43 protein-coding genes, 2 riboswitches and 1 other annotated feature (2 of these 46 running past the window's edge) are annotated in these 57,671 nt (G+C 40.9%); of the genes, 6 read left to right on the plus strand and 37 right to left on the minus strand.

Features of this window, described 5'->3' with window-relative positions; genetic code table 11:
* The 20 genes from BUA02_RS09355 to hflX form a co-directional block, all read right to left on the minus strand.
* Positions 1-105, minus strand: the 5' portion of a protein-coding gene (locus tag BUA02_RS09355) for a GNAT family N-acetyltransferase (protein WP_072703281.1). The gene continues 444 nt to the left of window position 1, outside the view; the window shows 105 of its 549 coding nt (coding positions 1-105); the start codon lies at positions 103-105; its stop codon lies off the left edge, out of view.
* Positions 102-2,150 (minus strand): DUF2264 domain-containing protein, encoded by a 2,049-nt coding sequence (locus tag BUA02_RS09360; protein WP_072703284.1) that lies wholly within the window; start codon positions 2,148-2,150, stop codon positions 102-104. Before BUA02_RS09360 ends, BUA02_RS09355 begins: the two co-directional genes overlap by 4 nt.
* A 17-nt stretch (positions 2,151-2,167) precedes the next feature.
* On the minus strand, positions 2,168-3,325 hold the full coding sequence (locus BUA02_RS09365) for a glycoside hydrolase family protein (protein ID WP_071175474.1): 1,158 nt from the start codon (positions 3,323-3,325) through the stop codon (positions 2,168-2,170).
* A gap of 30 nt (positions 3,326-3,355) precedes the next feature.
* On the minus strand, positions 3,356-5,269 hold the full coding sequence (locus tag BUA02_RS09370) for a heparinase II/III domain-containing protein (protein WP_083572718.1): 1,914 nt from the start codon (positions 5,267-5,269) through the stop codon (positions 3,356-3,358).
* 6 nt (positions 5,270-5,275) lie between these two features.
* The gene (locus BUA02_RS09375) at positions 5,276-6,073 is read right to left on the minus strand and encodes a DUF7402 domain-containing protein (protein WP_072703287.1); all 798 of its coding nucleotides are present in this window, start codon (positions 6,071-6,073) and stop codon (positions 5,276-5,278) included.
* 20 nt (positions 6,074-6,093) lie between these two features.
* Entirely contained in the window at positions 6,094-7,143 is a 1,050-nt protein-coding gene (locus tag BUA02_RS09380; protein ID WP_071175472.1) for a tetratricopeptide repeat protein, read from the minus strand.
* Positions 7,144-7,155: 12 nt separating this feature from the next.
* A complete protein-coding gene (locus tag BUA02_RS09385) occupies positions 7,156-7,533 on the minus strand; it encodes a RidA family protein (RefSeq protein ID WP_072703290.1) in 378 nt (125 codons plus the stop codon).
* 24 nt (positions 7,534-7,557) lie between these two features.
* The gene (locus BUA02_RS09390; RefSeq protein ID WP_072703293.1) at positions 7,558-7,803 is read right to left on the minus strand and encodes a hypothetical protein; all 246 of its coding nucleotides are present in this window, start codon (positions 7,801-7,803) and stop codon (positions 7,558-7,560) included.
* Between the two features lie 17 nt (positions 7,804-7,820).
* Positions 7,821-8,762: a GDSL-type esterase/lipase family protein gene (locus BUA02_RS09395; RefSeq protein ID WP_072703295.1), complete on the minus strand. Its 942-nt coding sequence runs from the start codon at positions 8,760-8,762 to the stop codon at positions 7,821-7,823.
* 14 nt (positions 8,763-8,776) lie between these two features.
* Entirely contained in the window at positions 8,777-10,129 is a 1,353-nt protein-coding gene (locus BUA02_RS09400) for an MBOAT family O-acyltransferase (protein ID WP_083572719.1), read from the minus strand.
* 39 nt (positions 10,130-10,168) lie between these two features.
* Positions 10,169-11,587: a tetratricopeptide repeat protein gene (locus BUA02_RS09405; RefSeq protein ID WP_072703298.1), complete on the minus strand. Its 1,419-nt coding sequence runs from the start codon at positions 11,585-11,587 to the stop codon at positions 10,169-10,171.
* Positions 11,588-11,589: 2 nt separating this feature from the next.
* The gene (locus BUA02_RS15875; protein ID WP_176764346.1) at positions 11,590-11,754 is read right to left on the minus strand and encodes a hypothetical protein; all 165 of its coding nucleotides are present in this window, start codon (positions 11,752-11,754) and stop codon (positions 11,590-11,592) included.
* Between the two features lie 16 nt (positions 11,755-11,770).
* Positions 11,771-13,150, minus strand: coding sequence for a bifunctional folylpolyglutamate synthase/dihydrofolate synthase (locus BUA02_RS09410; RefSeq protein WP_161487291.1), 1,380 nt, complete (start codon positions 13,148-13,150; stop codon positions 11,771-11,773).
* Between the two features lie 271 nt (positions 13,151-13,421).
* Positions 13,422-16,094, minus strand: coding sequence for a valine--tRNA ligase (locus tag BUA02_RS09415; RefSeq protein WP_072703300.1), 2,673 nt, complete (start codon positions 16,092-16,094; stop codon positions 13,422-13,424).
* A 75-nt stretch (positions 16,095-16,169) separates the two neighbouring features.
* Positions 16,170-16,449: a binding site (T-box leader), on the minus strand.
* Positions 16,450-16,490: 41 nt separating this feature from the next.
* Positions 16,491-18,131: a tetratricopeptide repeat-containing diguanylate cyclase gene (locus BUA02_RS09420; protein ID WP_083572720.1), complete on the minus strand. Its 1,641-nt coding sequence runs from the start codon at positions 18,129-18,131 to the stop codon at positions 16,491-16,493.
* A 450-nt stretch (positions 18,132-18,581) separates the two neighbouring features.
* Positions 18,582-19,202 (minus strand): helicase C-terminal domain-containing protein, encoded by a 621-nt coding sequence (locus tag BUA02_RS16185; protein WP_330393337.1) that lies wholly within the window; start codon positions 19,200-19,202, stop codon positions 18,582-18,584.
* Positions 19,141-21,036, minus strand: coding sequence for an ATP-dependent DNA helicase (locus tag BUA02_RS09425; RefSeq protein WP_330393338.1), 1,896 nt, complete (start codon positions 21,034-21,036; stop codon positions 19,141-19,143). The genes BUA02_RS16185 and BUA02_RS09425 overlap by 62 nt, the downstream gene beginning before the upstream one ends.
* A 105-nt stretch (positions 21,037-21,141) precedes the next feature.
* Entirely contained in the window at positions 21,142-21,372 is a 231-nt protein-coding gene (locus BUA02_RS09430; RefSeq protein WP_071175464.1) for an HPr family phosphocarrier protein, read from the minus strand.
* Between the two features lie 84 nt (positions 21,373-21,456).
* Complete coding sequence (gene asnA, locus BUA02_RS09435) at positions 21,457-22,467, minus strand: aspartate--ammonia ligase (protein ID WP_072703306.1); 1,011 nt, start codon at positions 22,465-22,467, stop codon at positions 21,457-21,459.
* Between the two features lie 52 nt (positions 22,468-22,519).
* On the minus strand, positions 22,520-23,860 hold the full coding sequence (hflX, locus tag BUA02_RS09440; protein WP_083572721.1) for a GTPase HflX: 1,341 nt from the start codon (positions 23,858-23,860) through the stop codon (positions 22,520-22,522).
* A 69-nt stretch (positions 23,861-23,929) separates the two neighbouring features.
* Positions 23,930-24,034: riboswitch (TPP riboswitch) on the plus strand.
* Positions 24,035-24,095: 61 nt separating this feature from the next.
* Here hflX and thiT point away from each other — a divergent pair.
* Positions 24,096-24,797, plus strand: coding sequence for an energy-coupled thiamine transporter ThiT (gene thiT, locus BUA02_RS09445; RefSeq protein WP_072703309.1), 702 nt, complete (start codon positions 24,096-24,098; stop codon positions 24,795-24,797).
* On the opposite strand, the gene addA is transcribed toward thiT, so the two are convergent.
* From addA to BUA02_RS09460, 3 genes are read right to left on the minus strand one after another with little or no spacing between them, the layout of a single operon-like run.
* Positions 24,784-28,473, minus strand: coding sequence for a helicase-exonuclease AddAB subunit AddA (addA, locus tag BUA02_RS09450; RefSeq protein ID WP_072703312.1), 3,690 nt, complete (start codon positions 28,471-28,473; stop codon positions 24,784-24,786). The two genes, thiT and addA, sit on opposite strands and share 14 nt — an antisense overlap.
* A 29-nt stretch (positions 28,474-28,502) precedes the next feature.
* Positions 28,503-32,054, minus strand: a complete 3,552-nt coding sequence (locus BUA02_RS09455; protein ID WP_072703315.1) for a PD-(D/E)XK nuclease family protein — start codon at positions 32,052-32,054, stop codon at positions 28,503-28,505.
* 22 nt (positions 32,055-32,076) lie between these two features.
* A complete protein-coding gene (locus tag BUA02_RS09460) occupies positions 32,077-34,209 on the minus strand; it encodes a GGDEF domain-containing phosphodiesterase (protein ID WP_072703319.1) in 2,133 nt (710 codons plus the stop codon).
* Positions 34,210-34,360: 151 nt separating this feature from the next.
* On the opposite strand from BUA02_RS09460, the gene pdxR reads away from it, so the two are divergent.
* From pdxR to BUA02_RS09475, 3 genes are all read left to right on the plus strand, one after another.
* Positions 34,361-35,797 carry a MocR-like pyridoxine biosynthesis transcription factor PdxR gene (gene pdxR / locus BUA02_RS09465; RefSeq protein ID WP_072703323.1) on the plus strand — a complete coding sequence of 479 codons (1,437 nt, stop codon included), beginning with the start codon at positions 34,361-34,363 and terminating at the stop codon, positions 35,795-35,797.
* Positions 35,798-35,915: 118 nt separating this feature from the next.
* On the plus strand, positions 35,916-36,461 hold the full coding sequence (locus tag BUA02_RS09470; protein WP_071175458.1) for an ECF transporter S component: 546 nt from the start codon (positions 35,916-35,918) through the stop codon (positions 36,459-36,461).
* A gap of 30 nt (positions 36,462-36,491) precedes the next feature.
* Positions 36,492-37,055 (plus strand): TIGR01440 family protein, encoded by a 564-nt coding sequence (locus tag BUA02_RS09475; RefSeq protein WP_071175457.1) that lies wholly within the window; start codon positions 36,492-36,494, stop codon positions 37,053-37,055.
* A 589-nt stretch (positions 37,056-37,644) separates the two neighbouring features.
* Here BUA02_RS09475 and BUA02_RS09480 read toward each other — a convergent pair.
* The 4 genes from BUA02_RS09480 to BUA02_RS15880 all read right to left on the minus strand — a co-directional run bounded on the left by BUA02_RS09480 (position 37,645) and on the right by BUA02_RS15880 (position 41,457).
* A complete protein-coding gene (locus BUA02_RS09480; RefSeq protein WP_072703326.1) occupies positions 37,645-38,823 on the minus strand; it encodes a phosphoribosylaminoimidazolecarboxamide formyltransferase in 1,179 nt (392 codons plus the stop codon).
* Between the two features lie 32 nt (positions 38,824-38,855).
* The gene (locus tag BUA02_RS09485) at positions 38,856-39,563 is read right to left on the minus strand and encodes an IMP cyclohydrolase (RefSeq protein ID WP_072703330.1); all 708 of its coding nucleotides are present in this window, start codon (positions 39,561-39,563) and stop codon (positions 38,856-38,858) included.
* Positions 39,564-39,679: 116 nt separating this feature from the next.
* Positions 39,680-39,765, minus strand: a riboswitch (ZMP/ZTP riboswitch).
* 54 nt (positions 39,766-39,819) lie between these two features.
* The gene (locus BUA02_RS09490; protein WP_072703333.1) at positions 39,820-41,139 is read right to left on the minus strand and encodes a glycoside hydrolase family 53 protein; all 1,320 of its coding nucleotides are present in this window, start codon (positions 41,137-41,139) and stop codon (positions 39,820-39,822) included.
* 162 nt (positions 41,140-41,301) lie between these two features.
* Positions 41,302-41,457 carry a hypothetical protein gene (locus tag BUA02_RS15880; protein WP_178297636.1) on the minus strand — a complete coding sequence of 52 codons (156 nt, stop codon included), beginning with the start codon at positions 41,455-41,457 and terminating at the stop codon, positions 41,302-41,304.
* 134 nt (positions 41,458-41,591) lie between these two features.
* Between BUA02_RS15880 and BUA02_RS09495 the strand changes: the two genes are divergently transcribed.
* Positions 41,592-43,127 (plus strand): alpha-amylase family glycosyl hydrolase, encoded by a 1,536-nt coding sequence (locus BUA02_RS09495; RefSeq protein ID WP_072703336.1) that lies wholly within the window; start codon positions 41,592-41,594, stop codon positions 43,125-43,127.
* 80 nt (positions 43,128-43,207) lie between these two features.
* On the opposite strand, the gene BUA02_RS09500 is transcribed toward BUA02_RS09495, so the two are convergent.
* The 8 genes from BUA02_RS09500 to BUA02_RS09535 form a co-directional block, all read right to left on the minus strand.
* Positions 43,208-43,777: a hypothetical protein gene (locus BUA02_RS09500; protein WP_072703338.1), complete on the minus strand. Its 570-nt coding sequence runs from the start codon at positions 43,775-43,777 to the stop codon at positions 43,208-43,210.
* Between the two features lie 38 nt (positions 43,778-43,815).
* On the minus strand, positions 43,816-44,610 hold the full coding sequence (locus tag BUA02_RS09505; RefSeq protein ID WP_072703341.1) for a phosphorylase family protein: 795 nt from the start codon (positions 44,608-44,610) through the stop codon (positions 43,816-43,818).
* Positions 44,611-44,733: 123 nt separating this feature from the next.
* A complete protein-coding gene (locus tag BUA02_RS09510) occupies positions 44,734-45,021 on the minus strand; it encodes a hypothetical protein (protein ID WP_072703344.1) in 288 nt (95 codons plus the stop codon).
* Positions 44,999-45,859, minus strand: coding sequence for an AmmeMemoRadiSam system radical SAM enzyme (gene amrS, locus BUA02_RS09515; protein WP_072703347.1), 861 nt, complete (start codon positions 45,857-45,859; stop codon positions 44,999-45,001). Before amrS ends, BUA02_RS09510 begins: the two co-directional genes overlap by 23 nt.
* A 44-nt stretch (positions 45,860-45,903) precedes the next feature.
* A complete protein-coding gene (gene amrA / locus BUA02_RS09520) occupies positions 45,904-47,289 on the minus strand; it encodes an AmmeMemoRadiSam system protein A (protein ID WP_072703350.1) in 1,386 nt (461 codons plus the stop codon).
* Between the two features lie 88 nt (positions 47,290-47,377).
* Positions 47,378-48,493 carry an N-acetylglucosamine-6-phosphate deacetylase gene (gene nagA, locus BUA02_RS09525; protein ID WP_072703353.1) on the minus strand — a complete coding sequence of 372 codons (1,116 nt, stop codon included), beginning with the start codon at positions 48,491-48,493 and terminating at the stop codon, positions 47,378-47,380.
* Between the two features lie 33 nt (positions 48,494-48,526).
* Positions 48,527-50,002, minus strand: a complete 1,476-nt coding sequence (locus BUA02_RS09530; RefSeq protein ID WP_242946496.1) for an aldehyde dehydrogenase family protein — start codon at positions 50,000-50,002, stop codon at positions 48,527-48,529.
* Positions 49,962-50,987: a DUF2804 domain-containing protein gene (locus tag BUA02_RS09535; RefSeq protein WP_072703356.1), complete on the minus strand. Its 1,026-nt coding sequence runs from the start codon at positions 50,985-50,987 to the stop codon at positions 49,962-49,964. The genes BUA02_RS09530 and BUA02_RS09535 overlap by 41 nt, the downstream gene beginning before the upstream one ends.
* Positions 50,988-51,132: 145 nt before the next feature.
* On the opposite strand from BUA02_RS09535, the gene BUA02_RS09540 reads away from it, so the two are divergent.
* A complete protein-coding gene (locus BUA02_RS09540; protein ID WP_072703359.1) occupies positions 51,133-53,706 on the plus strand; it encodes a flagellin N-terminal helical domain-containing protein in 2,574 nt (857 codons plus the stop codon).
* 66 nt (positions 53,707-53,772) lie between these two features.
* Here BUA02_RS09540 and BUA02_RS09545 read toward each other — a convergent pair whose 3' ends face one another.
* Together BUA02_RS09545 and BUA02_RS09550 are read right to left on the minus strand one after the other, a co-directional pair.
* Entirely contained in the window at positions 53,773-56,499 is a 2,727-nt protein-coding gene (locus BUA02_RS09545) for a hypothetical protein (RefSeq protein WP_072703362.1), read from the minus strand.
* Between the two features lie 53 nt (positions 56,500-56,552).
* On the minus strand, positions 56,553-57,671 hold the 3' portion of the coding sequence (locus tag BUA02_RS09550; protein ID WP_083572722.1) for an efflux RND transporter permease subunit. The gene runs 996 nt beyond the window's last position; only the last 1,119 of its 2,115 coding nucleotides appear in the window; its start codon lies beyond the right edge, outside the window; it ends in the stop codon at positions 56,553-56,555.

Below are 57,671 nucleotides of genomic sequence, written 5' to 3' on the forward strand. Positions count from 1 at the left end.
AACATCATATTCAAAAGTTATAGCTGTGTTTTCAACATAATACCTGTAAATATCAAGAAGTTCTTTAGCATCCTCAGGTGTAGCAATTCTGATCTGGTATGTCATAGTTGCAAATTACCCTCCATCAAGTCAAAGTCAATAGTCCTTACAGTTCCATCTTTGAGTGTTATGGTTACTGGACCGTATCCTCCGCATTCCTGAGGGTCTGTATATTCAATAGCCTTAACTGGGAAAATATCATTCTCGTCAAAATCATCCAAGCTCTCCTTGGTAATAACCTGCGAGATCAGGAAATATGGCTCATAACCATACTGCTTGTTTCTTCTGGTATCTGCAAAAAGAACTATGGAATTTTTACTGTCAGGATTTGTATCAGTACTTTTTATTATTTGGATATTATCCCATCCGTCCATAATTGTAAAGGCAAGTTGTTTTTCTTTTCCTGTATGATCGTGTCCCTTTAGTATCACAGCCTTGTAGCCGTCTTTTTCCTTCTCTATGACCTCTGTTCCATTGTCAGGGAAGCCAAACGCTCCAAGAGTTATGCGGACAGGTCTTCTGAAAAGACGTATCTTGTCCGCGCGGATAATACCATAAGGAACAGTAAAGTCTGCAATATTAAGTGCTGTTCTCCAATGAGTTTCTGTCTCTGTCTCATATTCAAAGAACTGTCTTCTGTAAAGGACATTGTCCTTCTCCCCATGCCAGAATGTTGCATTTGCAGCAAGTCCCCTGGTCCCCTCTTCATCAAGATAAGTAATCACATACTGCTGAGATTCAACTCCCTCACAAGGTCTTGATTCCCAAGGGAATTTTGAATTAAACACAAGCTTACTGTAATTCCACATGCCGTGGGCATCTTCTTTATGCTTAACGATCTTACCTGTTCTAAGCTCTGTGATTCCGTTAGCTTCATGGTTTGCCATGCAAAGGGCAGGCCCATTAAGAGTTGTAACTAAAGTCTCTCTTTCTTTTAACTGATCCCAGATACCGTTCTCTTCCTTGGCAGTCCAGAATGGGTGGTCAGCTGGTAAATGTAGGCATAAAAGAGCCTTAGCAAGCCAAAGAGGTGATTCTGCGCAGGAATATCCCTGAACCAGAGGCACAAATGGGCCATAGAAGCCAAGAGTTGGCACTCCATTCCAAAGGAAATCATCTCTTGTAAGGAACTGGAGAAGTGAACCTGAGCAGATACGTCTTGCAAGTCCAGGATTGATGCTGGAATTCTTCATCATAAGGTTGCCGTCAAAGGCACTTGTAGCAGCATTTCTGTATATACCACTTCTGCCCCACATATTTGTAAAGCCGTCCCTGTCAAAGAACATAGGATAAGTCTTCATAAGTTCATTGGAGTTATCTTCGAACTTCTGGGCAATATAAGGCTCTTTTTCATATCCATACCATTCATTCCAGATAGCTGTGTACATGTTAAATGCCCAACATGAGTAATAGTCAAAAGACTGACCGTCTCTATACCAGCCATCGCCTGCATAATAGGCAAGAATATTCTGAGCATGATCACGCATGATATCTTCGTCTATGTCGTAGCCATTCATGTATAAAAATGCCATATCAAGCATATTGAAAAGACGCCAGTTCTGAGGAACTGTATTGGCATGAGCAAAGTCAGTTAAAAAGGCTGCTATCCTATCTTTTTCTTCCTGGGTATAGGTCTCCCAGATCTCATCCTTAGAAAGCCAAAGGCAGATCACAAGTGCCGCTGTCTCAACGGTCTGCTGATAAACAGCCACAGGATTACCGCTCTTATCAAGTTCTCTCATGTCCGAATAATTGAGAACATAGTTCTTTTCACCCTTAGTAACTGCGTAAAGAACCTGCTTCTTGTAATATTCACGGACATTAATGCCATTGAGCTCAAGATCCGGCTTAATATGAATAAGTGGCGCAGAAATAAAAAATGATCTGCAAAGTCCTTCGAAAACCTCTGCCTTGATTCTCCAAAGAGGTGCATCCTTGGAAGGATAAGTAACCTCTGTCTCATATCTTGGCATAACTACTGGTGCTTCGCTATCCTTGATGTTGTTAAAGATACCTGCTAAAAGATACTGGGCAGCTTCGATCCAGCTATCTCTATCAAGTCCTGTATATGGGCTAAGTTCAAAGTTAGTATGACTTGGTGTGAATTTCATGATCTCCTCCAATTGCATCAAAATACTGTAAGTGCAGTATCTGTAAGCTTCATAAGTGCTTCGATATAGTAGTAGTCACCGTAGATGATAGCAATGTGGTGACCATTTCCATGGTAATCAACTGATCCTCTTGTAAGGATGTTGTCTCTATCTAATGTATAGTCGCAGCTATGTCCATCAAGAGCCTTAAGAAGCTTAACTGCTGCCTCAAGGTACTCTTTTGCCTTGTTAGTCTCACCAAGCTTATCAAGACACTTTGAAAGCTCTATAAAGCCGCCTGCAGTAATGGCTGCAGCTGTTGAATCCTCAAGATCATCTTCCTTTGGCTGTCTGTAATCGATAGGCACAAGGAAGGTCTCTGGCATTGCAGAAAGAATGTAATCTGCGATCTTCTGTGCAGTTTCAAGATACTTCTCATCACCTGTGTAGATATAGCTAAGAGTAAAGCCGTAGATTCCCCAGCTCTGGCCTCTTGTCCAGGATGATCCTTCTGAATATCCCTGTCCTGCGTACTCTCTGTCAAACTTACCAGTAAATGGATCAAAGCCCACAATATGTCTAACGGAGCCGTCTTCCCTTACAAAGTTCTTCATGGCTGTATTGGCATGAGCTATGGCAATCTCTTTAAATCTAGGATCCTTAAGCTCCTCAGATGCCCAGTATAAAAGAGGCAGATTCATCATGCAGTCAATGATTGCCCAGCCTGTGGTATCTCTGCCATCACCCCAATCGTTCCAGGCTCTTATAAAGTTACCGTTTAAGTTAAATCGGCCTGCAAGAGAAGCTGCTGCCAAAAGGCCTCTATTCTTGGACTCTTCGCCGCCATAAAGCTTATAGTTTATAACAGCTGTAGGAAGCCACCTAAATCCAGCGTCATGATCCATTCCGTTGTAGTTAAGGAAAGCTGCATCCATCTTGTCTTCTACCTGGAGAGCCTCTTTTTTAAACATCTCATTTCCTGTAAGCTTATAGAGCTGCCACATCTCGCCGCCCCAGAATCCATTTGTCCACCAGCAGATGTCGTTTTTGCCGGCTCTGTCGTCAAATCTGCCATTCTCATCAGTTGTATATGGAATCTTGTTTCTGTTTCTCTCAGTTACAGGAACCATCTTATCTTCAATCTTTTTAAGGGTTTCTTTGACCCACTTTTCATCTTCTGCATTTAATAAACCCATTACTCATACCTCTTTTTGCATTAATTTGACTTATTCTATTGTAAGCTTAAGCTTTCTGTCATCAGGCTTTACTAAAACTCTGTAAACCTCATGCTTCCAGGCAAGCGCAAGTCTTTCATCCGTTATTGGATATTCCTGAATTTCTAATACTTTTCCACCATCAATCGAGATCTTACCTGTGTTTTCCACAGAAATAACTGATCTATCACCAGAAACAACCGGCTTTTCATAGGTCATAAGGCTCAAGATACAGCCAGCGTCAGCTTCAAACTCATCTTTAACCACAATATTTGCGCCCTTATTAAGGCTGATATCTCGCTTGTAGCTCTTTATCCTGCAGCTCTCGTATGCATCTGCAATGTCCATAGAAAGTGAAGATATCCCACTATTTGTATTTTTTGATAAAAGACATTTCACATCCCTTGCGGCATACTTTTCCCCGTCATGCTGCATATATACGTGCTCATCATGGCTGTCAGACTCCGAATCTCTTCCAAGTCCGGCCACCTTGTCATCAAAAACTTCGCTGTCGATAAATGTTGGAAGATTGTGAAACTGAGACTGCATGGTCCACAGCTCATACCTTCGGTCTGAGAAGGTCTTCTTGGTATAGGTTCCAACTCCCAGATCTATGAGGAAAGGCTTTCCTCCCTTATACACGGTAAAAGAACCTACGTCATTATGATTGTGACTGTCTGCATTATCTCCAGCTTTGGCTGCAAGTACATAGGTATCATCTCTTGCCACTAAAAGTCCCACGCTTTCAAAGAAAGTATCTTCAGCCAGGCCCTCAGTTTTCTTATAAATTGCCATTTCATCATAGGCAAAAGCCTGCCACACATGGTAAAAGAGATTTATCTCATCTGATATAAGCTTTTGATCTGCAGTCTCGGTCTTAAAGTCCTCCGCAGCAAAGCTTGAAAGTACTTCATCGCCTGTTGCCTTTCCAAAAAGGAATTCCCTTGCAGTCCTTTTTCCAGGAAGGGCGCTGCAATCAGCAAAATTGACATAGTAGCCGTTTCCTACATACATCTTAACGATGTAATTTGCCACATTTCTGATGAGCTTATCAGCAAACACTCCGGTAAAAGGACTCTCTTTTCCAAGTACACCGCTCATAACCTCAAGACATCCATAAAGGCAAAGTCCTGCGTGAGTGTAATACTGCGCTCCCTCATCGCATCCACCATCATCTCCGTATTCATCAAGGAAATAGTCACAGGAAAGAGCTGCTTTTTCAAGAAAAGTTCTCATAATCTCCTGTGAAAAGAAGCCTTCAGGTCTTGTAAATGCACACAAAAGTACGTTTTGAGTACACCACACAGTCCAGTTGCACATTGGCTCCTTGCCATTACCCATCCACCAGAAGTGCTGGTTAAGATATGGCTCGAAGATGCGCTCCTTCAGTCTCTCATTGACATAGAGACTGATATATGGGCTTATCTTCTGGAAAACCGGTCTTAAGAGATACTCACAAACAGCTATCTCAGCACCAGACTCGGCATCAAAAAGATCTATGATAGGTCTTGTTGGGTCCGGCATAGTCTCCTGAGAAGCGTCACGCTCATAACTTGTATGAGGTGGAAGACACCAGGTGGTCTCTTCAAGAATAAGATACAGACCATCCAGGATGGCATCAAGAAATCTTCCTTTATTCTCGACACATTCAGCCATTACAAGCTTATTTAGTTTTCTTCTTCGTGGAAAATACTTATCCTCGAACTGAACTCTGTTTCCAGTTTTGGTGAATTCTCTGAAGTCAGAAATAAGAAGCTGGGTCCAAGGCTCTTTTAAAGCCTCTTCTCCAGCATTTATAAGACTCGTCTTAAGAGTATCAGAAAGTGCATCCCACCTGTCTCTATCTGATATATCAGGATAGACGTCATAAAGACCTGCACCCTTTGTCTTTTTTAAATATTCCTCTACTATGGACCTGTGTTCCATAATCCATTACCTCCCGGCGGATTCGCTTCCATAAACTTCAATCTGTGTAAGAGCCGGGAACGGGCTTGGATCATCAGCCTTGATAAGCTTGCCAAGTTTGATCCAAGTGATACCCTTTCTCTCAATATGGAAAACATGTGGTTCTGCCACCTTTTTATCCATCTGAACAACTTCTGTTGTTCCGTCAGAGAATGTAAATGTAGCCTCTACCCACCAGTTATCGTGTGGAAAATCAGCTCTTGTATAAAGAACTATCTGGTCAAAGTCTACTTCTCTTCCAAAGTCAAGGGTAAACTCTGCATCATCCTGTCTGTTGATGCCCCAGGATTCATAAGGCCATTCTCCATGAGAAAGAGTTGCTATACAGCCATCAATAGCATTTCTGGCTGCAAATACTGCCTCCCCTCTTGTTTCTACATTGGCACTGGCATGAGGATAAACTCCTGATACCTCGTGCTGATCAAATGGATTAGCTGCTATATTGCGATATCCTTCTACTTCAAAAGAAAAAGCTGCTCTGATGCTGACATAATGTCTGTTACCAAAGAAAGCTAATGGATTGTAGCTGGTCTTTTTCTCATAAAAGGGAACTGTAAAAAGCACAGTCTCCTCTGTTATATACACAAGTGCCGGATCAATGGCAGCGTCAACCTTGACTACATAAAAATTGTCAGGTTCAATGCCGGAAAACTCGATGATATCACCCTTTCTGTATTCACCATCCCAGGCAAGTACCACATTGTCCTGACCTTCGCTCTCAGCCTTTGGCACATGATCCCAATCGTTATATACAGATATTTTCATAATATTCTCCCCTAAGTCTGCTACCTTGTAGATAAAAAGATATTTTCTCTTATGGCTGTCTCATCTTCAGGATATGTCTCAAGATAAGTGGTCATAAGTGAAGAAGCAAGATTAAACTCGCCCATATATTCATATGCAGTGATCTGATTAAGAGTAAGAGCCTGATTCATAGCCTTATCATCTATTGCAATGCCTGCCTCAAAGGAAGCCACCGCCGACTCATAATCTGCAAGCTTTATCTGGCACATGCCAAGTCTATTGTAGACTACTGCGCTGCTTGGATTATCCCTTAAATAATTAGAATATTTGCTGCAGGCAGTTGAATAGTCTCCCATAGTCTCAAGAGTATGTCCAAGCATCAGTATAACAGGTTCTTTATCCTGGTCTCTTTCATTGCTGGCAGTCTCAAGATACTGGACCGCACTCTGATAATCCCCAAGATAAAAATAGATCTGTCCTCTCTCATAGTTGGACATGAAGTCGCTTCCATTTTCCATGGCTTTACTCAAAATGGATCTGCCCTCTTCTCCATAGCCCTGCTCATCAAGAGATTTGCATATCATTATCATCATTGAATAATCTTTGGGATTCAAAGAGATTGCTTTGGTAAAATCAGCATACCCAAGGTCATGGTCACCGGCTGCAAGTTCCGCAGTTCCTCTAAGATAGTAAGCATTACTATCCTTGCTGCGAAGACCAATGATGGCATCATAAACCTCTTTTGCCTTGTTGTATTCACCAAGCTTGTAATAAGCTTCTGCCAGGTAATAATTGGTGTCAAAGTCCATATCATCAACTATTCCCTCGTCAGTAGCCAAAGAAGCCAGCAGCTCATTAACTGCCAGCTCGTATTCATTTTTATAAAGATAAGCTATACCTCTTCCTCTGTGGATAAGGCAGGCGTCTTCACCCTTCTCTTCGGCAACACTAAAACTCTCGAGAGCATTATCATACTGATGACTCTCGATGTATGCAAAACCTGAATCGATATTGTGTCCCCCTGACAAACTTCCACAACCAGAAAGAATCATTGTTAAAGCTAAAGCGCAGATCGCTGTTTTAAGCTTCATAAATGTCACCTATTATTTTCCTAAATATGCGATGATCTCCACTTCGCAAAGAACGTTTCTAGGAAGCTGCTTGACTGCAACACAGCTTCTAGCTGGCTTGCCAGTAAAATACTTCTCATATACAGTGTTGAATGCTGCAAAGTCACTCATCTCAGCAAGGAAACAAGTTGTCTTGACTACATGCTCATAATCAGTTCCTGCAGCCTTAAGGATCTCACCAATATTACGGCAAACTCTATCTGCCTGATCTGCAATAGTAGTAGTATCGATCTCACCTGATTCAGGATTGATAGGGATCTGTCCTGAAGCATATAAGAAATCTCCTGCCTTGATAGCCTGAGAATATGGTCCGATTGCTGCTGGTGCTTTGTCTGTTGAAATGTACTCCATTTTGTCTCCTCCTTATAATACGTTCTACTCTGCCTGGTCTTCACCAAACAAAGCAGTTACATAGAATCCTCTTGCGTTTTCTTCAACCTTGGTCACTACACCTTCTCTTTCCAGCATACGCTCGCGGAAAGGAAAGTTTCCTGACATTGCAAGGGAAGGGTCAATAGTATAGTAATAGTTACTGGGAAGAACGCCTTCTGTCACAGTTACATGATCACCTTCATGTAAAAGTCCCGGTCGTTCCATCTTAAATGTCATTTCTCTAGCCATTTTATCACCTTCTTTTATTACTTAACAATAGCGTGTTGTAGCAAATACTGGTGCCATCTCTCGTAAGAAGAAGCCTTTAAATGAACATCATCAAAGGACAGTTCTGACAAGAGATTTCCATTTTCATCGTCAACCGCTTCATTCATATCAATATAGAAGATTGTCTTATTATCAGCAAACTGAGATAATGCTTCGTTTCTCTCATTGATGTTTGTATTGTTAAAGTGCTTGTCATTATCACTCTTATGGGCTGTTACATGCATGATACCCTGGATATAGATGATTGCATCTGGCTGAAGTTCCCTGATCCTATCAAGAACTTCTTTATATTTATTGCAGAAATATTCTGTATTACCAGTACCAATCTCATTAAGTCCAAGCATGATATATATCTTGGCAAACTGATGCTCTGAAAGTGCCTGATCAACTGTGATCTTTCTGCCATCTTCTGTCTTAACAAATTCCTTGTTCATTGCAGTAAATATAGTAAGTGAAACCTTAGAATAGAAAGTTGCCCTAGAATCAAGCTCCTCACAATACTCTGAAAGACCTACAGTTCTGGAATCTCCAATAAATAGTGCATCACAGAAATAGTCATCTGTTACTTCTGTAAATTCATATGTTACATCCTCTGAATTGCCAGATACGTCATTACCTGAAACATCATTAGCAGAAACATCGGTAACAGGCTCTTCTACAGGTTCCTCTACAGGCTCTGTAACCTCTTCTACATCAATTTCGTCTTCTACTAATTCAATAGGTTCCTCTATAGGAGCACTGCTCCATGGGTATACGCCCTCACTAAGTCCCTTAAAGAAAAGGCTAAGGATTGGCGTGTCAGCTCCCATGCTGATGCTGTACTCCTGATACACAGTATCTTTAAGTCCAAAAGAGATGCCCGATATTAAGATTGTAAATACCACTACTCCAATGAGAAGCGGGCTCTTTTTAAACCACATTTTTTCATCCTATCTTAAAATTTAAAATACATGAATGGATTGCCAGCTGCATTGGACAAGCTAAATATGCATGCCCAGAACAGTATAAATAAAAACACATTTATAACAGGGTGTTTTCTATTTTTTACAAAAAATCTATACAGACCAGTTAAAAGAAGTATGATACCTACAGCAAGGAAGCCGCCATAGATACCAAGATTCTTGATAAAGTCATTCTGGTTGACTGAGATTCCCTCTCCAAAAAATGGGAACAGTCTCTTGAAATAGTCAAGCAGTTGCATAGGATTGGCTATTGCAAATATTACCCATGTAAGTGGGATAAATACTAATACATTTATCTTACCTATGATCTTGCCAAGAGTTTTTGGAAGCTTTGGCATGATCACGAAATGCTCAAGTGCGATAAAAACAAAAAGGATAAGTCCCCACAAAATGAAGTTAAGTGTTACTCCATGCCAAAAGCCCGTAATAAGCCAAACCACAAGGAGATTAAGGAATGTTCTTCCTGTTCCTTTCCTGCTGCCACCAAGAGGAATATAGATATAATCCTTAAACCATGAACCTAAAGTAGCATGCCATCTGCGATAAAACTCAGAAATACTGCCTGAACTATAAGGCTGGTCAAAGTTTGTGATAAATGGGAATCCAAGCATAACGCCTATTCCGGCTGCCATAAGTGAATATCCCCAGAAATCGTAATAAAGCTGAAGTGAATAAGTAACGGCACCAATCCAAGCAAGAGGTGTAGAGATACTCTCATAGCCGATAGTTCCGATATCCTTCCAGAGCATAGCAAAGTGATCTGCAAGAATAACCTTAAAACCAAGTCCAAGAACAAAGAACTTAAGTCCATCCTCAATCTGCTCTAAAATGTCGCCAAACTTCTCTTTGAGCTCTAATCTCTCAAAATCTGAATAACGCATAATAGGACCTGATGTCACCTGTGGAAACATGGTGAAATAGGCCGCAGCGTCTACAAACTTTGGTTCCTTTTCAATTTTACCTTTGTAAATATCCACCTGATAAGAAATCATCTTGAAAGTATAGAAGCTGATTCCTATTGGAAGAAAGGAATTATTGATGAACTGACCTATAAGTTTAAACTCGATCAGCATCAATGCATCAAGACACACAGCAAAGGCAAGAAGAAGCTTTTTCTTCTCACCAAAATTTGCTCTGCCAAATAAATAGTTAACAACTACAGCTCCCAAAAGAGCTGGAAATAATCTGATATCCCCTACTGCATAGAAAGCAAGGCTTCCAATTAAAAGTGTCCACGTTCTATATGTAATGGGAGTCAGATAATAAGCTATAAGAAAAACCGGTAAAAACCTAAAAATAAAAGTTAAATCCGAAAAATTTATCATTTCCCCACTATCAATCCTATATATAAATCAAAAACTACATTAATTGCCGGAGTTGTTGATCTCCGCAAGCTTGGTCTGTGCTGCCTGAGCACTCTGAGTATTAGGGAAGTTATTGACTACAAGGTCATATGATTCCTTTGCCTTGTCAATATCCCCATTTGCATAATACGAATTAGCCAGATAATACAGTGTGTTAACATCGCCACTGTTGTACTGATATGCCTTAGAAAGGTTTGCGATAGCAGTCTCATAATCATCTGACTTATAAGCTTCATATCCTGTATTATAGTAAGATGTCGCAAGTTGTGGTCCTACAAGTGACATTAAGCTGTCATAAAGACTCTTAAACTCAGGAGATACATCATCTCCAATGGCATCAAGGTCTACTTTAGAAAGGGCCTTTGCCATTCCTTCTACATCTGAAGGATTTGCAAGATATATGCTAACAGCCTTCATAAGACTGTTCATAGCTGCTGATGTTGAGTCAACACCCTCATAATCAGTGACCTGAGTCTGAAGAGTGTCGATCTGAGTCTGAAGAGTAGCTATCTGCTGCTCATACTCATTGATCTTGGCTGACTTGGCATCTGATTCTTCACTGATCTGTGTGATCTTCTGCTGATTGCTGGAGTTAATGCTGACGATTCTCTGTGGGAGGATCAAAAAGCATGCAGCTGCAAGACCAAGAACTATTCCAAGAACGATACCCCAAATAGAGCCTGTTCTGGTAATTGCAGACTTCTTGACTGGCTGAATGATCATCTCATTGCCACTATTGTATCTGATAACATCATCACTATCAGCTGCGGCAATGTCTGAAACAAGCTTGCCACTTTCACCTGGAAGCAACATACTATCTGCTTCCTTAAGATATTTCTTGGCAAGAACATTGCCTGTATCAAGCTTAAGTGATTTCTGAGCCTCAATCTTGGCTCTATCCCAGTTACCACCCTTTAAGTATAAAAGGCACAACAAAAGATGCGCCTTAATAAAGCCAGAATTAAGAGACAGCACTTTCTTGAGCTGTATAACAGCAAGGTCAAGACTGTCCTGATGGCAATAATTAAGTGCAATATTAAACTTCTTGATTGTCTGGTTGATATCATCTAACTTGGATGGGCTGTTTCTTACAGTATCCATGTAATAATCAGCAACATTATCCTCTGCTTTTAAGTTCTTACTGATAACCCATTCTGAAAGCGCAGCAACAACCTCCCCGGTCTCATAATAAATAAGGCCTAGAAGGTTTCTGGCATCTATATTATTCTTATCGAGCTTAAGGCTCTGCTTGAGAGCTTCTGTAGCACCTGTTAAATCCCTAACTCCGGCTCTTTCAAGGCCGTCATTGTAATAAACGTTAGAAAGACTCACAAGTCTCCTATAAGTCCTGACATTTGCTCCACATCCTGGGCAGATATCCCCCTTATTAAGCTCTGTCCCACAACGATTACATTTCATTATTACTTTGTCCTTCTTTGATTGTCAGTTCCCTGTCCTGCGTCCTTAAGGAGTCTGACCAAAACATCAGACATATCATCAAGATCCTGATTATAAATAATATCCTCAGCATCCTCTATCTCAAGACTTGGTTTGAATTTTTTTAATTCTTCTTCAAAATTAAGCATAGATAAATCCTCTGCATCACATTATGGCTTTGATCTGTCCTGCAAGATACAGTGATCCAGCGCCAAACACGATGTCTCCTGATTTCCTCATTGTTACTATATCGGTAATTGCATCTCTTACATTGGTATAATATTTGATCGGAACGCCAAAGATATGATGTTCCTCCTTGCAGTCTTCGAAGGCTGTCTTAAGATCAGCAACTGAAACTGATCTGGAAGTCTCTAAGACCGCCACATAGATGGCATCAAATTCACCACTTAAGAGTATTTTGCATATGATGTCCCTGTATTGCTTGTCACCAACTATTCCAAATAAAAGGAGCTTTCTGCCTTCGGATGGAATCTCTTTGACAGTATCAAGGAAAGCCTCCATACCATCTATATTATGAGCACCATCAACGTAGATACCTGGATGGATCTCTTCCATTCTGCCTTCCCACTTGGCACTTAGCAGTCCCTCGCGGATATCAAGTTCAGAGATCTTAGCACCACTATCCCTTAAAAGCTCAGCAGCTGTCACGGCTAAAGCCGCATTTTCAGCCTGATATCTAGCCTCTGTTGATAATTTCAGGTCAACATATTTATCATAAAGGGAATTATATGAAAAAGCAATGTATTTGTTTCCTGATTCGTCTCTGATAGTGCTTACATTTTCAATGTTTTTATCTTCTACCATTATTGCTCTTGTATCCAGTTCAAGAGCCTTGTTTTTGATCGTCTCTGAGCTTTCTTTTTGTTTGTCAAAAAAGACTACTGGAACGCCTCTTTTGATAATTCCTGCCTTCTCACCTGCAATAGCCTCAATGGTATTACCAAGATACTGCATATGATCAAAGCCAATCTCAGTGATGATGCTAAGTACAGGACTGCTGATAGAATTGGTAGCATCAAGTCTGCCTCCAAGCCCTGTCTCTAAAACGAGGTAATCCACTGGATATACATCGTATAAGATCATAGCCATAAAAAAGAGAAACTCAAAATATGTAGGGAAATAATCTTCCTTATCATATTCAAGCACCCTGTTCAAAAGCTCGATAAATACTTCCAGAAATATCTTATCGGAAATATTCTTGCCATCCACGCTAAATCTCTCAGTGATACTGACAAGATGCGGTGAAGTAAAGGTTCCTACGCTGTATCCTGCTGCATTTAAGATATTAGTCACATAGCAGCATACTGATCCTTTACCATTTGTACCAGCCACATGGATGATCTTCATATTCTCATCAGGATTTCCAAGAAATGCTAGAAAATCTCTGGTATCTTCAATTGTATGTTTATCTGTAAATCCGGGAATTTCATTAAGAAAAGACTCACACTCATCCAACGAGATACTTTCTCCGTTGTCAAAGCGTGAAATGAACTCCTCCACTTTCCCTCTAACAATATCTTCCATAGCCATCCCTACTATACGTATACGTCGTAGTTAAGCCCCTCAACTCAACAATATCATTATAACATGTTAATATGATTTTTTTATTTTCTCACAATCACTTCAGACACGCTTTCGCTTAGTAAAAAACGTAACAGTACTAATGCCATAAAAAACATGGCATAAGTACTGACGTTTTTTAATAGTCTGAAGATGTCTTGTGAGATAAATCAAAAAATCATAAGTAAAGGCTGTAAAAATAACTTTTTTTATAGCTGGTTGATCAACTATTAAATCAGCCCTTTAATTGGTTAAGTCTTTCAGTGATCTGATCGTAAGTCTGCTGATACTTCTGCTGCTTTTCTTTTTCTTCAGCGATCTTCTCAGCTGGAGCCTTTGAAAGGAACTTCTCGTTACTGAGCATGTTCTGAGATCTCTTAAGCTCGCCTTCAAGCTTTTTCTGCTCCTTGGTAAGTCTTTCAATCTCAGCTGAAAGATCTACAAGATCAGAGAATGGAATATATACTGTAGCATCAGCAAGTACTACAGATACAGCGTCATCTGCGATTCCTGACTTATCATTCTGACAAGCAGACTCAGATGCATAAGCAAGTGATTCGAAGAAGAGTTTACCAGTTCTAAAGATATCAAGAACGTCTTCCTTATCACTTACAACAAATACTTTAGCCTTACGTGATGGAGCAACATTCATCTGTGTACGAACGTTACGGATTCCACGAACTGCTTCCTTGATAGTCTCAATAGCCTTTTCGTCAGAAGCGAAGTTCCACTCATCCTTGTAAACAGGCCAGTCAGAGATCATAATCGACTCTTCTTCATCCTGCATAGTGCAGAAGATCTCTTCTGTGATGAATGGCATATAAGGATGAAGAAGCTTAAGTGCATTGATAAGAACCGTCTGGAGTGTCCAAAGAGCTGCCTCATGTGATACCTTGTCATCTGAATTGTAGAGACGAGGCTTAACCATCTCAATGTACCAGTCGCAGAACTCATCCCAGATAAAGTCATAAACCTTCTGAACTGCGATACCCAGCTCATACTTATCCATGTTCTCTGTAACATCTTTGATAGTGTTGTTGAGCTTAGAAAGGATCCACTTATCAACTGGCTCAAGTCCTGCAGGCATATCCTGGTGGATAGCACTCTTAGCATCGTCAGCCATGTTCATCATAATGAATCTTGAAGCATTCCATACCTTATTTGCAAAGTTACGGCTATTCTCTACTCTTTCATTATAGAAACGCATATCGTTTCCTGGTGCATTACCTGTAATAAGAGTAAGTCTAAGAGCATCTGCTCCGTAATTCTCAATAATATCAAGAGGATCGATACCATTTCCAAGAGATTTACTCATCTTACGTCCCTGAGAATCTCTAACAAGTCCATGGAAAAGAACTGTGTGGAATGGGTATGTTCCCATGTTCTCGTAACTTGAGAAGATCATTCTGATTACCCAGAAGAAGATAATGTCATAACCAGTTACAAGGACATCTGTAGGGAAGAAATACTTAAGCTCCTTGGTGTCATGTGGCCAGCCAAGTGTCTCAAATGGCCAGAGAGCTGAAGAGAACCATGTATCAAGTGTATCCGGATCCTGTGTAAAGTGAGTTTCTCCGCACTTAGGACAAACTGTAGGAGCTGTTTTGGAAACAACAACTTCTCCGCACTTGTCGCAGTAGTAAGCAGGAATTCTGTGTCCCCACCAGAGCTGTCTTGAAATACACCAGTCACGGATATTATCTGTCCAGTTGAAGTATGTCTTTTCCATTCTAGGTGGAATAAGCTTGATCTCGCCTTCCTTAACAGCCTTAACTGCTGGTTTGATGAGCTCGTCCATCTTAACAAACCACTGCGCCTTGATCATAGGCTCAACAGTTGTGTGACATCTGTCATGTGTACCAACGTTGTGAGAGTAGTCTTCAATCTCAACTAAAAGTCCCATCTCATCAAGCTCTTTTACAATGGCCTCTCTTGCAGCATAGCGATCCATGCCCTCGAACTTACCGCCATTAGCATTGATAGTAGCATCATCATTTAAAATATTGATCTCCTCGAGACCATGACGCTTACCAACCTCGAAGTCGTTAGGGTCGTGACCTGGAGTAATCTTAACTACACCAGTACCAAATTCCATATCTACATAAGAGTCTTCTACGATAGGAAGCTCTCTGTTAACAATAGGTAAAAGAACTTTCTTGCCCTTGAAGCTCTTGTATCTGTCATCATCAGGGTTTACAGCTACAGCTGTATCACCAAGCATAGTCTCAGGACGAGTAGTAGCAAACTCAATGAACTCAGTCTTAGAAACAGAGCCATCCTCATTGATGATAGGATACTTGATGTGCCATAAGTGTCCAGCCTGTTCCTCATACTCAACCTCAGCGTCTGAGATAGATGTCTTACATACTGGGCACCAGTTTACGATACGGCTTCCCTTATAGATATAGCCTTTCTCGTGCATCTTGCAGAAGACCTCAGTAACAGCCTCGTTACAGCCTTCATCCATTGTGAAGCGCTCTCTATCCCAGTCACATGAAGAACCGAGTTTTTTGAGCTGCTGGATGATAGTTCCGCCGTACTCTTTCTTCCACTGCCAAGCTCTCTCAAGGAACTTCTCACGTCCAAGGTCTCTCTTGTCGATACCTTCAGCCTTGAGTGCATCGATGATCTTGACCTCAGTAGCAATAGAAGCATGGTCAGTACCAGGCTGCCAAAGTGCATTATATCCCTGCATTCTCTTATATCTGATAAGGATATCCTGCATTGTGTTATCAAGGGCATGGCCCATGTGCAGCTTACCAGTAATGTTTGGTGGTGGGATCACAATTGTAAAAGGTTTCTTTGTTTCATCTACTTCTGCGTGGAAGTACTTCTTTTCTTCCCATTTTGAGTAAAGACGGCTTTCAATACCCTTGGGATCATAGGTCTTAGCAAGTTCTTTCTTCATAATCCGCTCCTTTATAAAAATGTGTTTTTTGACTGGTTAAAATGTAAATAAAAAAGTCCCTAGCAGCTATTAACTGCTAAGGACGTAATTAACGTGGTACCACCTTAGTTCACAAAGATATACTCTTTGCCTCATTAAGCATCTAAGATAAACTTAAATACTCTATCCGATAACGCAGATAACGCGGGGACACTTATTGATAAATTGCTATGAAAGCCATCATTTCTGAGTGTCCGGTTCAAAAGCTACCTTCCATATCATCACTACCAGCATCCTCTCAGCGAAGCCAACGGCAACAGACGCTTTCTCTTTAAATAGTGTTATGATACGTACTCCTCTTTCTCATAACCTTTATTCTTATAATAGTAAATATAATATTAGTAAAAAAAGATATTGTCAAATATGAGTTGCTTCATCAAGTGATTTCTGAGAAATAACGGCCTTATGAAGAAGGACAACTTCGCCCTTGGAATTTCTTTTCACTTCATAGAGAGCATTATCTGCAGCATACATATAATCCCAGAGCTTATTGGTCTTTCTAGGTATGGAATTACGGATACCCTGAGAGACAGTCACTATTCCAAGATCAGAATTCTTATTATCAATATGCTTCTCTATAACCTTTTCTCTGATGACCCTGGCATAATTCATTACTTCATCATCTGTCATATCTTCATAGATGATAACAAACTCATCACCACCATATCTAAAGCCATGAATACTCTTGTTTTTGTCACTAAGCTCTTTTATGACACCTGCAATATGAGTAAGACAGTCGTCTCCTGCCTGATGTCCATAAGTATCATTAAAATTCTTGAAGTTATCCACATCCATGATCTCAACAGCGAGCGATTTTCCCTCTGAATAAGCTTTTTCAAAGGCGCAGTCTGCATACTTATTAAGCCCATATCTATTACCAAGACCTGTAAGAGAATCTGTGGTTGCCTGCTTTTGAAGGGTTATATTCTCCTTCTCCATGTTGCTGAGCTTATATCGCAATTCTGTAAAGAACTTATAATTTGCCTGTCTCTCTTTTTCCTGCTCAATAGAATATCTGTAGAACTCTTCCAGTGCCTTTACTCTCTCTGCCTCATTTCCAATACTCTCATAGAGCTCACATTTTAATTTTGCGTGTTCTTTCTTTAGATTGTGGATATTTAAATCATTTAAAGATCTCTCTGTATTTTTTACGATGCGGACTACCTCATCTACCCAGCCTATCCTGATAAGGAATCTGCACATACCAAAGATATCTTCCATGTTATCAAGGGGATACTTGTTGTTTTGTATCATCTTAAGAAGCTTGGAGACATATTTTTGGAAATTGACCATATCTCCGATAAAATAATAGCCTCTTGCCCTGATATCTGCTGCAGTTATAGCACTATCACCGCTTATATATTCCTGGTTTACCTTAGGATTTTGCTCAAGGCGGTCTATGGCCATAAGACACTTCTTAACAGAATCCGGTTTAGCAAGCTGCATATAGCAATCAGCTTCAAAGCAATAACAATAAAGAATATTTCTATAATAGAGACTTTCCTTCTCATTTTTCCTGATATTCTTGTAGGCCGATCGTATAGTTTTAAGAGCCTGATTGATATTACCGCTCTCATAATAGATCTGTCCGATATTAAATTCCAAAAAGCCTGGAACGCCGCTATTCTCAAGACCGTCACAACACTTGATTCCTGTTAGGAAGTAATCAAGCGCAAGGTCAGGGCTTCCATGGTTCAAAGAGTCGATTCCAAGGAGGTTATAGCACCTTGCCAGATACTCTTTATCCCCAGAATACTGCAAATATTCAATTGCCTTAAGTAAATTGGTGTTGAATTTACGATAATCCGTACTAACTAGATAGTACGCATCTGCAAGATGATAATAGGCATAACCAAGCAAAGAAGGATCATCAACACTCTTAGCCTTGCGAAGGAAACGGTTGCAGGCATTGATATAGCTGTTGGACATACTCCCTCTATTAGTGAGCAATTCATTATTCAAAGTCTGAACTTCATAGTCGTACTTTTCAATGTTCATGCATTCGCCCCATGGTTAAGCCAAACAAAGACAACAGTTGAATTAAAGCTATTTTACAATATAACGTACACTATGGCAATCAAATAGTCGACATGACATATATGTCATCATTTTTGCTGGTTTACATATATTTATTGACTAAATCAGTCATTGATAAATTTTCACACCGGGATTCGTATATTTTTGTCACCCTTTTTAGATGCCCTATTTTAGCGGTATTTTTAAAACTGTTTTTCGACTAATCCCCAATTTCCACAGAGTTATCCACATGACACATTAGTCATTTATCGAAAACTTTTACATCATTTTTGTGTAAAAACGTCAAATTGAACATTCAATTGCTACAATTTGAACGGTTGTTCGGATTACATAAAATCACAGAATTTAGTTTTATGTAAACCATTATTGAGAATCTTTATTATCATCATTCCAAAATACGGTAATAATCCTCTATGTTTCGCTCCAAAACTGGCTTACAGCGTTTTTGACCGTATTAGTCGAAACCACCTTATAGTTTTTCCACTCTCGTGGAAAAAGTGATCTGTAGGATCCCTGCATGAATCTGTCATCCAAAAGTGCTACAACACCAGTATCTTCCTCGGTTCTGATAACCCTGCCTGCTGCCTGAAGAACCTTGTTCATACCAGGATATCTGTAGGCATAATCGTAGCCATCAACGCCCTTATCATCAAAATAAGCCCTGATTATCTCTCTTTCGTTGCAGACCATGGGAATACCAGGTCCCACAACGATAACGCCAATAAGGCTGTCATACTTAAGGTCTATGCCCTCACTAAATATGCCGCCCATTACGCAAAATCCCAGTATATTCTTGTCTTCCACAACTTCTATGTCCATGTGGATAACTTCATTAAGATCCACATTGTTTCCAATAGAAAACCTGTCAAGGAATGACTCTCTTGCTTCCTCACTCATAAAGCTCTTTTGCACAAGGATCTCAGTTGAAGCTTCATCATAAAAGTTATCTATAAAGGCCTCATGTACCTCATCAAGGAACTGATGGGACGGGAAAAAGATAAGATAATTGCCCCCCCCTGGTGCTGATAACATTATTGATGTACTCTGCGATCCTGAAATACTGCTCATCGCTTCGCATAGAATATCTGCTACTAACATCAGTTCCTATAAAAAGTCCCAGCTTATTCGGGTCAAATATGGACTTAGCATAGATCTCGAAGTCCTCATCAGTTCCCCCAAGAAGTTTTTTATAATATTGGATAGGAAGGAGCGTTGCTGAAAACAATATTGACGCTCTTCCTCTGTCCATGCACTCAGCAAGATTCCTTGATGGATCAATGCAGCTAAGCCTTACCAAAAAGCTTCCATCTTCTGCAAATTCGCTATACATCACATAGTGATCATCCACCTTGTCATATATGGTAAGAAATCTGGACAGATCAAAGTAAAACTCCAGTATTTCATCTCTTCCAGGGCCTTCTGAATGATTTTCAAGATATTCTGAAATAATGCCAGAAAGTCTGTTTAACGGATTTATAAGCTTGTCTATAGATGTCAGTATCCTGCAATCATCACATTCTCTTTTCATCTCCAGCATAGCTTTATTGCACTTATCAAGGTGTCCGGCAATGCTAGGATGGAACTCCTTGATGCTACTCTTAAGTTCCAAAAAGCTCTCTTTTCTAAGGACAGCACTGTACATATCTCTGCCCCTATCAAGGAGATTGTGGGTCTCATCCACTAGGAAGACATAATCTCCCTTGGTACCCTCTGCAAAAAATCTCCTAAGATAGACAAATGGATCAAAAACATAATTATAGTCGCAGACTACCGCATCTGCCCAAAGGCTCATGTCCAGAGACATTTCAAATGGGCATACCTTGTGCTTCTGCGCGTATTCCAATATCTTTTCCCTATCAAAAGAGTCTTCATGGGTCAGCATGTCATAGATTGCATCATTTATCCTGTCGTAGTGGCCATTTGCATATGGACAAGCCTCAGGATTACAGTTTCTTTCCTCTTCTCCAAGGAAGCATATCTTGTCCCTTGCAGTAATGGTCACAGTCTTCATCTTGAGATCCTGGAACTGTCTAAGTGTATTAAAGGCCTCTTCTGCCACTGTCCTTGTGATGGTCTTGGCTGTCAGGTAAAAGAGCTTAGTTATCTTTCCTTCGCCCATGGCTTTGACACTAGGGAACACAGTAGTAATGGTCTTACCGGTTCCAGTTGGAGCTTCCAAAAAGAGCTTTTTGCCGTGGATGATAGTTCTGTATACACCTGCTGCCAGGTCTTTTTGTCCATCTCTATATGGGAATGGAAATTGAACAGCCTTAATAGAGGCGGTCCTGATGTCCTGCCATTCGCATTCAAAGTCAGCCCATTTCTTGTATCTGCCTATAAGGTCATCAAACCAGGAAATTATCTCTTTTGCTGAGAAATTGTAGTCAAAATACTTCATCTCCTCTGTTTCTATGTTGCAATAGCTCATCCTGATATTGATCTCTGGGCAGCCTGTCTCTCTGGCATATATAGCGCCATAGCACTTTGCCTGCGCAAGGTGGGTTGGAACAGGATCCTGCATTTTTTTTAGGTCTCTGTAGGTTCCTTTTATCTCATCTATCAAAGGATTGGCTTTTTTGCCCTCAATAAAGTTCTCCTGGCCATCATATACATCTGTTTCACCAAAGAATTTATCGAGGATTCCGTCTGCTCTTCCTGAGATTACAAGGTCATACTTGTCAGTGCTATATACATATTTAAGTGGTACTTCCGCATGATAATCAGCCCCCATGCTCTTTTGAATCATGCGGTGTATCCTGCTGCCTTCCTGCATAGCATCTGCAGGTGAAGCCTGTATTCTATTATCTAAGCTTCCGCTTCTTAGGATAAACTCCACAAGTCCGCGGACTGAAATCTCTATAGTCATCTATCTTCCTCATAGATAAGGCATTTGGAGCAATAGAAAAGCTCCATGGTATATTGTATACCATGGAGCTTATTCGTACTACAATGAACATTCAATTAAATGATATCAGCAAGCAATTGCGAGAGACTGAAGATACTGCTCGAATTCCTCGTTATATCCGTTGTACTCTACTGTGAGAGCTTTTGTCAGGTCGAGTCCGAAAACTCCAAGAATTGACTTAGCATCAACTACATATCTATTGTAATAAATGTCTATATCAAAGTCGCATTTAGTAGCTGCATTAACAAAGTCCTGAACCTGACTAGGTTTAAGCATAATTGTCTTTTTGCCAAACATAATAGCCACTTCCTTTCTCCATTTAGGACTCATAACAATATATCTTGAAATTGTGTCCATTATGTGAAAAGAGTGTGGATTTTTTTATAACAATTGTATACCATTTTTAGTTGCTTCTTCTACCATCTCATCAGGCCAGATAGAGCACTGAACTTCGCCTATATGGGCCTTTCTAAGGAAGAACATACAGATTCTTGACTGTCCGATTCCGCCGCCAATTGTGTATGGAAGCTTGCCATCAAGGATAGCTTTCTGGAATGGAAGCTTAGCTCTTTCTGTGCAGCCAGCCTTCTCAAGCTGAGACTCCAAAGACTTGGCATCTACTCGGATACCCATACTTGAAAGTTCAAGAGCAATGTCAAGAACTGGATAATAAACAATGATATCAGCGTTGAGTTCCCAATCATCATAGTCTGGAGCTCTTCCGTCGTGCTTCTCACCTGATGCAAGAAGATCACCGATCTTCATGATGCAGACAGCCCCCTTAGCCTTGGCAATATAGTACTCACGCTCTCTTGGTGAATACTCAGGGAACATATCTTCAAGTTCCTGTGTTGTAATAAAGAAGATCTCATCTGGAAGGATTTCTTCGATGTAATCGTACTGAATGGACATGAACTTCTCAGTCTTTCTGAGAACCTTGTATACGTTCTGAACTGTTTCCTTGAGGAAATCGATGTTTCTGTCCTTTTTATCTATAACCTTTTCCCAGTCCCACTGGTCTACGAAGATTGAGTGGATATTATCAGGAACCTCATCACGGCGGATGGCATTCATATCTGTATAAAGGCCTTCACCAACATTAAAGCCGTACTTCTTGAGGGCATATCTCTTCCACTTAGCAAGAGAATGTACGATCTCAGCCTCGCGACCACCCTCATTGAGGATATCAAAAGCAACTGGTCTCTCAACACCATTAAGATTGTCATTAAGTCCTGACTCAGGAATTACAAAAAGTGGTGCTGTAACTCTCTGAAGATTAAGTCTTGTTGAAAGCATACCCTGAAAGAAATCTTTAACAGTCTTGATTCCTACCTGAGTATCATGCAGATCTAGAGCTGATTTGTAGTTCTTGGGAATTTTAAGGTTTTCCATATTCTTTAACGCTTTCCTTTACTAAAATATTCATATTCAATTAAATATCTTTTTAGCCTAGATTGCAAGAAAAAAATTCTTGATATTTAGTGGCATCTGAAGCACTCAACGTAGCTAATATCTTGATCCCTTCAGGAAGATATTCCGTACTCTTTACTATTCCTCTCTCGTTAAAAGAGCTAAGAACAGCCCCTTCAGAATATGGAAGGATGAGTTCATACTCTGCTTCGCTTTCTGAAAGTTTCTTTTCTATAAATTCAATAAGTGTATCCAAGCTGTCGTCAGCCTTGGCTGATATGTATATCCTGTCATCCATCATTCTTGGAACATCCATAACAAGCTGACTATTATCTTTTTGCTGCTCCTGAACCACGTCTGACTTATTAAATACATAAAGAACCGGGATGTCACCAGCACCTATCTCTGTAAGAGTCTCTTTTGTCACATCCATATGGTAGCGGTACTCAGGATCACTAAAGTCGATCACTTCCAAAAGAATGTCCGCAAACTTGGCTTCATCAAGGGTAGATCTAAAGGCCTTAACAAGTGAATGTGGAAGTTCGCTTATAAATCCTACTGTATCTGCCAAAAGAAATGGTCTGCGGCCCGGAGCTGCTATCTTTCTAACTGAAGTATCAAGTGTTGCAAAGAGCATGTCTTTTTCAAGAACCTGCTTCTCATCATAGGCATCACCGCCATAGAGCCTTAAAAGATTGTTCATGATCGTTGATTTGCCGGCATTGGTGTATCCAACCAGGGATATACGCGGCATGCCGGAATTTATGCGTTTTCCTCTCTGAGTCACACGCTCTTTTTCAACAGCATCAAGTTCCCTTCTAAGCTCAGCCATACGATGCTCGATCCTACGTCTATCAAGTTCAAGCTGTTTCTCACCAGAACCTTTGTTGGATAATCTTCCGCTACCGCCACCCTGCCTTGAAAGAGCTTTTCGCATATGAGCAAGTCTAGGCAGCATGTATTGGAGCTGCGCATACTCAACCTGAAGTCTAGCTTCTCTTGTTTTGGCGCGCCTTGCAAATATCTGAAGGATCAGTCCTGTTCTGTCTATAACCTCTGTATCCAGCGCCTTTTCAAGGTTTCTTAGTTGCATTGGTGAAAGAGTATCATTAAAGATGATGATATTTGCATCAAATACATCAAGAGAGGATCTTACTTCCTCAACCTTACCGCTTCCAATGTAGGTACTTCTGTCTGGACTTGGAAGAGCCTGGGTAACAGTACAGACCGCGTCTATATCTATAGCCTTAGTGAGCTCTTTTAACTCATCCATAGATCTCTCAAAATCTGATTCACTTCTATTAACATTAAGGCCAACCAAGATAGCCCTTGGATTTGCAGTTTGTTTTATGTTTTCATATATAGTATTTTTCACTTTTTTACCTCCGTGGAGCTATTGACAAACCCCTGGGCTAAGCGTTTAATAAGACTAGAAAAAAAACATATTAACCGCTAGGGGAGCAATGCTGAGAGTGTACGTGCAATGCACGTCTAACCCTTATTACCTGATCTGGTTAGTACCAGCGTAGGGAAGCACGATTGATTATAACATCTTTTATTAGATGTGAGTACAAATAACCTCCCTTTATGCGGTAAAGGGAGGTATTTTTATGGATCTATTATTTGAAAAAATTGTTGATGACGGCTATGTAACATACGGTTTTACAACAGCCGGCTATATCGTCGGAGTAGTTCTCGGTGTTCTGCTGCTTCTATCTGTAAGTTTCTTCATTAACAAAGATGGCAAAAGTTCTATCAGCATCAAGCAGCTCACAACATCAGCTCTTTGCCTTGCTCTTGCATTTGTTTTATCCAATGTAAAGCTCTTCAAGGCACCAATGGGCGGTTCAGTCACACTTCTTAGCATGTTCTTTATCACATATATCGGATATCTCTACGGAGCAAGGATCAGCTTGTCAGCAGCCTTTGCCTATGGACTTCTCCAGCTTATCGTTGATCCTTATATCATCAGTGCTCCTCAGCTTGTATGTGATTACTTCCTTGCTTTTACAGCATTGGGACTTGCTGGTTTCTTTTATAACAAGAAACACGGCATGTACATTGGTTACCTTGTCGGAATCTTTGGCAGATTCGTATTTTCAACACTTTCAGGTGTCATCTTCTTTGCAGATTACGCACCAGAAGGTATGTCACCACTTCTTTACTCAGTTCTTTACAATGGCTCATATATTGCAGTTGAAGCGATCATCACAATTGCAGTTGTCGCAATCCCTGCAGTGCACACAGGTCTTAACCGCCTGAAATTCGAGCTCAATGAAAAGACACTTAAAAGATCAGTTACTGTAAGCTAAGCGGAATCTCTTTTCCCAAAGAGAAGGAATAAATATATATTTCTTTAACCTTCATATTTGTCGAAGCTTCCAAAGCTTCTTTGTAATAGTCCAGCTGGATCCTATAACGACTCACAAGCTCAGTTTCATCGCTGACCTTGTCTGTCTTATAGTCCAGCAGTACTATTCCACCATCTTCAACAAAGAAAGCATCAATGATACCCTGTATGAGCACCATCTCTCCATCAGGAAATTTCTCATCAAGCCTACCTGCGTCAATTCCCATCATAAATGGTCTTTCTCTCATAAGAGCACTGTTCCTATAGGCTTTACCCATCCTTTTTCCAAGGTCTGTCAAAAGAAATGTGGCTACGTCCCATTCATTGACCGCGCTTTCATATTCTGAAGGGATCACCTTTTCTGTAGTCTTCTTAGTAAGCCATTTTTCAACTTCCTGTGCTATTTCTTTCCTGGAAAGATCAGCTAATGTCGCATTTCCATAAATATCCTCATCCAAAAGTTCCATGATCCTATGGTATGCAGTACCTCTCTCTGCTCCAGAAAGCTTACCTTCGACAGTTTCATATACAGGGGCATTCTCCTGACTTATATCCTTTGTAAATACCTCACCTTCCTGCTCTAACATGTGTTTTTTAAGTTCTGTAACAGTTGTCTTGGTGAAAAGACCCTTAAGGTTTTCGAATTCGTACCTGGCGCTGAATTTTTCCTTTAGTCTGTCTGAAAGATCTTTATCAAATTCCAAGTCAGCATCTGATTCAAGCTCTGCTCTTCTGATAACACCTGTTACTCCTTGACTTTCGATTATCGCAGCAAGATCACTATCTGAAAGGCTCTTAAAAGTAAGTGCCGGAACCTGTTTTTCATCGTCAAAATGTGCGTTCACGCTGTCAAAGGATATCTCATATTTTGAAAGCAGCTCTTTTACCTGAGGATGTCTGATAAGGGCAGCCAAAATAAAATCAAAATAGCTTGAAAAGGAAAGCCTCATTGAATATGGCAGTAGCTCTCCGCTTTCAGCAATTACCGGAAGATTACGGGTAGCCTTTATCAAAGTATCTGCAAGCTTCTTGACATATGCTGTCATGATCAGCTTTTCCTTGGCTCTTGTAAGGGCAACATATAAGACTCTAAGCTCTTCTCCAAGGCTATCTGTATTCATTTTATCTGCTATCATTATTCTCTTTAGAGTATCGTATTTTACTCTAAGCTCAGTATCTACGCACTTTACGCCTATGCCAAGGTCAAGGTCTGTTACGATATCGCCCTTGGTATCCATTCTGTTAAAGTTCTTGGAAAGGCCGGCAACGAATACAACAGGGAACTCAAGACCTTTACTCTTATGAATACTCATAATGCGAACTACATTAGCATTTTCATCTATTATGCCTGCTTCGCCGTAATCCACCTGAACAACCTTAAGATGCTCGATATATCTTACAAAATGGAACAGTCCTCTAAAGCTTGTCTTTTCGAAATTTGCTGCATTTGTCAAAAGAAGCTCAAGATTAGCTCTTCTCTTTTCTCCTGCAGGCATAGCTGTGATATAGCTGTCAAATCCTGTCTTATCCACTATATACTGCAAAAGCTCATGAACAGGAGTGTAGACAGATCTTTCCCTGAAATCTTCGATCATATCCACAAAAGTTTTTAATTTTGGATATGAATCCTCAGACTTTTCCACAAGGCCTTTGATCCCTCTGTAAAAAGAGTCGCCATCACTAAGTTCTTCATCCCCATCTATGGCAATCCTGATGCTTGCAAGCTCCTCATCAGAAAAACCACCTATGCAAGAATGCATGACACTTACAAGTGGAATGTCTTGAAGCGGGTTATCCACAATTGAAATGAGATTTAGAAGTATAGATACCTCCCAGGCATCAAAATATCCACTTTTTGACTCTATATATGTTGGAATTCCCTGAGATTCAAGGGTATTTTTAAACACATCATCCCAGCCAGCATTACTTCTAAGAAGGATAACCATATCCTTAAAGTTTAGATCAGGGTCTTCCTTCATAAGCTCATGAATCCTGCCGGCAATTGCTAGAGCCTCTTTTTCTTTGGCATCATAAGCTGTCATATCTACTGAGCCGTCATAGGCCTCTTCCCCATCGATCAACATAAGTTCCGGGGTTACACCATAGGTCTCAGCCGGGTAATCAGCACCAGTAACAAGCTCTGCATCCTTGTCGTAAGCTACTCCTCCAAGGTCAGTGCCCATTATCTTCTTGAATATATAGTTTGTGATCTCAAGAACCTCTTTTCTGCTTCTAAAGTTCTTGTGAAGGTCGATCCTATGGTTCTTGGCTCCCTTTTCCTTGTCATAGGATGAGAGCTTATCCATGAAAATCTCAGGTCTTGCAAGCCTGAACTTATAAATACTCTGCTTGACGTCGCCTACCATGAATCTCTCGGACTTTGCAGCCTCTTCGCCTGCAATAGACTTAAGGATCAATTCCTGTACGTTATTACTGTCCTGATACTCATCAATAAGAACTTCCTTGAAATAGTCCCTGTATTCAAGGGCTACAGCAGATGGAGTGTCTCCCGGATGCTCAACTAATATCTGCAGAGCAAAGTGCTCCATATCTGAAAAGTCTATGAGCTGATCCTCACGCTTTTTGGCATCGTAACGCTTCTTGTATTCAAGTGTAAGTCTACACAGCTCTTTTACCGCCCTGTCACAAAGCTTCATCTGAGCTACTACTGTCTCTGATGGAAGTGCAAGATAATTCTCCACAAGTTTTTTTACGATCTCTTTTACTTCGTCTCTAAGGCTCTTAGCATATTCCTTCTTATCCTCAGATACGGAAGGGTCATTTTTTCCTGGGAGTCTGTCGAAGGTAATCCCGCGAACCCTGTCAAATAGCTCATCGTAGGTATTATATTGTAAAACCGCATCAATACTGTCTTTTTCAATTTGGAACCTGTCACCATAGTAATATGGACCGTCTGGCTCATTGGTAATTCTGATGGCTGTGTCAAGCTTCTGAGAAGCCTCTTTTAATGACCTCTTAATATATGTAACGCAGTCCTTTACCCACTCTTCCTGGTCAAAAGATCTATCTCCAAGGTCATAGTCTGATGCTCTACTTGCGATCCAATCTTCCGGCCAGGGCATACTCATAGAAAAGCGATACAGCTCTCCAATGTATTCTTCAACCTTCTTATCGTTACTTCCTGTACTAAAATAGTCCATGCAATAAAGGAAATCCTCATTGCCGTTTTCTTTTGCAAGAGCATACTCATCTTCAAAGAGCTGTTTCATAACTTCTTCCTGAAGAAGACGCAGTTCTCCGTCATCTCCCACATGGAATGAAGGGTCAAGTCCTATTACATTAAAATTGTTTCTAAGAACATACTGACAAAAGGCATCTATAGTTGTGATCTGAGCATTGTGGATAAGTGTCTCCTGTTTTTGAAGGTGCTTATTATCCGGATCAGTCAACAATTTTTCTTGAATTGCAAGAGTAATCTTTTCCTTCATCTGTGCAGCAGCTGCCTTTGTAAAAGTCACAACAAGCAGATGATCAATATCCATATCGCTGCTGATCATCTGAATTATTCTCTCTACAAGTACAGCTGTCTTACCTGAGCCAGCTGCGGCAGATACTAGTATATTGGCGTCTCTTGCATCAATAACAGCCTGTTGTTCTTCAGTAAAATTTACTCCCATAGTCTCTTTTCCAATTCTAAAATCTAGAATTAATTATCCTCAGATCTAATGATTTCCATTGCATCGCTACTTGAAATATCAAGATTTCTCTTGGAATATCCCTTTATAGATTCATCATATCCACATATAGAGCGGTATGAGCAGTACGTGCAGGATGACCGGTCTCCCATCTCATAAGGGTTAACCTCGATATTACCGTTTAGAATGCTCTTTCCGAACTCTCTTATCTTCTTTTCTGTGAATCTGGAGATTGCTCCATAGTCAGAATCACTTAATGTTGAAGATCTGGAAGATAAGCTGCCGTCCTTTTTAAACTCAACTGGAATGATGTCAGACTTACCATTTATGCTGTCATCAAGCATCTGTATGACATCTGTTTTTTCACTGACTACACCAGTCATTTTAAGCTTTTGCTTTATCTCTTCATTGATAACATCTGGTTGTAAATCATTTTTTCCTTCAGCCATAGGATCATCTACATGATAATAAAGGATTGCAGCAGGTAGCACTTCTTTTCCATTAGACATTTTCCTGCTTGCAGCTGTTGCAACATTCATATACATGACCAGCTGCAGTTGTAAGCCATAATATAGTGATGCTACATTGAATTTATGATTTCCGGATTTGAAATCTATTACCTTCACATAAACATGATCCGAATCCTCATATAGATCAACTCGGTCAATCCTTCCACGAAGTTTCATCTTCTCAGTGATATTCTTTTGCTCATCTTCTGAAAGAGCTATATTGATCTCATCAATATTACCTGCTTCTCTGAAATCCATCTCCACAAATGCAGGTTCAAATTTTCCTTTAGAAATCTGATATTGAAGGGTGTCTACTGTCCTTAAAAGTATCCTTCTGATCCTTTCGATCATGAATTGATTACGGGCGTTACTTAAAAGGATCGTCTCTCCGTAGCCATCAACACACTCTGTTAAAGCACGATTTAATATTTCCTCAGACTTCTCTTTTGGCAAGTCTCTCCACTTTATATCTCCGCTCATGATCTCTGAAGTATACTTCTCAAGTACAGCGTGGAAAACATTACCCAGATCCGAAACATCAAACTCGTATTCTTTTCTCTCTTCAAGGTGAAGACCATAGCGAATAAAGTGTGCATAGCAGCATGATGCAAACTGCTCAAGTCTGCTGACTGAGTTTTCAAGGGTTGCTCCATAAAGAGTAAGAGCTATAGCCTTGGCAAGAGGTCTGTTTTCATATTGCTTGAAGGCCGCATCTGTGATCTTATCAATAAAGCTGTTATCACCATTTTCTGCAAGGAGATCTTTTATGGTCTTATAAAGTGTCAAAAAGTTCTTTTTATCTTGGCCGCGAAGGAAGCCATTTGCATATTCCCTCATCATATCCGAAAGCTTATCTCTGCTATCTAAAAGCTTAACTGACTGACTTTCAAAATCTCCATCTTCAGGTCTTGAGATATCGATATTAGGAAACATTGTCGTTATCTTGGATATAAGATACGCTGGACGAAGGCTCTTTCCATCAGAAGTAAGTTCTGCAAAGGAAAGATATAGCTTGTCTGTAGGCTTAGTCAGGTTCATGTACAGATAAAGTCTCTGGATATACATTTGCTGTCTTGGAGTTGGTGCAAGCTCAACATTTGAGGTGGCATCAGCAAGGAACTGTCTATCGATATCTGAAAGGATTCCGCCGCCACCAGCATTTGAAGGGATATTTCCGTCATTGACACCAAGGAAGAATAAAACCTTCACTTCGCAAAGCCTTGTTCTTTCGATGTCACCTACAATTATTCTGTCTACATCCTGAGGTATGGTTCCAACCTCAATATCTGCAAAGCCTGTGGATAGGATCTCTTTATACTCAGAAAGATCTAACTTTTCATCACCAAGAAGTCCATCCATCTGACATAGAAGTGTCATGATCTTGTCGTAGATCTGATCGTACTCTCTTGCCTTTTTAAGGTCACCCTCTGCCTTAAACTTATCTCTGTAAGCTTCAAGCTTTTCTTTGGAATTATTACTCTCAATTACAGTTAAAAGAGCCTTTGTAATGTCCTTTACTGTTCCCTTTTTGGAGTCAGCAAGTGGTTTAAGCGACGAACTGATTGCATCTCGCATTTGGTCAAGCTTTTGAAGAAGCTCAAGTTCTTTTTCTGAAGCCTTCTCAGACTTCCTAGCCGTAGCAAAGCGCTTTGGCATACGCCTCATAAAACGGTCTTCCCATTGCTTTCTGCCTTTGATGCCAAGAGCCCTTACATAGTTTTCCAAAAGATCTGTATCTTCCGGACTAAAATCAGACATGCCACTTCGCATGAAATGGAAGACGTCTTCATATCTATAGCCTGAGATTACGATATTTATAGCACTTGTAATATATTCGATAATAGGATTAAGAAGCAGACTACTATTCTTATCAATATAAACCGGAATGTCGAATTTACGTGCCTGATTACTGATAATATCTGCATAGCTATCAAGGCTTCCACATACAAGGGCAATATCTCTATAGGCGTAACCTCCATCCCTTATAAGATCAGAAATCTTTATAAGAGCCTGTCTTACTTCTTCATTTATGGTCTGAGCCCTGAAAACTTCTATTCCAACGGTATTACCCGTGAACTTGTTGGCATTATATCTAAAGAGATTTTGCTCAAGAAAAGCAAGTGAAGGGTTATTCTCAAGTCTTTTAACGGTTTTGTCTGTTATGAATATATCCCCAGACTTAGGGTTTTTGGACATTTCTTCATTTCTTGCATTTCTGTATGCTTCAAATGAAGGAATGCCGATGGCTCCCTGTTCCTGAAGAAGGCTGTATTCAAGCTTTTCAAGGTCATACACAGTTTTTTTACTGAGCATAAAGAGTTCCTGCTCTTCAAAAGAGCCTGTATATGGGTCATCTTCCGGGCTTATAGTCAAAGAAACAACTACCTCTTTGCTGACAGCAAGAAGCATCCTGATAACTCTGTACTGGATAGGTGTAAAGCCAGTAAAGCCGTCAAATACGATCACACTGTCCTTCAGGATCTTGGAAGATGGTATGGCATTGCACAATACATCTAAAGTTTCCTCAGTGGTAATGTATTTATCCTTTATATATGCCAAAAACTCGCTATAGAGAAGTCTTAGATCCTTTATCTTGGCGTTTAGTGCACCCTTTTTAGAGCTCTTTTCCTCAAGGATAGCTAGTCCCTCATCTCCAATGCCATACTGCATGAACTCAGAGATTGTGGACTTAACCTCATCTATATAACCGGGTTTATGCATGTTTTTGCCAATTATAGGGAGTTTATCGCCCAGGATGTCTGATACTCGCCTTAGAACAAGGCTCTTTCCCAGATCATCAAGCACAGAAAAAGAGCTAAGGCCTGCCTCTTCAAAGATTCTATGCGAAAGCCTGCCAAAGCTCAGAACATCGATATTCATTATTGCATGGGAAGGGTGCATCCTTACTACATCCTTCTGAGTCTGCATCGTGAACTGATCTGGAACTATGATAATATAATTTGTTCCAAGATCCCTCATACTTCTTTCAATTACTTCATTGTAAAGTCTGGTACTTTTCCCCGAACCAGACGCCCCAAAACAAAACCTTAACATGTGTATGCTATACCACCTATTATCAATAGAGATGTTCGTCATCTATCTCATCTGCAAATCTGCAACATGAGATATATTTCCATCTACCATTATAATAAAAAGGCAGTATCATGTACATCTGCATTCTACCTTTGTCAGTTGATACAGCGGAATGATAATAATCTACAAGATAATCGCCACCTGTAGCTTTAAGTCTGTCGTGTACTGTTGAGATATCATAGAATTTTCTAAATCTCGCTCTATCTTTCTTAATAAGATACTTATCAGAATATATCTTAACTGCTTCCTTGGCATCCATCTCTTTATCTGCGATTGCAAGCTGGTCACTGTTAAGGAAGATATTCTCCACAGTACCATCCTGGTCATAAAGATCAACTCTGAAGTACTGGTTAAATACATGCGCCATTGCAACCTGAATATTTTCAGATTTCTTGTCATCTGAATGTAGCGTGACGTTTCTGGATACTATGGCAAATGCGGACTTATTTCCCTGACGTGACAAGAATCTTACCTTGGAGTTGATGACGCAGCCATTAACAATAACATCGATCTCTCCACGTTTATCCCTTGCTTTCTCAGCATTATGCGACGCTTCAAGTATTTTTCTGACTTCAGGGATTTCGACATTTCTATTGCGCTTATTGGCCTGCTTCATGTTGGCAACACCGATACTTGAAAGGAAATTCTTGTAGGCATCGTTAATATAGATGAATGTGATATGATCATCTTCCATCTCATATATTCCAATAGGCACATTATTAAACACCTTCATTTTCTTGGGGCGAAGTGGCGTAGATCCAAGGAAGTTAATATCACCCATGGAGTCATAATACAAGTGATATGCGAAATCTTCGCAGTTTTCAAAGCCACAATCTTCTTCCCTTACAAAGCTTTCTACAGGCTTTGGCGTTCCAAAAAGATATCCTTGAAGCTTTTCACAGCCAATTCTTCTTAAGAATTCGTACTGTTCTTTGGTCTCAACACCTTCAGCAAGAGTGTGTATTCCAAGTTCCTTTGCCATGCTGATGATAGCTGCTAGAATAACTCTTGTTTTCTTATTTTTCTCGTATTCACTGATAAAACTCATGTCAATCTTGATCATATCAAAGTCATAAGATTTAAGATTTCCAAAAGAACTATATCCCGTTCCAAAGTCATCCATCCAGATCTGGTAGCCCGATCTCCTAAGCTTTTTTATTTGCTCTCCAAGGAAATTATCTTCTGATGTAAGGGCACTTTCTGTAATCTCAATATTCAAAAGATTCTTTGGTATGTTGTATATCTTTCTACATCTGTCTATTTCAGTTTTTATGTCACATAATTCAAAATCAAGTCTGGAAAGGTTTATTGAAATAGGCTCCACAGCAAAACCGCTATCGATATCATCTCTTAGATCTGAGCACACCTGCTCTATCATATAGATATCAAGTTTGTGAATGAGTCGTACATTTTCCAACACCTCAACAAAGATACCAGGCGATATTATTCCATACTTAGGATCATTCCACCTTGCAAGGGCCTCATAGCCGCAGACTTTTCCTGTAAGTGCTCTAACTTCTTTCTGGTAATAAACCTTGAAGTATTTTTTCTTGAAGGCAATTTCGAAGTTATCGATCACATACTGCCTTAGTTCATTCTTTTTATTTAACTCTTCTGAATAGATATTGTCATCCTTATCATAGACTCTTATGATGTCGTCGCAGGCAATCTTAGCTCTGTCCACCATAACAACAGGGTCTTTTTCTGTGCCATCAGCCTTATAAATACCGGCTTTTATACGCATAACAAGGCCCTTCTGGTACTTAACCGCGCCAGCCCTCAGATCTGAAAGTTTCTTCAATATCTTTTTTTCATCGAGTGAATTCGCAATGATAATAAACTGATCTCCACTAGTTCTGGCTACCAGTTCTTCTTTAAAAATGCTTTGAATCTCTTTTGCCAATCCCTTAAGATATTGATTTCCCCCAAGAAAGCCATATCTTTGGTTAAAGGCCTTAAAATTCATCACATTAAGATATACGATTATTGACTTTTCTGATGCAGAAAATTCCCCATGTCCTTGAAGATGATCTAAAATCCCAGTAAGATTATGAAGCCCAGTCAACTCATCAAGGTGGCGACTTTCTACTATCTCATTGATCTCTCGTTCATCCATCGTACTTACCTAACATGTCAAACACACGAAATTACATAATATCGTATAGTTTATTGTATCATTATTTTACCGCATTTTTGACACTATTCTGACGCTTTATCAAATTTTCATATTTGCTTGATTTATTTTTTCAATATGGTAACTTTAACTTATGCTTACTTACAATCTCTCTAACGGGGAAGGTCCCCTTTATACAAGGCTATATCAGCACATAAAACGCGATATCTCAAATGGAACGCTTACTCCTGGCGAGAAGCTCCCATCAAGAAGGGCTCTTGCTGAAAACATGGGAGTAAGTACCGTAACTGTTGATAATGCCTATGGTCAGCTCCTTGAAGAAGGCTACATCTATGCCCTTCCTAAAAAGGGCTATTTTGTGTCGCAGATTTCCGGAAGCATTATTTTTCCTGAAGTGAAAGGTAAAAAGAAATCTTCATCCAAACTAAATTTCAAGAAAAAAGCTAGGAATAACATAACGTTTGATTTCTCATCTAATAAGCCAGATGCTGATAGTTTCCCGTTTTCTGTTTGGGCAAAGCTCACCAGAGAGGCTGTGTCTGGACATAGTGATGAGCTCTTAAAAGTATCTGATTACAGCGGAATCTATGAGCTTAGATCTGCAATCGCAGCTCATTTATCTTCCTTCAGAGGAATGAGTGTTGACCCTGACCAGATCATTGTTGGCGCAGGAACAGAATACCTTTACGGACTACTGATAAAGCTTTTGGGTAAAGATAAAAAATACTGCATAGAAAATCCTGGTTATAAAAAGATCAGTCAGATATATGAAACAGAAGGCGTAAGCTACTACCTTGGAAGCATGGACGAATATGGTTTATTGGTCTCAGAACTAGATAGGTCAGGAGCAGATATCGCACATATTAGCCCTACTCACCACTTTCCCACAGGTATTACCATGCCTGTTCCAAGGCGACTAGAACTACTGTCCTGGGCTTCAAAGGATTCCTCAAGGTACATCATAGAAGATGATTACGACAGTGAATTCAGGCATAAGGGCACTCCTATTCCGCCTCTCCAGACAATGGACTCTTTTGACAAGGTTATCTATATCAATACCTTCTCAAAATCCCTTGCTTCTACCATAAGAATCGCATATATGGTACTGCCTCCACACCTAGCGCAGCTCTTTTACGACAAGCTGTCATTTTATTCATGTACAGTCTCAACATTCGATCAGTTCACACTGGCATCTTTTATTGAAAAGGGCTATTTTGAAAAACATATAAATCGTATGAGACTTCAATATGGCAGGAAAAGAGAACAGGTTCTTGGCATATTTGAAGAAGTACTGGGAAGTGAATCGAAGTCTTCAGGTTATAAAATAGTTGAAAATGACTCTGGTCTTCACTTTATCTTGGAGCTAAATACCAGGTATAAAGATGCCGAGATAGAGAAACAACTGTTATCTAAAAGTATCAAGATCTCTGCGATCTCTGACTTCTATATGGATGCTTTTGATGCTAAATTGGATGCAGCTTCACAGGGTAAATTTATTATAGATTATTCAAATATGAACATAGCTCTTTTACCTGATGCGTTAAAAGAGATAAAAAAATTGTTGTCTTAAAAGATAGTGTTGCAAACTGGTATTAAAAAAAATAATAGAATTGGGTATTATAATAATACCAAAACAAGCGTATATTCATACCTAAAGTTGTACAAAACACCGTACCGGAGGAGAAAATATGGATACCACATCAATAAGCGCACTACGTAAGACTGACAAAGTAAAATGGATCGCTATCACAGCTCTTTTTATGGCATTTAATATAATAATGTCCAGCGTTGGAATTCCTGTTCCTGGAGGACACCTGTATTTATGTGATGTCATCATTTGTACTGCAGCTCTTTTACTTGATCCACTTGCTGCATTTATAGTTGGAGGAATCGGTTCATTTCTTGGAGATTTCCTTTTTTATCCAGCTCCAATGTTTGTATCACTTGTAACACATGGACTTCAGGCTGTTGTTGTATCAGTTATAGCAAGTAAAGGCCTTGGAGACAAAAAGAAGCATTTTACTTTTTCGCTCATTGGAACTTTGATCGGTGGTATTATAATGGTTGTTGGCTACACGCTTGGTAAGACTTTTGTGTACAGCACTTTTGAATACGCTATGGTCAAGCTCCCATATGAGATAGCTCAGGCTCTTCTTGGAGTATTTGGTTCACTTTTCCTGTATTTCAAAGCAGGACTTGGAAATATCTATAAGAGAATGGGACTAAATTCATAATATCAGACATAGATTTAAGGAGTTACAAAAATGGATTGTAAAGAAATAACTAACCAAAGCAAGCAGGCTGTTTGCGAGATCTTGGAGAAGGCCCGTCTTAAAAAGGGTGATATCTTCGTGATCGGCTGCTCATCTAGTGAGATTTTGGGCGACCAGATCGGTACTGCAACTAATCTTGACTCTGCAAACGCAGTATACGACGGCATTATCCCTGTACTACGTGAAAACGGCATCTATGCTGCAGTTCAGTGCTGCGAGCATTTAAACAGAGCTCTTGTAGTTGAGAGAGAAGTTTTGGAAAAGTACGGATTTGAGCAGGTTAACGCTATTCCTCAGCCAAATCATGCAGGAGGAGCCCTTGCTACAGTAGCTTATGAGCGTTTTGATGATCCCGTACTTGTTGAATCAATAAATCAGAAAGCAGATGCAGGTATCGACATTGGAGGCACAATGATCGGAATGCATATGCACAGCGTAGTAGTTCCTATGAGAATCTCACTTCGTAAGATTGGCGAAGCACCTATTATCTGTGCTCGTCACCGTCCTAAGTATGTAGGCGGCCAGAGAGCTATATATGATGAAGATCTAATGTGATTTTTTATTTTAGAATATTGAGTGATGTCACTTGTTTTGCTTTTTACCTGCATTTGATAGTTTAAGTCGAATGCAGGTAATTTTTTAATCACCAGATGCAAGCTAGTTTTTGATTTGTTACCTGCATTCCTTTTGGGCACTTGGATGCAGGTAATATTTTCATTCCCGAAAGCAAGCTTTTTTCTGATTTGTTACCTGCATTTCTTTCTTGCACTTGAATGCAGGTAATATTTTCATTCCCGAAAGCAAGCTTTTTTCTGATTTGTTACCTGCATTTCTTTCTTGCACTTGAATGCAGGTAATATTTTCTTTCCCTAAAGCAAGTTTTCTCTTGATTTGTTACCTGCATTGCCCACTTACGAATGAAAGCAGGTAATTTGTGCATAGCAAACTCTACTACAGCAAATTATTGTAGCTTAGCTTCTTGTAGCTTAGTTTCTTGTAGCTTAGTCTCCATTCATCCACGTGTTACTTGGATTTGTCCCATAAAATAAAAGGCTTGTAACAACAGGGTTACAAGCTTTTTATTTTATAGCATATTGTATATGCCAAAACATGAACAAGAACGAAAACTAGACAATAAACTAGATTAGTGGTGGAAAAGGCGAAGTCCTGTGAATGCCATTACCATATCGTGGCTGTTTGCAGCTTCGATAACGTTGTCATCACGAACTGATCCGCCAGGCTGAGCTACGTACTTAACACCGCTCTTATAAGCTCTCTCGATGTTATCTCCAAATGGGAAGAATGCATCTGAACCAAGGGCTACGTCAGTGTTCTTATCAAGCCAAGCTCTCTTTTCAGCCTCTGTGAATACAGGTGGCTTCTCCTTGAAGATGTGCTCCCACTTGCCATCAGCAAGTACATCCATGTAATCAGCGCCGATGTAGAGGTCAATTGCGTTATCTCTATCTGGGCGCTTTATTGTATCAAGGAATGGAAGGTTAAGTACCTGTGGAGCCTGTCTAAGGAACCAGTTATCTGCCTTAGAACCAGCAAGTCTTGTGCAGTGGATACGGCTCTGCTGACCAGCACCGATACCGATTGCCTGTCCACCCTTTACATAACATACTGAATTAGACTGTGTATATTTAAGTGTGATAAGTGCGATGATAAGGTCAATCTTGGCTGACTCAGGAAGATCCTTGTTGTCAGTTACGATATTTGTGAGCATGTTCTCACCGATCTCGATGAAGTTATGGCCCTGCTCAAAGGTTACGCCAAATACCTGCTTCTTCTCGATTTCCTCTGGAACATAATTCTCATCAATCTTGATAACAGCGTAGTTTCCGCCCTTCTTAGCCTTTAAGATCTCAAGAGCTTCATCTGTATAGCCTGGAGCAATGATTCCGTCTGATACTTCTCTTTTTACAAGTCTTGCTGTGTCTGCGTCGCAAACATCTGAAAGTGAGATGAAATCTCCAAATGAAGACATTCTGTCTGCGCCTCTAGCTCTTGCATAAGCGTTTGCAAGTGGGCTGAGTTCACCAAGATCCTCTACCCAGTAGATCTTTTTCTCAATATCTGTAAGAGGTGTGCCTACTGCAGCACCTGCAGGTGATACATGCTTGAATGATGTAGCTGCTGGAAGTCCTGTAGCTTTTTTGAGCTCAGAAACAAGCTGCCATCCATTAAGAGCATCTAAAAGATTGATATATCCTGGCCTTCCATTTAATACCTCGATTGGAAGATCTGCGCCGTTCTCCATGTAAACACGTGAAGGCTTCTGATTAGGGTTACATCCATATTTAAGCTGAATCTCGTTCATTTTAATCTCCTTTACTTACTCCATAGCTCTTTTCATGCGTTCTTGTTGATGATGCGACTCTCGTACTTGCCTGTTGCGATGTCGATGTATCTTGTGAAAAGAGATACCTTATTATCTGCGTTCAGGGCTTCCCATACATTCTTGGTGAATGTGTCGATGTCGCCTTCAATGCTAACAAGTGTAGGCTCACCCTCATAGCTAGGAAGTGGATTGCCATCTCCCATGTATGTGTGGATGAAGTAGCCCTGGCCTGCCTTAGGGTTGTCGTATGTAAATGTGTTTCTGATGCACTGACTTGCGTCGCCGTGGTCACTCTTTAAGATTGACATAGCGAAATCATACTTGCCATCTGCAACATTCATGATTCCTGAAATTCTAGGTGTATAGTTAGGAGCGTCAGGCTCGAACTGCCTTGTTCTAAGAGACTGCTCAAAAGTCTGACCAGCCTTCATAAGGTCGTAGATTGTGTCTGTCTGGTCGCCGTTTGTTACGATTGTTGAGTTGCCAAGAACTCTAACTGGAGCATAGATGATAAGGCTAGGATCCTCCATTTTTGATGGGTCAAAAGCCTGTGTGCGAATGCCCTCTCCTTCCTCTACAAATACGCGGTTTCTTGAGTTCTCACTTCTTCCCATGATGAAATATGCGCAAACTGCGTATTTTCCGTCTGTTGAAGTACCGATCACAATACCTCTACCTGGGTAAGATGTACTTCCAATCTCTGCACGATAATCCTTCATATTCGTCTCCTTTATGGTCGAAAAATGATTTCTCGCTTGATTTGCTTGAGGGAATGCTTAGAATCTTTTTAAAGAGTGTTTGTGGAATATAAAAAGCCTGAGCATCCCACTGATCAAGCGGTTGCCCAGGCGGTCGACTCAACATATATTCATCCATACTCCCATGTGGTTACCCACTTATCCGCCAGTTGTATGGACATGTATAACATACACTTTCCGGAAGATTTTTTCAAGGGGGTACACTGGATTTTTGTTATCACTTTTTTAGTTCCCCAAATACCTTAAGTGAATCAAGGGGATTGCCCTTAAAGTCAAACAGGGCCTGATTATCCCAGGAGCAACCTCCATAATAAAGACCTGCATCCTCCGGATCATAATCTTTTGAATAGCTAGATGCCCAGCCGCTTCCATATTTTTCCCATATTTCTTCGTTACTTTTTCTGTCACTTCCTACTGGAATCCAGGTTCCTTCCCAGTAAAAGACGCCAAAAGCGCCTGCATCGTTTGCATTTTGAATAACATCTGCTATCATATTTTTCTGTCCTTCAACTGTAGCTGGATATCCTTCCATCAGGTCTTTGGGGCTAGAAACTGAGTTAGGGAAGCCATCACCATCTTCCAAGGTGTATGGATAGGATGTTTCTGCAATAAATACCTCTTTGCCGTGGCGCTTCTGGATCGCGGACACCATAGATTTCATGTTGTCAAAAGAGCCGTCCCAGAAAGGATAGTAAGAAAGTCCTATGGCGTCAAAGTCGATGTTTGCTTCCAACAGATTATGAACAAGGTTATCAACTTCGCCTTTTTTCTTGATATTTGTATAGTGAATGGCAATCTTGATGTCCTGGTCATATTTTTCTGACACACCGCGAACGGCGTTACAGCCTGAATCAAGAAGTTTTAATACGTCTCTGATATTGCTCTCGCCACTCATTCCGTAGTTGATCTCGTTGCCAACCTGCACCATTCCTATGTCTATGCCCTCATCAAGCATTTTGCTAAGGGCATCCTCAGTAAATTCGGATAGCAGATTGCACTTTTCATCTACACTCTTGCCTTCCCAAGCCTTTGGTGCGTGCTGTCTCTTAGGATCAGCCCAGAAATCTGAATAGTGGAAATCTATGCAAACCTTCATGCCTGCTGCAGTAGCTCTTTTACCAAGGACTATAGCTGTCTCAACGTCGTTATTGCCTCCGCCGTAGCCATTGCCGTTCTCGTCGTAAGGATCGTTCCACACGCGGATTCGAATGTAATTGATTCCTGCGTCTGCAAGAACATAAAAAGGGTCACATAAAATGCCGTCAAAGTTAAAATAAGCCACATTGCTATAATCCTCGGCTAGAACTGATGAAGCATCCATGCCCATTATAAAGTCCTGGGGAATTGGGAGATGGGTGGGTTCTTGAGGCTCAGGGGATGAAGCGGTGCTTGAGGCTTCCTGCTTGCTCTCATCGGTACTTTCAGTTTGTTCTGCTCCCGCACTGTTCCCAGCACTTCCGCAAGCCGTAATCACCAGCATTCCCGCAAGTATGGCTGATACCGCCCTAATAGTAAGTCTTCTGCTCGTTTTCCTCATGATGTAATTCTCCTTGTGCTTGTTTTTCTCTTGTTTTTCTCTTGATTTTACTAATACTTGCGCTCTTGGTCACGGTCTTAGTCGCGCGTAAACTCTTGTTATTACCTGCATTGCGCTAATTTAATGCATTTCAGGTAATGTTTTTCAGTCGTAAGACCATGTTTAACTTGTTTTTGTTACCTGCATGGCGCCGATTTCTTTATTTGCAGGTAACAGCCTCCAGAAGCCAAGGTCCTTTTTCACTTGTTTTATTACCTGCATGGCGCCGATTTCTTTATTTGCAGGTAACAGCCTCCAGAAGCCAAGGTCCTTTTTCACTTATTTATCACCTGATCTATTATAGATTGATTTTTGCTAACATCTGTAATATTCTATAATGGAAACGTTACCGGAATTTCTTTTAACACAATTATAGCAGAAATTCCGCACTTAATGTATTTGGGAGGACAATTATGCCTAACTGGTTAAAAGACGCAGTTTTCTACGAGATTTATCCGCAATCATTCAAAGATACAAATGGCGATGGTATCGGCGATATTCAAGGTATCATAGAAAAGCTTGATTACGTAAAGGATCTTGGCTGCAATGCCCTTTGGATCAATCCTATCTACGACTCTCCTTTCAAGGACGGTGGCTACGACGTTAGGGATTACAAGAAGGTTGCAGAGCGCTATGGAACTAATGAAGACGCGTACAGACTCTTTGAGGTCGCTCACAATAAGGGCATTCATGTGCTCCTTGACCTTGTTCCTGGTCACACATCAGAGGAACATCCATGGTTTCAGGAGAGCAAAAAAGCTGAGGAAAATGAATATACAGACCGCTACGTGTGGACCAAATGCTGGTTCCACGGAATAGCTGGTCACCCATATGTTGGCGGTGAGGCTGACAGAGACGGCTGCTACATGCTTAATTTCTTTAAATGCCAGCCGGCTCTTAACTACGGTTTCCTTAATAGGACTGAGGAATGGCAGCTTCCACCTGATCATCCGGCATGTATTGCAACTAGAGAGGCCATGAAGGACATCATGAGATTCTGGCTGGACCACGGCTGCGATGGTTTCCGCGTGGATATGGCTGATTCTCTGGTAAAAGACGATGATGAGAGCAAGTCAGCTACTGGCAAGATCTGGAGAAATATCAGAGAAATGCTTGATAAAGAATATCCAGAAGCATCCATTATTTCAGAGTGGTCAAATCCTTGGCAGGCTCTTAAAAACGGCTTCCACTCAGACTTTTATCTTGATCATCAGAGAAATGGCTACAACACTCTTCTTCGCGACTATGAGACAGAGGGTGGTGATCATAGTTTCCTCAAAAAAGACGGTCAGGGCGACATTATGCGCTTTCTCAATGACTATCTTCCAAAGTACAAGGATACCAAAGAGGACGGCTACATCAGCTTCATTACCTGTAACCACGACACACCAAGACCTGCAAGAACTCTTTCTCCTGCGGAACTTAAGATAGCATATGCCATGTTTTTGACACTTCCTGGTGTTCCATTTATCTACTACGGTGATGAAATTGGAATGAAGTATCTTGATATTCCTACTAAGGAGGGCGGTTACACCAGAACCGGCACCAGAACACCTATGCAGTGGGATAGTTCCAAAAACTATGGTTTCTCAGATGCTTCTGAAGATAAGCTCTACCTTCCACAGGATAAGAGCGTAGATGCTCCAACTGTTGAGGCACAGCTTGCTGACGAGACATCTCTTTTATCAGAAGTTAAAAGACTTATCGCTCTCCGCCATGAATATGCAGACCTTCAGGCAGATGGCTCATTTGAAGTTGTATTTGCTCAGAAAAATCAGTTTCCATTTATATTTAAGAGAGGGGAATTGATCGTGGGTATTAATCCTTCAGATAAGGCTGTATCACTTAAGCTTCCTGTAAAGGGTGAGATCATCCACAAGATTGGTGATGTGTCTTTTGACAGAGAAGAGCTCAAGATGGATGCTCAGACTTTTGTTGTAATAAAATAAATGAGCCATAGGGACGGGGTTTGTGGCTCATTTTCAAAAAGAACCTGCAAGAAAATATCTTGCAGGTTCTTTCGCATTAGTCACATATTTAGAATATCGGCAAACATCCCCTTTAGGAAATGCCTATATTCCGGATGATTTTCTGCCGTCTTGTACTCTTCCGGGATAGTTCTAACAATCCAATCCTTCATCTTAGAAGAGATATCTTCATAACGCACAACCTCGATCAGCCCTTTATTTTCAGCCTCGATGATTGTTTCATAAGCATCCGTAACGTACTCGACTCCATCCACTACAACAGAAAAACTGCTTGTTGCTGCGTCAGGTATCTGTACTTCAAATCCTGAATCCTCTATATTTTCTACACGGTAGATATAACCAGCCACTCCTCGATATGTATTCTCAAGGGCATTTGGATAATACTCTTGAATTTGTAATTTCCCGTCCTTGGTAAATCCGTATGGCCCCCACTTCATCCAGTTCCCATCATAATTAAATTTAGTATCCTTGCAATACTTCTCTACTGCATTGCTTAGATATACAAGTACATTCTCCTTTTTCTTGGAAAAATAAATAAGTGGTATCCCATGATTAGAAATTCTTGGTTCTAGCACCTTTATATTTCCATGCGATGATGCGTGATAATACATGTTTTCCCCTTAATTTAAATAGCTTTATTATCTGTGCCTCACATTCCAGCAACTGCAAGAATCATATCTGGCAGCACCACATTTCTGCCCTTGTCATACTGTTCTTGTTCCTCATCAGTCCTACCAACAAGCGCTACTCCTGTTGCAGAATTGTCAGAAACAACAAGAAGCGCTACAGCAGGTACTTCTAACAGGTCTGCAACAAGATAAAAAGAGCTTGTTTCCATTTCAATAAGGTCTGTATCAAAAGAACGTATTTCATCCAAATGTATGTATTCAAGCGCAATAGATGGTGTACAGAACACACTTCCGATACGAATATCATAGCCACGCTTCTTTCCAAGACCAATTACCTCATCTATAAAGTTCTTGTCAGGGTATACCTTTGAAAAAAGCATATTATCTCGAATTGATTCTTTCATCAAAAATGAATCCGCGTAGTTTCCAGAGATAGAATAGGATGGCGTGCACACATTTCCTACATGGAAATCTTCTTTAAGCGCTCCAACAGCTCCAATGAAAATAGCTTTTTTGAAAGATAGCTCAGCGCAGAGCGTAAGATGATCAATAAGATTACTAGCAGAAGATGCTGTCTTGATCCACGCAATCTTAAAATTATCCTTTTCTACAAGATATCCACCAAGATAAGCAGATTCCCTCAAGGTAGTCACTTTACAATATTGATCCATATGAAGCTTATAAGGAGTAAAGCTAGGTGCAACAACAAGAGCGTCATACATGATGTCATCTCTGAGTCCAAAAGTTTCAAGCATCATGTGCTCAGAATTATATTTGTGGCATGTGTCTAATATTTTCTTTAGCTTTTCTTTCATACTCTCTCCTTCAAGTCTTGTCTGAAAATAGTTATTTGTTAGTATAATTGTCACGCAAATATTTAGCAATCAATATTTTCTTGTTCCAAGAGGTCAATTGCGTATTACCTGCAAGTTTTGTTTTTATCTTGATGCAGGTAATGAATTTTTTATCTGAGAATACCTTAAGGCGCAATTATATACCTGCAAATTCAATTTCAGCGTAAATGCAGGTAAAAAACTATCGGATATCCCAGCAAAAATGCCCAAAACAATACCTGCAATCACCAATATCCAGCGAATGCAGGTAAAATCAGCTATTCTTGTATGGCTGAGGCGGGCCAAAAGCCACAAACATCCGCCCCAAGCATCAAAAATGAGCCACAACCTCCGTCCCTGGGGCTCATTTTTAGCAATTCCCAGTAAATACATTCTTAAGCTCTTTTCTTGCCACGTCAGCGAGCTTATAGACTAGGTCCACAGAAGTAGGCTCTCTGTCAGTCATGTTAAATCTAGGGAAAAAGCGAGATATATGAAGCGGAATGTCCTTGCCAGACTTGCCACCGTAGACATCCTCAAGGGACGCGATCCAGGAAGATAAAAGCTCCATCTCGCGGACTGTGTCATTCTCCCTAGGAATAATGAGCGTTGTAAGCTCAACATGGCAGTGCTTTACAGCTTCTTTGATGAAATTCATGACCATCTTGCGGTTTCCAAGGATAAGCTCGTCGTAAAAGTAGTCAGTAAAGCTCTTTAGATCAATATTCATTGCATCAATATAGGGAATAAGCTCTTTTAGAACATCAAGACTAGCCATACCATTAGTTACAAGGACGTTCTTCATACCGCGGTCATGAACGAGCCTTGCAGTATCGCGAACATACTCATAGCCAATCAGGGGCTCATTATAAGTAAAGGCAACGCCGATGTTGCCTTGATTTTTGTACATGCGTGCCATGCCGGCAAGCTCTTCTGGAGACATGAATCTTGCGTCCTCCTCAAGCTTGTAGGCATAATCCGACCAGGAAATGTCGTAGTTCTGGCAAAATGGGCACCTAAGGTTACAACCGTAGCTACCCACAGATAGAATCAGGCTTCCAGGCATATACATGGAAAGCGGCTTCTTTTCTATAGGATCAAGAGCTATGCTGGTAATCTTGCCGTAGTTAAGGGGCCTAATGGTACCGTTTATACAACCTCTAACACCGCAAAAACCTCTACCGTCCTCTGGTATTTCGCACTGCCTGTAACATACTCCGCACTTAGCCATATCACATTTCCCCCAAAATGAGCCCTAACCGACCTCCCTAGGGCTCAAAAATGTCGAATAACTTCGAATCTCTGGAGCTGAACCTCCTCGTCCTCGGTGATTCCGCCCTTTTGCATTGCTATAGCGATCTGCTCTTCGATAGTATCTACGCCATCAAGGTCAGGTAAAAGAAGTCCTCTCTTCCTGCCACTTGATACGATAACGCCATAGCGCTTCACATCCAACTGATCCACAGACGTGATATATTCAGGTTCAGACAAAACATCAACGTTAACTTCCAAAAATCCCAGTTCATCTGCAGTGATAGGCCTGAACCTTGGATCTCTTGTGGATGCGCTGATAGCATTATTGATGATCTCAAGAGCAAGATTATCCTGAGTAGGCCCTATAGTTCCAATGCAGCCGCGAAGGCGCCCGTGTTCATGAATTGAAACGAAGGCTCCTGCCTTTCTTGTCAAAAGCTCCTCAGGAAGGTCGTCTGGAATAGAGATGACTTCACGCCTTAGGATATAGCTTTCAAGAGACTTTATAGCAAGTTTTACATAAGGGTCTGCCTTTTTCCTACTCTGCTCCACTTCCTCTTCCTTTCTCTTAAAAAAAGAATCAAGAAAACGCCTCTTTTTGTCAGGCTCCACAGGGTAGAACATGCAAATTCCATAGCCTACGCCTGTAATATCCTGATGGGACAGTCTCTTTGCACTTACCTTTACTCCGTCCAGGGTTCCTGCCATTATGACAAAAGACCTGTGGCCGCACTCAGCTGCCTTCTCACAAAAAGACTCGTCAAAGTCAAATAGCTCTCCAAATGCCCCTCTGCCGCACACATCCATGATCTTCTGGTCATAAACCGGTCCCTCTGGGGCATAGCCGTATGGGCCGTAGTCCTTTAGCTTGTGTGAAAGGTCTCCACTTGCTACAACTACTACCTTTCTGCCAGTCTTGTCTGCAGCATCCTTGATGATCTGGCCAAGCCTGTAGTGATCCGTCAATGGAAGCCCTGACAGGCCAACTCGAACTATCTTGCCGCCCTTATACTTCTTTCTGATGAACCACAGGGGTACCATGGTTCCATGGTCAAGGTCTCTATCTATCTCACCATCTGTTCCTGCGGGAAAAGAAAAGCTATCGGCAATCTTGCATATTTCTTTGATCAAAGGCCTGTCGTATTCCTCAAGGAACTTGACTCCTCCTGCTCCAAATCTTGCAAAAGAGCCTGTAGCAGCATTTCCAGGTGAAATATGAAAATAGTCAGCATACATAGTGGCGTGAGGGCTTGTTATTACTATTGTTTCCGGTTCAAGCTCAGCAATAGCCTCGGCAACCCTCTCATATGAACTTGTAGTCTCAGCAATCTGCGCTTCTCCGCCCTTTCCAACTTCCGGCACGATAAGTGGCGGATGCGGCACCATAAACGCTCCTAGTATCGGCATATTTTCCTCCAAACAATTCCCCAAATTTTCCGATTTTTAGCATCTACATATATATCATTCCATAGCAAAAATAAGAACATCCAAGCTCTCAAGATTTGATAACTCTTACGATCTCAAGATCCTTATCAAGTATTACAAGATCACCCTTCTTACCAACTTCAATGCTACCAACCTTGTCTTCTACCCCAATAGACCTTGCAGGAATGATAGTAGCGCACTTAACAGCTGACTCCAGCGGAATATCCATCTCTTTTACCAAAGTCTTCATACAGTTCATAAGGTTAGTAACTGAACCAGCGATAGTGCCATCAGCCAGAGTTGCCTTGTTACCATGTACAAAGACCTCCTGGCCTCCCAGCTCATACTGACCAGCATCAAGGCCTGCTGCCATCATAGAATCGCTGATAAGAACGATCCTATCATCCCCAAGCATCTTGAAGGTTGCCCTTACAGAAGCAGGATTTATATGAACGCCGTCGCAGATAAGCTCAGCGTACACGCCATCACAGTCACTAACTGCTCCCACAACTCCAGGAGCCCTGTGGGTAAAGCCGTTCATGGCATTATATAAATGAGTTACATGCCATGCGCCATTTTTGAAGGCTTCCATGGCAGTCTCATAATCCGCATCAGTGTGAGCAATTGATATAACAACCTTGTCTTTAAGAGCCTTTATAAACTCCATTCCTCCAGGATTTTCAGGAGCAATATCGCAGAGCTTTATAAGTCCCTTTGCTTTGTCCTGAAGTCTTAAAAACATGTCTACATCAGGATTTCTGATATAATCAGCCTTTTGAGCGCCCTTCTTTTTCTCAGCAATAAAAGGTCCCTCCATGTTGATACCGATGATATCAGCTTCATCATCAGCTCCCTTGTGACCTGCAATAGTTTCAAAAACTCTAGAGAGCTTATCCTCAGGGAAAGTCATGGATGTAGGACAAAGACTTGTTATCCCGCTCTTAAGCTCATATTTAAGGATCTCCGAAAGCCCCTTATCATCCTCATCGCAAAAATCATGTCCAACAGCCGCATGAAGGTGAACGTCCACAAGTCCGGGAATCACATAGCATCCAGAGGCATCTATTACCTCATCACCAGATATATCCTCATCCACGATTCTCGTAAATAATCCATCCTTTATTTCCACATTTTTTTTCTGAAATCCAAGGTTTTCCACAAAAACCAGACCGTTTTTAACTACCATCACCAAAAACTCCTATAGAACCGCATGTTTTCTTTATTTTTCAAATAATCTGATAAACTTCCCCTTTAATCCAGCGCTATAAGGGTGCTCTCTCATAGACAGGTTAAACTTATTTGAACCAATGAGCACAGTCTGAGGATGTGTAAATTCCATAAATCCCCACTTACCGTGATATGCGCCCATTCCGGAATGACCAACACCATTAAATGGCACGCCCTTTACCATCATGTGAAGGCAGACTTCATTGATACAACCTCCGCCAAATTGCATGCGCTGCATAGTCTTCTTGGCCCATTTAATATTCCTAGTGAAAAGATATAGTGAAAGCCCCTTTTCTCTTCTTGAAATAGTATCAAGAAGGCCGTCAATCTCTGCATCCTTGTAGGTAACCACAGGAAGAAGCGGGGAAAAGAGCTCTCTTTGAACGACCTCTTCATCCTTATCCACAGGGAATATTACAGTTGGCGCATAGCGAAGCGTCTTCTCATCTCCATAGCCACCAAGCACTATTCTGTCCCTATATTTATCCGCTGTATCAGCACATTTCTTGTAAGCACCTTCATTTATCAGATGCGGATACTCTGAATTAACAGTAGGATTTTCACCGATCTGAGTATTAAAAGCATTCTTTAGCTCTTTTACAAACTCATCGCTAACTTCCTCAGCCACAGCCACCTGATTGACGTTAATGCAGATCTGGCCGCTATTAAGAATCTTGAAAAAAGCAATCTTCCTAGCGGCATCCTTAAGATCAGCATCCTTCCTGACTATTGCCCAGTTTCCAGTCTCGCCCCCAAGCTCAAGAGCTGTAGATGTAAGGTTCTTGGCAGCTTCTTCTAGTACATGGACGCCAACCTTGGGAGATCCTGTGTAAAAGATCTTGTCAAAACGCTGCTGAAGGCACATATCAGCCACATCATGGCCACCATCTATGACAGTTACGTATTCTGGCGAAAATGTATCTGCTACTATCCTCTTAACTACCTCAGTACAATGAACTGACTTGGAACTTGTCTTGATCACAGCTGTATTTCCACCTGCAAGGCTTGCTGCCAGGACACCAAGGGATAAAAGAACCGGAAAATTAAAAGGGCTTATTATAAGTGAAACGCCGTAAGGCATCTTGTAAACCTTTGTGACAATACTTGGAAAGCAGTGAAAACCGCTAAAATGGGTCTCCGGTCTAGCCCAGCGCTTTAGTCCTCTAATGGTCTCATTGAGTTCCAAAATAAGGCTTCCAATATCACAAAAATATGCCTCTAACGGAGCTCTTCCAAGATCATCCGAAAGAGCCTTTTCAAGCTCTTTTTCATTATCAATAACAGCCTTTTTTAATTTCTTAAGCTGCTGGATCCTCCAGTTAACATCAAGAGTCTCTCCTCTCAAAAAGAACTCCCTTTGTGCATCAACTATTTTTTCAATTTCTTCCTTGTTGTACATTTCTTTACCCGTTTTTTTAACAATCTTATTAATATCTGTTATGCACCTTCTCTGCAAAGCACATAACATCTCTTATCTCTATCTTGGTACCATCGTCAAGTATTGCAGTTCCGCTCATCTTACCAAATACCTGATGCTGATCAGATACTATCACCTTAAAATCAAGGCATGCTGCTCTATCAAGCACAGGAACAAAGTCCATTTCAAACCTTCCATCAGATGATGTGAACTTCCATGGCTCCATGTATGAATTTGCAGGAATATGGAAGGTGACATCGTCAAGTTTATGGACCTTTCCGTCATAGAATATCACATTTTCCGTTGCTGCAGTGGTATTACCAAAGCCATAACCTATATTAAAGCCAAAAGACTTGCCATTTATATCACAGTTACCTGATCCCCAATGCCAGGTATTATCATAGGTCCAGACGCCTCGGCCCCAATCCAGGGTTCCAAAATCAGTCTTTGGATCAAACTCATATTTTTTACCATCATACTCCATGTAGCCTGAAGCTCTCATGCAGTTGATCTTCTGGTTATAGTAAAATGCATGCTTTTTGTCCCATGGAGTTGCGATGACCATGGATTCCATCGGTGGCTGCTCCAAGACTATATCGCAGTCAAAGCTCTTTTCCCCATTAAATCTATCAAAACGGCAGACAATGTGACGCTTGCCATTAAGGGCTTCAAAGCGCATCTGAAGCCTGTCATCAGCATAGGCTGTCACGCCGCTAGCTGAACTTGAAGGCAGTCCCAATTTGCCCATAGGAAGCAGATTTATAACACTTTCTGTATGTTCATGTGGATCATCTCCGAATTCCAAAAGAGATACGGACTGAAGGCCAATATAGCCATCATCTGAGATTGTGAAGGCTCCTGCGAACTTTTCTGAAAGGACAAGATAGTAGTCCCACTCCTTGATACGCCACTTTGGCGCCTTGATCTTGTTTCTGTCATATACTTGCAAAAGAGATCTTGACCAGCCAGGCTCTATCAGTTCACCCTGACCATTTAACAGTGCGTGAGAATTAGTAACTTCGTGATTTCTAGCCATATTAACACCCCCACCAAGGCATAGACAAGTTAATTTCATGTTTCCTATTTATTATAATATATTATTTCAAAAAGTTATTATTTCTTGAGCAAAAAGTGACGATAAACAATGTGTAACTTACTGATTATTTTTATTGGGTAAAAAAATGGTAATACAGCACAACATAGCCGCTATTTCCGCACAGCGCCAGATAAAAATAAATACAGATAACAGAAAGAAATCTACAGAAAAGCTTTCTTCTGGATACCGTATCAACCGTGCAGCAGACGACGCTGCAGGGCTTGCTATCAGTGAAAAAATGCGCCGTGAAATACGAGGACTTACCCAAAACATGGACAATATCCAGGATGGCATAAGTCTGTGCCAGGTTGCTGATGGCTATCTTAATGAAGTCCATGACATGATCCAGAGAATTAACGAACTTGCTGTCAAAGGCTCTAACGATACTCTGACAGACCAGGATCGTTCTTATATTGATTCTGAAGTACAACAGATAAAAAATGAGATCGAACGCATTTTCCATGTTGCTACCTTCAATGAAATCCCTATCTTTAATACCCCATATATACCTTCAGTTGGTGGAAGCCCTGAGCCTTATGATATGCAGATCTTTTACAGCAGCGAAGGTGTTCTTGGCGGCCTTGAATTCAACAATGTAAGATACAATATCTCAGAATTAAATGCTAAAGGCTTGGACCTTGATCCAACCGGCGAAGCAAAATCAGATATAGACGTCGAATTCAAGCTGTGGGATGGCGAAAATGTGCATCTCAAGTTAAATAAAGGCGATACGCTGGATAAGGTCCAGAGAATCTACAACTGGAACGCCAACGAAACCGGCATATATGTAAATGAGGTCCTTGCAACAACCTGGACGGATATGGGTATCAGTGGCGCAATTACAGCCGGAACCTATGGCTTTAAATTCCACGGTATGGATATCTCTTTTTACGTTGAAGAAGGTGATGACCGCAGTGATATCATAAAAGGCATCCGAGGTGAAGGACTTTTAGAGCCAACCTATTGGACAACTTCCGTATCATCCCAAACATCAAGGAATATCGTCAGCTATCCAGCCAGCAATAAGGTATATGCTACTAACAGTAATAAAAATGCCTTCATGGATGACTACGTAATAAGTGCCAATACAACAGGTATCTCTGTTAAAAATACTACTACAGGCACCTCTACAAGTGTTACTCCATGGAGTAGTTTTAGTCACCAAGGCCCGCACCTTGAATCTGATACCCACAATACAAACTATCCTATCGTAGACTGGGGTATCGACAACGATTCTAATGGTCAGTCCGATACCACCTTTGATACAGAAGCTGTTTACCGCTATGATAGCCCTGATTCCTCTCTGGCTGTAGGCTTTAGTTTTCAGCTGGCAGACGTATCCAGCCAGTCTCAAGTTATAGAGGCTATGGATAACACTAAGCTTGATGGTGAGATACATAATAGCGGTTATTTTTCAACTTCTCCAAGTGATGGCTCATCCTTATCAATCACTAATACTAATATCGCAGTGGATGGAAAAGACTCTTTTCTCATGCAGAAGGAATATGGCAGAAATTTTGATGGTTCTGCTGCCATGACAGGAAATATCACATGGACAAAGACCTATGTTGAAGGTTCAGAAACTGAGCACAGCTCTCCTATTTCGTCCTCAACTCGTGCTACTTCATCATCTAGTAATACCACTTATGCTGATTATTACTATCATGACACTGCTACTGATACCTACTACAAATACACTCAGGCTACAACCGTAACAAATACGGCCATGCGAACTGACGACAAATACCGCTGGACAAAGGATTATGAAGTAAAGTATTCTGGATCTCTTGGAAGTAGTACTATGCAACAGACCGCTGCTGAACCTGTAAGACTTAGATATGATAAAGATACTGTAACTACCTTTACCAGAACAAATACAGACTATGAATATACAAACGCAACTACCCTTACTGCTGAAGAAGTAGCAGACCTTACTGCTGCAGGAACTAGCTTTAATGAAGCTTTTAATAGTAACACTTCCGCTGACTCAGGCCACAGTTCGACCAGCAATACATACCTCTCAAATGGTGGAAATACTTTAAATCATACGCAGCAATATATGGATGAAAACTACACTGCTGACAGTGCCTTTACCTTTAGACACAATATCAGTTATTCAAACCTTGATAGCGCATTAACTGGCAACGTGGCTATAAACCTTAATTTCAATGGCCGTGCCTACAGGGAACTTACCCCTCAGCCTTCCGGTAAGTCTGTACTAGAGCATGATTTCAACAATATAGTTGTTGTTCCACCTGTAAAGGGTATCGTGATTCAGGCTTCTCCTAATGAAGCTGATGTGCAGCAGGTCATCATGCAGTGGAGCCCTATGAATCTTGGTGTTATTGGCCTTTCAGGAACCAATACCCTTACTACAAGTGCAGCTCTATCAGCCATTACACAAGCCAAGACCGCACTTAATGCTGTATCAAAAGAGCGCTCAACCTTCGGAAGTTACCAAAACAGCCTGGAACACGCTTACAACAACGTAGCTAACACTAGAGAAAACGTTCAGGCTTCTGAAACAAGAATAAGAGACACAGAGATGGCTTCTGAGTCATCAAGACTATCAACTCACAACCTTCTGATGGAATCAGGCCAGATGGTACTTGCTCAAGCTAATCAGACCAAGCAAGGAGTTATGACTCTGTTGCAATAAAAATAATGTAAAAAACGCGGTAGCTCTCGCTACCGCGTTTTTTATCATTCCATCCATGAATAAGGATCAAAGTGATTTAATGCTGTCTGTCTTGATGATGAACTTAACGCTGCTGTCTTCATCTGCGTTTGCACCACCGAAGGATGTGTAGTTCTCACCTGCAATCTGAATTGCCTGCATCTTGTCTGAGAACTCTGAAAGATCTCCGTCGAATGCTTCGTAGAGCTTCTTGATACCTTCTTCATCAAGCTTTGTCATACCATCAAGGAGTTCCTGAACGCCATCATCAAGCTTGATAGCGCCATCGTTGAGTTCGCTTACACCGTTATTTAATTCACCTGCACCATCATTTAACTTCTTAGTTCCATCTACAAGCTCTGCATTATTAGAAGCAAGTGTGCTTGTTCCGTTTGAAAGCTCTGAAGCACCTGAGCTGAGCTGTCCAAGACCTTCATCAAGAGCAACTGCTCCGTTGTAGATTGTTGATACACCAGATGCAAGCTGTGCGTTACCATCTGCAACCTGCTTAGCACCATCTGAGAGCATCTTAAGAGCTGCCATTGAATCACCATTTGATGATGATCCGCTTCCAGCAAGTGCGCTTGCACTTCCTAAAGCCTGTGTAAGTACTTTCTCTGCTGACTGTGCTGCGCCAAGTAACTGATAATATGGCTGAACCGCTTTCATCATACCTTCTGGAAGACCAGCTGATTTATCCTTCATTGTTGTAACGCTTTTGCTCATTTCTGAAACGCTTGTGCTCATTGTTGATACACTTGTGTTAAGTTCTCCAAGTTTTGCATGAAGAACATCATATTTTCCGGCTTTTTCAGCGTTATCATTAGCCTGCTTAAGCAGTTTATCATACTCATCCTTAGTAAGTGTTACTGATCCATCATCATTAGTCTGAAAAAGTGATGTACCAAGAAGATCTGCTGTAGAAACTTCTTCATCGTCATCACCAGTTGCATCAGTGTTACCATTTCCTGGTCTTAATGAATTAAGGAGGTCAAGGTCATCTGAATTTCCACCATTGTTATTGTCGTCATCACCATCGCCATTGCCACCATCTGGATTTGGATTTGGATCTGGATTTGGATTTGGATCTGGATTTGGATTTGGATCTGGATTTGGATCTGGTACTGGCGTAGTTACCTTATCTGGATCATCATCTTTATTAAGCTCATCATAATCATAATCAAGAGTATTTTCTTCATAATTAGCAAGACTATTAACAGTAGTTGTCAATGTAGTCATTCCCTGATTAAGCTGAGTCATTCCACCATCAAGTTGTGAGATGCCGCCAGTAAGAGTTGTTACACCAGTTGATGTAGCACTTGCACCCTGGATAATAGCATCTGCTGTAGCCTTATCTGTAATCTTACCATCAGAAATGATTCCAAATCCTGTTGCTGTATCTGCGCTCCAAGAACCTGAACCCTTAAGGTAAGATTCAGCTGCCTGGATCTGTCCAAGCATTGTCTGATACTCCTCAAGCTTAGTCATCATATCTGACATACCTGTAAGCTTTGCGCTAAGAAGGTTGACACCATCACTTACCTGCTTGGCACCATCTGCAAGCTTCTGAGCATTTCCAACGATATCTGCATCTTTCATACCGTTAACGAGCTGGCCAGAACCATCCTTTGCTGTAGCTGCGCCCTGTGCAAGCTTAGCTGCACCATCATTTACCTGGCTAACACCGTCTGTATATTTTACAACGCCCTCATAAAGGCTCTGTGTACCATCCTTTAACTCTTTTGTTCCATCATAGAGCTGTGAAACACCATCTTTTAGATCTGAAGTACCATTCTTGAGTGTCTGTGTTCCATCAACGAGCTGAGTTGAACCATCATTGAGTTCTCCCATGTCATCCTTGAGATCATCGATCTTGGATGAATCTGAAAGATCTGAAAGGCCGAAATCTGAAAGGATATCTGAGCTTGCCATTGTGATCGTCATGCCAAGTTCGAAATTTGTTGTATCAGCTGTTACTTCGAAGTAGTTTGAAAGCTTGTTCTCAAGCTCTCCATCAGAATCAAGCTCTTCCCACTTGTCTTCATCGATGTTAAGGCTTTCCTTGAGTCCAGGAACTGCAACACCCATTACGATGTAGTTACCGCCGTCTGAGATAACCTTACCATTTGAGATCTCAACGTTTGTGAACTTGTCTGAATCAAGCATCATACCTGAAACCATTGCAAATGGTGTGTAAACTTCGATCTGCTTGCCATCAACTTCTACTGTCTGCTTTTCTGTGTTCTCATACTCGAAACGGATCGTAACTCTTCCGCTCTTACCTGCAAGCTCCTCTGGAGTGATCTCTTTTCCATTGAGAGTATATGTGATCTTCATCTTAACAGGAAGCTCTTTGTCTGTTGTGCCCTGATAGTAGATATCAGCGCCGCTTGCATTCCATGTAAGTGTTCCATCGCCGTTATCTGTGAATGTCTCAGAACCCTTAACGTTTACGATGTCCTTAAGGTCTGTTGTATCTGTAAGTTCTGTAGAAGCATCTGAATTCTTGAGCCATTCGCTAACTACTACGTCGTTTACTGCGCCGTTTGCATCAGCCTTAACATATACTGTCTCGACCTTGCCAGCCTCTCCCTCAGAAGAAGCGATTGCGCTGCTAGCCATCATGCTGTTTTCAAGATTCTGTTCTTCCTGAGTCTCTTCAACAGCCTGAGCTGATTCGCTTGTTGTTGTATTTGCTCCGCAGGCAACTGTCATCATTGCAAGCATTGCGGCCATAATTACTGAAAATGTTTTCATCAAATTCTTCTTGATCATTTCTCTTTCCTCCTAATCTATATGTAGCTGCTTTTTATGCCGAGTACTTTTGATCATGCAGCTTTATGTCTATGTAATCTGTCTCCAAGATGAGGTCTGTGGTCTGTATCTACGTTCATGCCAAATGTTGTTCTCATGATCAGCTTGTCAAAGATCATGTACATAGCAGGAAGCACCAAAAGAACTGTGAACATACTGATGATGGCGCCTCTAGCCATTAAGTTACAAAGTGATCCAATCATATCGATGCTGGAAATAAGGCCAACACCGAATGTTGCTGCAAAGAATGAAAGGGCACTTACTACTACTGACTTCATGCTTGTTGAAAGAGCTATGAGTGTAGCTTCTTTCTTGTCATGTCCTGCATTTCTCTCGCTTAGGTATCTTGTTGTCATAAGGATTGCATAGTCAACAGTGGCACCAAGCTGAATAGTTCCGATAACTACTGATGAGATGAAAGGTATTGTTGTATGTGTGTAAAATGGAAGTCCCATGTTTACAAAAATAGCAAACTCTATAACTGCAACCAGGATGAATGGCAGTGATACGGACTTAAGTACGAATGCAATGATCAGGAATACAAGTCCGATGGAAACTGTATTAACTACCTGGAAATCGTGGTTTGTAATATTGATAAGGTCCTTTGTACAAGGAGCTTCACCAACTACCATAGCCTTTGGATCATAGCTCTTTACGATAGTGTTTACTGTCTCGATCTGGTTGTTGATCTCGTCAGATGCGATCTTGTAATCTGTTGTCAAAAGAACTAATTTCCACTGGTCACTTTCCAGATCTGACAAAAGATCATCTGGAATAAATGATCTTGGGAATGCAGGTCCTATAAGTGAATCTGTGCTAAGGACTGAAAGAATACCATCTGTGTTCTTAAGTTCTTTTATCATCTGATTCATGCTGGCTGAATCAAGATTCTTGTCTACAAGAAGCATGTATGCTGAGTTCATCTCAAACTCTTCATCAACCTTTTTGGCACCCTGTACAGATTCAAGCTTGTCAGGAAGTGTCTGTGTAAGGTCATAATAAACGCTTGTGTGGTTGTTACCATAGATTGCCGGGAACAGGAGCACAAGGAATATTGCAAAGAAGATTCCGTAATGCCTTGCTACAAACTTGGGAATTCTATTGAACTCTGGCATAAGTGGTTTGTGCTTGGT

The organism is Butyrivibrio hungatei DSM 14810 (genome assembly GCF_900143205.1).
GTDB lineage: Bacteria > Bacillota > Clostridia > Lachnospirales > Lachnospiraceae > Butyrivibrio > Butyrivibrio hungatei.

Bases quoted from the DNA above. Each gene is read 5' to 3' on its own strand.
- BUA02_RS09495 (WP_072703336.1), top strand. From the start codon at position 41,592: ATGCCTAACTGGTTAAAAGACGCAGTTTTCTACGAGATTTATCCGCAA.
- BUA02_RS09460 (WP_072703319.1), bottom strand. From the start codon at position 34,209: ATGGATGAACGAGAGATCAATGAGATAGTAGAAAGTCGCCACCTTGAT.
- BUA02_RS09425 (WP_330393338.1), bottom strand. From the start codon at position 21,036: ATGACTATAGAGATTTCAGTCCGCGGACTTGTGGAGTTTATCCTAAGA.
- BUA02_RS09485 (WP_072703330.1), bottom strand. From the start codon at position 39,563: ATGAAGGATTATCGTGCAGAGATTGGAAGTACATCTTACCCAGGTAGA.
- BUA02_RS09390 (WP_072703293.1), bottom strand. From the start codon at position 7,803: ATGGCTAGAGAAATGACATTTAAGATGGAACGACCGGGACTTTTACAT.
- nagA (WP_072703353.1), bottom strand. From the start codon at position 48,493: ATGGTAGTTAAAAACGGTCTGGTTTTTGTGGAAAACCTTGGATTTCAG.
- BUA02_RS15875 (WP_176764346.1), bottom strand. From the start codon at position 11,754: ATGCTTAATTTTGAAGAAGAATTAAAAAAATTCAAACCAAGTCTTGAG.
- BUA02_RS09395 (WP_072703295.1), bottom strand. From the start codon at position 8,762: ATGTGGTTTAAAAAGAGCCCGCTTCTCATTGGAGTAGTGGTATTTACA.
- BUA02_RS09505 (WP_072703341.1), bottom strand. From the start codon at position 44,610: ATGAAAGAAAAGCTAAAGAAAATATTAGACACATGCCACAAATATAAT.
- BUA02_RS09380 (WP_071175472.1), bottom strand. From the start codon at position 7,143: ATGAAGCTTAAAACAGCGATCTGCGCTTTAGCTTTAACAATGATTCTT.
- BUA02_RS09455 (WP_072703315.1), bottom strand. From the start codon at position 32,054: ATGTTAAGGTTTTGTTTTGGGGCGTCTGGTTCGGGGAAAAGTACCAGA.
- BUA02_RS09545 (WP_072703362.1), bottom strand. From the start codon at position 56,499: ATGATCAAGAAGAATTTGATGAAAACATTTTCAGTAATTATGGCCGCA.
- BUA02_RS09540 (WP_072703359.1), top strand. From the start codon at position 51,133: ATGGTAATACAGCACAACATAGCCGCTATTTCCGCACAGCGCCAGATA.
- BUA02_RS09400 (WP_083572719.1), bottom strand. From the start codon at position 10,129: ATGATAAATTTTTCGGATTTAACTTTTATTTTTAGGTTTTTACCGGTT.
- BUA02_RS09490 (WP_072703333.1), bottom strand. From the start codon at position 41,139: ATGAGGAAAACGAGCAGAAGACTTACTATTAGGGCGGTATCAGCCATA.
- BUA02_RS09510 (WP_072703344.1), bottom strand. From the start codon at position 45,021: ATGTATTTACTGGGAATTGCTAAAAATGAGCCCCAGGGACGGAGGTTG.
- BUA02_RS09535 (WP_072703356.1), bottom strand. From the start codon at position 50,987: ATGGCTAGAAATCACGAAGTTACTAATTCTCACGCACTGTTAAATGGT.
- BUA02_RS09530 (WP_242946496.1), bottom strand. From the start codon at position 50,002: ATGTTATGTGCTTTGCAGAGAAGGTGCATAACAGATATTAATAAGATT.
- amrS (WP_072703347.1), bottom strand. From the start codon at position 45,859: ATGGCTAAGTGCGGAGTATGTTACAGGCAGTGCGAAATACCAGAGGAC.
- BUA02_RS09385 (WP_072703290.1), bottom strand. From the start codon at position 7,533: ATGGAGTACATTTCAACAGACAAAGCACCAGCAGCAATCGGACCATAT.
- BUA02_RS09475 (WP_071175457.1), top strand. From the start codon at position 36,492: ATGGATTGTAAAGAAATAACTAACCAAAGCAAGCAGGCTGTTTGCGAG.
- BUA02_RS09405 (WP_072703298.1), bottom strand. From the start codon at position 11,587: ATGAAATGTAATCGTTGTGGGACAGAGCTTAATAAGGGGGATATCTGC.
- BUA02_RS09365 (WP_071175474.1), bottom strand. From the start codon at position 3,325: ATGGGTTTATTAAATGCAGAAGATGAAAAGTGGGTCAAAGAAACCCTT.
- BUA02_RS09480 (WP_072703326.1), bottom strand. From the start codon at position 38,823: ATGAACGAGATTCAGCTTAAATATGGATGTAACCCTAATCAGAAGCCT.
- pdxR (WP_072703323.1), top strand. From the start codon at position 34,361: ATGCTTACTTACAATCTCTCTAACGGGGAAGGTCCCCTTTATACAAGG.
- addA (WP_072703312.1), bottom strand. From the start codon at position 28,473: ATGGGAGTAAATTTTACTGAAGAACAACAGGCTGTTATTGATGCAAGA.
- BUA02_RS16185 (WP_330393337.1), bottom strand. From the start codon at position 19,202: ATGTTATCAGCACCAGGGGGGGGCAATTATCTTATCTTTTTCCCGTCC.
- asnA (WP_072703306.1), bottom strand. From the start codon at position 22,467: ATGGAAAACCTTAAAATTCCCAAGAACTACAAATCAGCTCTAGATCTG.
- BUA02_RS09370 (WP_083572718.1), bottom strand. From the start codon at position 5,269: ATGGAACACAGGTCCATAGTAGAGGAATATTTAAAAAAGACAAAGGGT.
- BUA02_RS09410 (WP_161487291.1), bottom strand. From the start codon at position 13,150: ATGGAAGATATTGTTAGAGGGAAAGTGGAGGAGTTCATTTCACGCTTT.
- BUA02_RS09360 (WP_072703284.1), bottom strand. From the start codon at position 2,150: ATGAAATTCACACCAAGTCATACTAACTTTGAACTTAGCCCATATACA.
- BUA02_RS09470 (WP_071175458.1), top strand. From the start codon at position 35,916: ATGGATACCACATCAATAAGCGCACTACGTAAGACTGACAAAGTAAAA.
- BUA02_RS09500 (WP_072703338.1), bottom strand. From the start codon at position 43,777: ATGTATTATCACGCATCATCGCATGGAAATATAAAGGTGCTAGAACCA.
- thiT (WP_072703309.1), top strand. From the start codon at position 24,096: ATGGATCTATTATTTGAAAAAATTGTTGATGACGGCTATGTAACATAC.
- BUA02_RS09420 (WP_083572720.1), bottom strand. From the start codon at position 18,131: ATGAACATTGAAAAGTACGACTATGAAGTTCAGACTTTGAATAATGAA.
- BUA02_RS09375 (WP_072703287.1), bottom strand. From the start codon at position 6,073: ATGAAAATATCTGTATATAACGATTGGGATCATGTGCCAAAGGCTGAG.
- amrA (WP_072703350.1), bottom strand. From the start codon at position 47,289: ATGCCGATACTAGGAGCGTTTATGGTGCCGCATCCGCCACTTATCGTG.
- BUA02_RS09415 (WP_072703300.1), bottom strand. From the start codon at position 16,094: ATGAAGAAAGAACTTGCTAAGACCTATGATCCCAAGGGTATTGAAAGC.
- BUA02_RS09430 (WP_071175464.1), bottom strand. From the start codon at position 21,372: ATGTTTGGCAAAAAGACAATTATGCTTAAACCTAGTCAGGTTCAGGAC.